This window comes from Yoonia sp. I 8.24, assembly GCF_022096995.1.
Taxonomy (GTDB): Bacteria; Pseudomonadota; Alphaproteobacteria; order Rhodobacterales; family Rhodobacteraceae; genus Yoonia.
Genome location: NZ_JACXGQ010000004.1, coordinates 1 through 55,734 on the forward strand (window position 1 = coordinate 1; position 55,734 = coordinate 55,734).

General features: G+C 54.9%; 62 protein-coding genes (1 of these 62 only partly in view). 30 read left to right on the plus strand and 32 right to left on the minus strand.

What is annotated here, in order from left to right:
* The first annotated feature begins 47 nt into the window (after positions 1-47).
* Positions 48-275 carry a hypothetical protein gene (locus tag Yoon_RS08545; RefSeq protein ID WP_238111734.1) on the plus strand — a complete coding sequence of 76 codons (228 nt, stop codon included), beginning with the start codon at positions 48-50 and terminating at the stop codon, positions 273-275.
* 593 nt (positions 276-868) lie between these two features.
* Here the strand turns inward: Yoon_RS08545 and Yoon_RS08550 are convergent.
* From Yoon_RS08550 to Yoon_RS08560, 3 genes are all read right to left on the minus strand, one after another.
* The gene (locus tag Yoon_RS08550) at positions 869-1,222 is read right to left on the minus strand and encodes an ADP-ribosylation/crystallin J1 (protein WP_238111736.1); all 354 of its coding nucleotides are present in this window, start codon (positions 1,220-1,222) and stop codon (positions 869-871) included.
* A gap of 79 nt (positions 1,223-1,301) precedes the next feature.
* On the minus strand, positions 1,302-2,687 hold the full coding sequence (locus Yoon_RS08555) for a PepSY domain-containing protein (RefSeq protein ID WP_238111737.1): 1,386 nt from the start codon (positions 2,685-2,687) through the stop codon (positions 1,302-1,304).
* A gap of 67 nt (positions 2,688-2,754) precedes the next feature.
* Positions 2,755-3,120 (minus strand): hypothetical protein, encoded by a 366-nt coding sequence (locus Yoon_RS08560; protein ID WP_238111739.1) that lies wholly within the window; start codon positions 3,118-3,120, stop codon positions 2,755-2,757.
* 215 nt (positions 3,121-3,335) lie between these two features.
* Here Yoon_RS08560 and Yoon_RS08565 point away from each other — a divergent pair, with 215 nt between their 5' ends.
* Positions 3,336-3,971, plus strand: a complete 636-nt coding sequence (locus tag Yoon_RS08565) for a 50S ribosomal protein L25/general stress protein Ctc (RefSeq protein ID WP_238111740.1) — start codon at positions 3,336-3,338, stop codon at positions 3,969-3,971.
* Positions 3,972-4,027: 56 nt separating this feature from the next.
* Here the strand turns inward: Yoon_RS08565 and Yoon_RS08570 are convergent, their stop codons facing one another.
* A complete protein-coding gene (locus Yoon_RS08570; RefSeq protein ID WP_238111741.1) occupies positions 4,028-4,822 on the minus strand; it encodes a hypothetical protein in 795 nt (264 codons plus the stop codon).
* A gap of 174 nt (positions 4,823-4,996) precedes the next feature.
* Between Yoon_RS08570 and pth the strand changes: the two genes are divergently transcribed.
* From pth to Yoon_RS08590, 4 genes are read left to right on the plus strand one after another with little or no spacing between them, the layout of a single operon-like run.
* Entirely contained in the window at positions 4,997-5,671 is a 675-nt protein-coding gene (pth, locus tag Yoon_RS08575) for an aminoacyl-tRNA hydrolase (RefSeq protein ID WP_238111742.1), read from the plus strand.
* Positions 5,668-6,720 carry a DUF2332 family protein gene (locus Yoon_RS08580; RefSeq protein WP_238111743.1) on the plus strand — a complete coding sequence of 351 codons (1,053 nt, stop codon included), beginning with the start codon at positions 5,668-5,670 and terminating at the stop codon, positions 6,718-6,720. Before pth ends, Yoon_RS08580 begins: the two co-directional genes overlap by 4 nt.
* Positions 6,717-7,877, plus strand: coding sequence for a serine hydrolase (locus Yoon_RS08585; protein WP_238111744.1), 1,161 nt, complete (start codon positions 6,717-6,719; stop codon positions 7,875-7,877). The genes Yoon_RS08580 and Yoon_RS08585 overlap by 4 nt, the downstream gene beginning before the upstream one ends.
* Complete coding sequence (locus Yoon_RS08590; protein WP_238111745.1) at positions 7,870-8,247, plus strand: DUF2237 family protein; 378 nt, start codon at positions 7,870-7,872, stop codon at positions 8,245-8,247. The genes Yoon_RS08585 and Yoon_RS08590 overlap by 8 nt, the downstream gene beginning before the upstream one ends.
* Here Yoon_RS08590 and trpB read toward each other — a convergent pair.
* The 6 genes from trpB to Yoon_RS08620 form a co-directional block, all read right to left on the minus strand.
* Positions 8,244-9,470, minus strand: a complete 1,227-nt coding sequence (trpB, locus tag Yoon_RS08595) for a tryptophan synthase subunit beta (protein WP_238111747.1) — start codon at positions 9,468-9,470, stop codon at positions 8,244-8,246. The two genes, Yoon_RS08590 and trpB, sit on opposite strands and share 4 nt — an antisense overlap.
* A gap of 83 nt (positions 9,471-9,553) precedes the next feature.
* Positions 9,554-10,204: a phosphoribosylanthranilate isomerase gene (locus tag Yoon_RS08600; RefSeq protein ID WP_238111748.1), complete on the minus strand. Its 651-nt coding sequence runs from the start codon at positions 10,202-10,204 to the stop codon at positions 9,554-9,556.
* Positions 10,204-10,560: a LapA family protein gene (locus Yoon_RS08605; RefSeq protein ID WP_238111750.1), complete on the minus strand. Its 357-nt coding sequence runs from the start codon at positions 10,558-10,560 to the stop codon at positions 10,204-10,206. The genes Yoon_RS08600 and Yoon_RS08605 overlap by 1 nt, the downstream gene beginning before the upstream one ends.
* 9 nt (positions 10,561-10,569) lie before the next feature.
* Positions 10,570-10,851: an integration host factor subunit beta gene (ihfB, locus tag Yoon_RS08610; protein ID WP_113775794.1), complete on the minus strand. Its 282-nt coding sequence runs from the start codon at positions 10,849-10,851 to the stop codon at positions 10,570-10,572.
* A 337-nt stretch (positions 10,852-11,188) separates the two neighbouring features.
* Positions 11,189-12,031: a phytanoyl-CoA dioxygenase family protein gene (locus Yoon_RS08615; protein ID WP_238111752.1), complete on the minus strand. Its 843-nt coding sequence runs from the start codon at positions 12,029-12,031 to the stop codon at positions 11,189-11,191.
* Positions 12,032-12,192: 161 nt separating this feature from the next.
* Positions 12,193-12,957 (minus strand): NAD kinase, encoded by a 765-nt coding sequence (locus tag Yoon_RS08620; protein ID WP_238111754.1) that lies wholly within the window; start codon positions 12,955-12,957, stop codon positions 12,193-12,195.
* Between the two features lie 186 nt (positions 12,958-13,143).
* On the opposite strand from Yoon_RS08620, the gene glyA reads away from it, so the two are divergent.
* The 3 genes from glyA (at position 13,144) to Yoon_RS08635 (ending at position 16,401) form a co-directional block, all read left to right on the plus strand.
* Positions 13,144-14,439, plus strand: a complete 1,296-nt coding sequence (gene glyA, locus Yoon_RS08625) for a serine hydroxymethyltransferase (RefSeq protein ID WP_238111755.1) — start codon at positions 13,144-13,146, stop codon at positions 14,437-14,439.
* 260 nt (positions 14,440-14,699) lie between these two features.
* Positions 14,700-15,368, plus strand: coding sequence for a hypothetical protein (locus tag Yoon_RS08630; protein WP_238111757.1), 669 nt, complete (start codon positions 14,700-14,702; stop codon positions 15,366-15,368).
* A gap of 163 nt (positions 15,369-15,531) precedes the next feature.
* Positions 15,532-16,401, plus strand: coding sequence for a DUF817 domain-containing protein (locus Yoon_RS08635; protein WP_238111758.1), 870 nt, complete (start codon positions 15,532-15,534; stop codon positions 16,399-16,401).
* Here the strand turns inward: Yoon_RS08635 and Yoon_RS08640 are convergent.
* Positions 16,331-16,747: a hypothetical protein gene (locus Yoon_RS08640; protein WP_238111759.1), complete on the minus strand. Its 417-nt coding sequence runs from the start codon at positions 16,745-16,747 to the stop codon at positions 16,331-16,333. The genes Yoon_RS08635 and Yoon_RS08640 overlap by 71 nt on opposite strands.
* A 42-nt stretch (positions 16,748-16,789) precedes the next feature.
* Between Yoon_RS08640 and Yoon_RS08645 the strand changes: the two genes are divergently transcribed.
* Entirely contained in the window at positions 16,790-17,542 is a 753-nt protein-coding gene (locus Yoon_RS08645; protein WP_238111760.1) for an alpha/beta fold hydrolase, read from the plus strand.
* A 55-nt stretch (positions 17,543-17,597) separates the two neighbouring features.
* The gene (locus tag Yoon_RS08650) at positions 17,598-17,714 is read left to right on the plus strand and encodes an entericidin A/B family lipoprotein (RefSeq protein ID WP_255698755.1); all 117 of its coding nucleotides are present in this window, start codon (positions 17,598-17,600) and stop codon (positions 17,712-17,714) included.
* Between the two features lie 132 nt (positions 17,715-17,846).
* Here Yoon_RS08650 and Yoon_RS08655 read toward each other — a convergent pair whose 3' ends face one another.
* From Yoon_RS08655 to Yoon_RS08675, 5 genes are all read right to left on the minus strand, one after another.
* A complete protein-coding gene (locus Yoon_RS08655; protein WP_238111761.1) occupies positions 17,847-18,353 on the minus strand; it encodes an alkylphosphonate utilization protein in 507 nt (168 codons plus the stop codon).
* A gap of 48 nt (positions 18,354-18,401) precedes the next feature.
* On the minus strand, positions 18,402-18,590 hold the full coding sequence (locus Yoon_RS08660; RefSeq protein ID WP_238111762.1) for a CTP synthetase: 189 nt from the start codon (positions 18,588-18,590) through the stop codon (positions 18,402-18,404).
* Positions 18,591-18,764: 174 nt separating this feature from the next.
* Entirely contained in the window at positions 18,765-19,496 is a 732-nt protein-coding gene (locus Yoon_RS08665; RefSeq protein WP_238111763.1) for a hypothetical protein, read from the minus strand.
* A 116-nt stretch (positions 19,497-19,612) separates the two neighbouring features.
* Complete coding sequence (lepA, locus tag Yoon_RS08670) at positions 19,613-21,412, minus strand: translation elongation factor 4 (RefSeq protein WP_238111764.1); 1,800 nt, start codon at positions 21,410-21,412, stop codon at positions 19,613-19,615.
* Positions 21,413-21,534: 122 nt separating this feature from the next.
* On the minus strand, positions 21,535-23,112 hold the full coding sequence (locus tag Yoon_RS08675; RefSeq protein WP_238111765.1) for a DUF4034 domain-containing protein: 1,578 nt from the start codon (positions 23,110-23,112) through the stop codon (positions 21,535-21,537).
* 207 nt (positions 23,113-23,319) lie between these two features.
* Here Yoon_RS08675 and Yoon_RS08680 point away from each other — a divergent pair, with 207 nt between their 5' ends.
* On the plus strand, positions 23,320-23,655 hold the full coding sequence (locus Yoon_RS08680) for an arginine transporter (RefSeq protein ID WP_238111767.1): 336 nt from the start codon (positions 23,320-23,322) through the stop codon (positions 23,653-23,655).
* On the opposite strand, the gene Yoon_RS08685 is transcribed toward Yoon_RS08680, so the two are convergent.
* Positions 23,615-24,046: a low molecular weight protein-tyrosine-phosphatase gene (locus Yoon_RS08685; RefSeq protein ID WP_238111769.1), complete on the minus strand. Its 432-nt coding sequence runs from the start codon at positions 24,044-24,046 to the stop codon at positions 23,615-23,617. The two genes, Yoon_RS08680 and Yoon_RS08685, sit on opposite strands and share 41 nt — an antisense overlap.
* Entirely contained in the window at positions 24,046-24,642 is a 597-nt protein-coding gene (locus Yoon_RS08690; RefSeq protein WP_238111770.1) for a metalloprotease, read from the minus strand. Before Yoon_RS08690 ends, Yoon_RS08685 begins: the two co-directional genes overlap by 1 nt.
* A 232-nt stretch (positions 24,643-24,874) precedes the next feature.
* On the opposite strand from Yoon_RS08690, the gene meaB reads away from it, so the two are divergent.
* The 7 genes from meaB (at position 24,875) to Yoon_RS08725 (ending at position 33,040) form a co-directional block, all read left to right on the plus strand.
* Positions 24,875-25,873 (plus strand): methylmalonyl Co-A mutase-associated GTPase MeaB, encoded by a 999-nt coding sequence (gene meaB / locus Yoon_RS08695; RefSeq protein WP_238111772.1) that lies wholly within the window; start codon positions 24,875-24,877, stop codon positions 25,871-25,873.
* A 1-nt stretch (position 25,874) separates the two neighbouring features.
* Positions 25,875-26,516 (plus strand): phytanoyl-CoA dioxygenase family protein, encoded by a 642-nt coding sequence (locus Yoon_RS08700; protein WP_238111773.1) that lies wholly within the window; start codon positions 25,875-25,877, stop codon positions 26,514-26,516.
* Positions 26,517-26,670: 154 nt separating this feature from the next.
* Entirely contained in the window at positions 26,671-26,955 is a 285-nt protein-coding gene (gene rpmB, locus Yoon_RS08705; RefSeq protein ID WP_238111774.1) for a 50S ribosomal protein L28, read from the plus strand.
* A 153-nt stretch (positions 26,956-27,108) separates the two neighbouring features.
* The gene (gene hrpB, locus Yoon_RS08710; protein ID WP_238111775.1) at positions 27,109-29,514 is read left to right on the plus strand and encodes an ATP-dependent helicase HrpB; all 2,406 of its coding nucleotides are present in this window, start codon (positions 27,109-27,111) and stop codon (positions 29,512-29,514) included.
* Positions 29,515-29,633: 119 nt separating this feature from the next.
* Positions 29,634-30,047 (plus strand): NUDIX hydrolase, encoded by a 414-nt coding sequence (locus Yoon_RS08715; RefSeq protein ID WP_238111776.1) that lies wholly within the window; start codon positions 29,634-29,636, stop codon positions 30,045-30,047.
* A 76-nt stretch (positions 30,048-30,123) separates the two neighbouring features.
* Complete coding sequence (locus tag Yoon_RS08720; RefSeq protein ID WP_238111777.1) at positions 30,124-31,605, plus strand: inorganic phosphate transporter; 1,482 nt, start codon at positions 30,124-30,126, stop codon at positions 31,603-31,605.
* 217 nt (positions 31,606-31,822) lie between these two features.
* The gene (locus Yoon_RS08725) at positions 31,823-33,040 is read left to right on the plus strand and encodes an MFS transporter (protein WP_238111778.1); all 1,218 of its coding nucleotides are present in this window, start codon (positions 31,823-31,825) and stop codon (positions 33,038-33,040) included.
* A 137-nt stretch (positions 33,041-33,177) separates the two neighbouring features.
* Here Yoon_RS08725 and argF read toward each other — a convergent pair whose 3' ends face one another.
* The 4 genes from argF to Yoon_RS08745 form a co-directional block, all read right to left on the minus strand.
* A complete protein-coding gene (gene argF, locus Yoon_RS08730) occupies positions 33,178-34,083 on the minus strand; it encodes an ornithine carbamoyltransferase (RefSeq protein ID WP_238111779.1) in 906 nt (301 codons plus the stop codon).
* Between the two features lie 38 nt (positions 34,084-34,121).
* Positions 34,122-34,604, minus strand: a complete 483-nt coding sequence (locus Yoon_RS08735) for a GNAT family N-acetyltransferase (protein WP_238111780.1) — start codon at positions 34,602-34,604, stop codon at positions 34,122-34,124.
* Complete coding sequence (locus tag Yoon_RS08740) at positions 34,597-35,778, minus strand: aspartate aminotransferase family protein (protein WP_238111781.1); 1,182 nt, start codon at positions 35,776-35,778, stop codon at positions 34,597-34,599. Before Yoon_RS08740 ends, Yoon_RS08735 begins: the two co-directional genes overlap by 8 nt.
* Positions 35,779-35,959: 181 nt before the next feature.
* Positions 35,960-36,763 carry an ABC transporter permease gene (locus Yoon_RS08745; RefSeq protein ID WP_238111782.1) on the minus strand — a complete coding sequence of 268 codons (804 nt, stop codon included), beginning with the start codon at positions 36,761-36,763 and terminating at the stop codon, positions 35,960-35,962.
* A 210-nt stretch (positions 36,764-36,973) separates the two neighbouring features.
* Here Yoon_RS08745 and Yoon_RS08750 point away from each other — a divergent pair, with 210 nt between their 5' ends.
* A complete protein-coding gene (locus Yoon_RS08750) occupies positions 36,974-37,576 on the plus strand; it encodes a GcrA family cell cycle regulator (protein ID WP_238111783.1) in 603 nt (200 codons plus the stop codon).
* Positions 37,577-38,201: 625 nt separating this feature from the next.
* On the opposite strand, the gene Yoon_RS08755 is transcribed toward Yoon_RS08750, so the two are convergent.
* Positions 38,202-38,750 carry a TetR/AcrR family transcriptional regulator gene (locus Yoon_RS08755; RefSeq protein ID WP_238111784.1) on the minus strand — a complete coding sequence of 183 codons (549 nt, stop codon included), beginning with the start codon at positions 38,748-38,750 and terminating at the stop codon, positions 38,202-38,204.
* Positions 38,751-38,852: 102 nt separating this feature from the next.
* Here Yoon_RS08755 and Yoon_RS08760 point away from each other — a divergent pair, with 102 nt between their 5' ends.
* Entirely contained in the window at positions 38,853-39,623 is a 771-nt protein-coding gene (locus Yoon_RS08760) for an SDR family oxidoreductase (RefSeq protein ID WP_238111785.1), read from the plus strand.
* Between the two features lie 27 nt (positions 39,624-39,650).
* On the opposite strand, the gene Yoon_RS08765 is transcribed toward Yoon_RS08760, so the two are convergent.
* On the minus strand, positions 39,651-41,135 hold the full coding sequence (locus Yoon_RS08765; protein WP_238111786.1) for a pentapeptide repeat-containing protein: 1,485 nt from the start codon (positions 41,133-41,135) through the stop codon (positions 39,651-39,653).
* Positions 41,136-41,273: 138 nt separating this feature from the next.
* Here Yoon_RS08765 and Yoon_RS08770 point away from each other — a divergent pair, with 138 nt between their 5' ends.
* Positions 41,274-41,636: a YbaN family protein gene (locus tag Yoon_RS08770; RefSeq protein ID WP_238111787.1), complete on the plus strand. Its 363-nt coding sequence runs from the start codon at positions 41,274-41,276 to the stop codon at positions 41,634-41,636.
* Between the two features lie 39 nt (positions 41,637-41,675).
* On the plus strand, positions 41,676-43,079 hold the full coding sequence (rimO, locus tag Yoon_RS08775; protein ID WP_238111788.1) for a 30S ribosomal protein S12 methylthiotransferase RimO: 1,404 nt from the start codon (positions 41,676-41,678) through the stop codon (positions 43,077-43,079).
* Here rimO and Yoon_RS08780 read toward each other — a convergent pair.
* On the minus strand, positions 43,057-43,830 hold the full coding sequence (locus Yoon_RS08780) for a hypothetical protein (protein ID WP_238111789.1): 774 nt from the start codon (positions 43,828-43,830) through the stop codon (positions 43,057-43,059). The two genes, rimO and Yoon_RS08780, sit on opposite strands and share 23 nt — an antisense overlap.
* A 270-nt stretch (positions 43,831-44,100) precedes the next feature.
* Positions 44,101-44,451 (minus strand): YigZ family protein, encoded by a 351-nt coding sequence (locus Yoon_RS08785; RefSeq protein WP_238111790.1) that lies wholly within the window; start codon positions 44,449-44,451, stop codon positions 44,101-44,103.
* 225 nt (positions 44,452-44,676) lie between these two features.
* Between Yoon_RS08785 and Yoon_RS08790 the strand changes: the two genes are divergently transcribed.
* From Yoon_RS08790 to Yoon_RS08800, 3 genes are read left to right on the plus strand one after another with little or no spacing between them, the layout of a single operon-like run.
* Entirely contained in the window at positions 44,677-44,910 is a 234-nt protein-coding gene (locus Yoon_RS08790) for a hypothetical protein (protein ID WP_238111791.1), read from the plus strand.
* Positions 44,907-46,016, plus strand: coding sequence for a class II histone deacetylase (locus Yoon_RS08795; RefSeq protein WP_238111792.1), 1,110 nt, complete (start codon positions 44,907-44,909; stop codon positions 46,014-46,016). The genes Yoon_RS08790 and Yoon_RS08795 overlap by 4 nt, the downstream gene beginning before the upstream one ends.
* A 40-nt stretch (positions 46,017-46,056) precedes the next feature.
* Positions 46,057-46,827, plus strand: a complete 771-nt coding sequence (locus tag Yoon_RS08800) for a hypothetical protein (protein WP_238111794.1) — start codon at positions 46,057-46,059, stop codon at positions 46,825-46,827.
* A 33-nt stretch (positions 46,828-46,860) separates the two neighbouring features.
* Here Yoon_RS08800 and Yoon_RS08805 read toward each other — a convergent pair whose 3' ends face one another.
* Positions 46,861-47,436 carry a YdeI family protein gene (locus Yoon_RS08805; RefSeq protein WP_238111796.1) on the minus strand — a complete coding sequence of 192 codons (576 nt, stop codon included), beginning with the start codon at positions 47,434-47,436 and terminating at the stop codon, positions 46,861-46,863.
* Positions 47,437-47,552: 116 nt separating this feature from the next.
* Between Yoon_RS08805 and Yoon_RS08810 the strand changes: the two genes are divergently transcribed.
* On the plus strand, positions 47,553-48,131 hold the full coding sequence (locus Yoon_RS08810; protein WP_238111797.1) for a nitroreductase: 579 nt from the start codon (positions 47,553-47,555) through the stop codon (positions 48,129-48,131).
* A complete protein-coding gene (locus Yoon_RS08815) occupies positions 48,128-48,841 on the plus strand; it encodes an EI24 domain-containing protein (protein ID WP_238111799.1) in 714 nt (237 codons plus the stop codon). The genes Yoon_RS08810 and Yoon_RS08815 overlap by 4 nt, the downstream gene beginning before the upstream one ends.
* Here Yoon_RS08815 and Yoon_RS08820 read toward each other — a convergent pair.
* Both Yoon_RS08820 and mce read right to left on the minus strand, forming a co-directional pair.
* A complete protein-coding gene (locus tag Yoon_RS08820) occupies positions 48,783-49,091 on the minus strand; it encodes a DUF1467 family protein (protein WP_238111800.1) in 309 nt (102 codons plus the stop codon). The two genes, Yoon_RS08815 and Yoon_RS08820, sit on opposite strands and share 59 nt — an antisense overlap.
* Positions 49,092-49,151: 60 nt before the next feature.
* Positions 49,152-49,556 (minus strand): methylmalonyl-CoA epimerase, encoded by a 405-nt coding sequence (gene mce, locus Yoon_RS08825; RefSeq protein ID WP_238111801.1) that lies wholly within the window; start codon positions 49,554-49,556, stop codon positions 49,152-49,154.
* A 130-nt stretch (positions 49,557-49,686) separates the two neighbouring features.
* Between mce and Yoon_RS08830 the strand changes: the two genes are divergently transcribed.
* Positions 49,687-50,394: a response regulator gene (locus Yoon_RS08830; protein WP_238111802.1), complete on the plus strand. Its 708-nt coding sequence runs from the start codon at positions 49,687-49,689 to the stop codon at positions 50,392-50,394.
* A 21-nt stretch (positions 50,395-50,415) separates the two neighbouring features.
* Here the strand turns inward: Yoon_RS08830 and aspS are convergent, their stop codons facing one another.
* The 3 genes from aspS to Yoon_RS08845 all read right to left on the minus strand — a co-directional run bounded on the left by aspS (position 50,416) and on the right by Yoon_RS08845 (position 54,069).
* Positions 50,416-52,269 (minus strand): aspartate--tRNA ligase, encoded by a 1,854-nt coding sequence (gene aspS / locus Yoon_RS08835; protein WP_238111803.1) that lies wholly within the window; start codon positions 52,267-52,269, stop codon positions 50,416-50,418.
* 91 nt (positions 52,270-52,360) lie between these two features.
* A complete protein-coding gene (locus tag Yoon_RS08840; RefSeq protein WP_238111804.1) occupies positions 52,361-52,999 on the minus strand; it encodes an aminotransferase class IV family protein in 639 nt (212 codons plus the stop codon).
* Positions 52,972-54,069, minus strand: a complete 1,098-nt coding sequence (locus tag Yoon_RS08845; RefSeq protein ID WP_238111805.1) for an aminodeoxychorismate synthase component I — start codon at positions 54,067-54,069, stop codon at positions 52,972-52,974. The genes Yoon_RS08840 and Yoon_RS08845 overlap by 28 nt, the downstream gene beginning before the upstream one ends.
* 156 nt (positions 54,070-54,225) lie before the next feature.
* On the opposite strand from Yoon_RS08845, the gene carB reads away from it, so the two are divergent.
* Positions 54,226-55,734, plus strand: partial view of a carbamoyl-phosphate synthase large subunit gene (gene carB, locus Yoon_RS08850; protein WP_238111806.1) — the beginning only. 1,827 nt of this gene lie beyond the right edge of the window; the window shows 1,509 of its 3,336 coding nt (coding positions 1-1,509); it begins with the start codon at positions 54,226-54,228; its stop codon lies beyond the right edge, outside the window.

The window sequence follows — 55,734 nt, forward strand, 5'->3', positions numbered from 1 at the left end:
ATTTTTAAAGCTCAAATACACAACCACATATATTTCGGAGAACCAAAATGCGTTTCACAACTACTCTCGCCGCTGCAACGGCAATCGCCTTGACATCAACAGCTGCCTTTGCGGGTGGTGTTGCACCTGTCATCATCGAACCCGTCGAAGTGATGGAAGAGCCTGTGACATCTTCTGTTAAACCAGCTTACATCGTTTTGGGTGTTCTGGCGGCACTGCTAATTGCGTCACAGCTTGATGACGACGATGACGAAGAAGAGATTCTGATCGACTGATTTCGATTTTAGGGGCCGACACTTCGTCGGTCCTATTCTCTCCGGCGCGGAATTTTTGCAACGGTTAACACCAGCGGGACCGCGCAATGCCGCCACGCCGCCGAACGCGATAGGCAAGCCAAACGTAGCCCCACACACATTGACGCGACCGCAAACCCTAAGGGCGTTGTTATGAAACCTGGGGTCAACCACGCCAGTACAAACCGCCTGCAAGGCCCGTGCGCCCAGTTTGCGCTCCAACATCGGTGCCAACCACATCGACGAGACCAAGCCAGTCGCAAAGCCAAGTAAAAGCGTCCCAAACATCGCATCTGACACGGCAAGCTGCGCCTTAATATGTGAGACATAAGCTGCAAAGCAGCCCCAAAAAAAACCCAGCAACGATAAAGGCATACGACAAAGTTCTAGGCGCACTCCATGATTGCTACGGCAAGCCATGGAACCATCAAAACATCACACATATTGATTTTAAGTTTGGCGGGGCCGATTTCATCTTTCTTGACGAGTGGGACGCGCCTTGCTTTATCGCAAGCACCCATGAAGGCACCGACATCCTGAAGGCACTCTACAAAAATCTAAGCGACTAACCGGCCCTATCGAAATTCGCGCGTTACTTCTATTTTTCTGACGATTGCCGCGTTAAACGCGTCAACATCTTCCGCAGGAATCCAATATTCCAAATGCGCGCGCCCACCGGCTTCTTGGACGTCATATGCATCAAGGTACGATTTTAGGACTTCAAAGCGAGTGACGTAACCAGACCCGCTGGCCTTCACGTTCCAATCACGCGCAATCTTAATGGCGTAATCCTCAGTCAACACAGGATAGAATATCGGTTGCTCAGGAAGACGAGGCGGAAAAGCCTCCATATCGGCGGCCTCCATCAACGCGAGTTCTTCAGGTCCGACCGGTCGCCATAAGACCACAATTTTTGCTTTATGTGCCATACGGTTTGAATAATATCACCCCTAGGTAGATACAATATCAAAAACCACACCCAGCCATTGCTGGGTGTGGTCACTGATCTTAACTCAACACCGCCCGCAATTTCGGGATGCGCGCCAAGATCAACGTATCAAGTGCCAGCACCGTCAGCAGTGCAAGCCCCGCCATAGGGAACGCCATCGAAACGCCGAGCCCAACCAGTGCCGCCCCCTGCCATAGTGGCATTTCTTGCGGCATAGCGGGCGCGGCAAGGCGGCCCGCTTTGGCGGGGCGGCGTTTCCACCACAGCACGAGCGAACTGACACATAGGAAGATCACGGCAAGGCAAACGACCGTATTGGCCAGCACGCTCCACAGTCCCAATGTGCCCATGTGTAGTGCAATGCCGACGGCCATCGCTTTACCCGCAAGCGAATAATCCGCGTAGCGCACATCGGCCAGAACATTGCCAGTGTATTGATCCACATGAACGGTGCGGTCCGTCGTCGGGCTAGTGCTATCGACGCTCATGGAATCGCGGCTAAGCGTCCAAACCCCGGTATCGCCGGACGGCAGGTTCATCTGATAACGTGCGTCAAAACCGATCTCACGGGCCAAGGCATCCACCGTGTCGATGGACACGAACCCAGCGATGCCGTCAGTCCCAACATCACTACCAGAGGCAGGCAACGGCGTTTGTTCAAGCGCCCAAGGCACTTCGCGCCGTTCGTGGTTCATACTTGCGTGGGTTTTATCGGAAAGCGGCACATTTGCCCATTTTTCTGCGGGGAATTGGCTCCAGGCTTGGACCATTTTTCCACCCCAAATACCGGCCCATGCAAGCCCCGAAATCAAAAAGAAGACCAGCACAATGGATACCCACATGCCAACAACCCCGTGCAGTGACTTCCACAGGCTCCGGCCTTTTGAAAAGCGGGGGATAAATGACCTGCGCCACCCGTCGTCACGCGGCCACCACATATAAAGACCCGTCGCGACAAGCACCAAACACAGCGACGCCGCCGTTTCAATAAGTCTGTCCCCTGCTAGGCCCAGCATGAGATCACCATGGATATGGTCAAAGAAATCATACCACCCGCTACGGCGCGGAAAAGTTTCGATGACAGTCGCCGTGTACGGATCGACCGCGACCATGATCGCATCATCCCCTTGATCAACCCGAAAAAGCGCAACCACATCGTCGGTACGTGGGGCAATATATTGTTTCACCACGCCATCATCGATGGCCGCAAGAGCCGCCTCTGCTTGCACCGAAACAGGCAGCGTAGTCTCTTGTGGAATCACTTCGGTCCGCGCGCCATCACGCCCGTCGATCCAAGCGATCCACAACATCGCCATGCCTGTCACCGCAAGCGTGGTCAGAAACGGGATCACAACAAGCCCCGCGTAAAAGTGCCAGCGCCAAGCTGCACGGTATAGTTTTTGCGCCGCGCCTGTGGGCTGCGCATTCGTTTCAAGTGTCGTCATTCATTGGCTCCAAGCCTTTGGGTCCGCCGTTTTGGGCGGATCAGTTGAAATCTTTGATGAAAAGAAATCAGGCTTGGGGTGGTGCGCGCGACAGTCGCGCTGGATCAAGAGATTGGGCGTTGCGCATGTTCTGGGCCGTCGCAACAAGCCGCGTGTAATCGCCCGGCAGAGTAATCGGTGCGCTAGTAAGTGCATCCGGCAAAACAGCCGCAGCAATCAAATGACAGGCCGGGCAATGTCCGCCGCTGGCTTTGCTTGGGTCCGTCGTATTGCCACACAGGTCAGAAAATGACCCGCCTGCGGCGAGATAGGCAATCACATCGTCTGTCAGCGTAGGTTGTTTGACAGGTGCAGACAGACCTCCAGCCCCAAGGGCCAATAGCAGCACAAAAGTGGTTAACAGCCTAGAAATGATGTCAAATCCGCGTCGCATGACATGCCTCATAATCGTTCTTCGTCCCTAGTGCGAGCACTGTTTTCTGACATCTCTTGATCTAAGGTATCCCAAAGAAGTGCTTCCTAGCGGTAAAAGCCACGCCACAATCAATGAACCCCCTTTCCAAAAAGGCGAATCCCTTCTATAGGCACAGGTCTTACCGGGTCCGCACACCCTTGGAGGGCGGCCCATTCATATATCGGAGAATTACTATGGCTGGAAAGATCCCAGATCTTAACGCCAAGGTACGCGCGGGGACAGGCAAGGGGGCCGCCCGCCAAGCTCGCCGTGATGGCGACGTACCTGGCATTGTTTATGGTGGTGGCGCAGAGCCCCAATCAATTAGCATCCCATTCAACTACCTGCTGACCATGCTGCGCAAAGGCCGCTTTATGTCGACGCTTTTCAACCTCAAGGTTGAAGGCCAAGAAGACGTACGCGTGATCTGCCGCGGCGTTCAGCGCGACGTTGTCAAAGACTTGCCACGTCACATCGACCTGATGCGCCTCAAGCGCACAAGCCGTGTGAAGCTGTTCATTCCTGTTGAGTTTGAAAACGCTGAGACATGCCCAGGCATCAAAAAAGGTGGCACACTGACTGTTGTGCGTAACGAAGTCGAACTTGACGTTCTGGCTGGCGACATCCCTGATCACCTCACAATCGATCTGGCGAACCACGAAATGGGCGACACAATCCACATCAGCGAAGTCACGCTTCCTGAAGGTGCGAAATCTGTGATCGACCGTGACTTTGTCATCGCAAACATTGCTGCACCACGCACAATGGCAGCCGATGACGAAGAAGAAGGCGGCGAAGAAGCGGTTGCTGAGGCACCTTCAGAAGAATAGTCCAACGCTTCAGCGTGGATCAAAGGGCATCCGTTTCGGGTGCCCTTTTTGTTTGGTCAGCCCGCAATACGGAGCGGCTGCGCAAACGCATGTTGCCGCAGCTTGACTTCGTTCTTGGTCAACACAACGCCTTTGCGCCAATGCTTGCTTTGCATCACGTCGGGATATTTCTGCGCATAGTCGCGGTACAGGTCGTTGGTCACAGCAAACGATATTGGCAGCTGATGCAGGCTTTCCAAAATGAAATCATCCGCTTGGACACCGCTTGGGACAATGTAGATTTCATCGGCCCGCAATCCAAATATGTCGATCAGCAATCCAAGCTCGTGCCGGTTTCGCGCCGAAAAAGCGCCGTGTTCAATCAGCGTAAAGTAAATATTCGCGTCAAAGAAACAGACGATACGATACCCTTCTTCGCGCAGGGCGTGCGCGAGCATACCAAGCGGCTGCGCGTCGACTTTCTTTTCGTGCCCAAAGTGATAGATATTGCTGCCGTCAATAATGGCCGTCTTTGCGTCCAGTCGCAGATTGCGCATAAAGCCCTGACGGTCGAATTTCAGTAATCCATGTGAAGTCGTGGTGCTGCGCTTCCTTTCGGCAAGCTGCCACAGAATAAACAACACCCAGACGCCCCCGAACACCATCAAGCCCGTCATGATCGCATCTCGCTCGATTTCGTGCGATGGCAATACGTTGGTCAACAGGAGCGTTAGAAAGCAAACAGCAACGAATAGACCTAAATTTCCTAGAAATATCAGAACCTTAAAAATGGCCAAAAGCAACGTCTGCTTAGGTCGTGCCGCCGTTATTAGTGCGAGCTTATCGCCCAGTGTTTTTGGTTCGTAAGTCATACTGCAATTCGTTCACCGTCGGAATGCAACACTTAGTCAATTCCCCGAACAATGCCAACCTGTAGTTGTGTCGATTTCTGCCCATCGCGAACAGATTGCAATCATGCTGGTGCATCATCGGCAATCTCAGACGACCCACTAGCGCCGCACTGCGGCATAGGTTAAGAAAGCGTTATGAAACTGATCGTAGGCCTCGGCAACCCCGGCGCGAAATACGCGCAAAATCGTCACAACATCGGCTTTATGGCTATGGATGTTATCGCAACCGATCATGGGTTTTCGCCCTGGCGCAGTAAATTCCAAGGGCAAATATCTGATGGGCGCTTTGGCTCTGAAAAGGTTGCCCTTCTGAAACCCGAAACTTTCATGAACCTTTCCGGTCAATCTGTCGGCGAGGCAATGCGCTATCTTAAGGTCGCCCCTGAAGACGTCATCGTCTTTCATGATGAGCTTGATCTGGCACCGGGCAAGGTACGCCTGAAAACGGGTGGCGGCCATGCAGGCCACAATGGGTTGCGCTCTATTCACGGGCATATTGGCCCAGACTACGACCGTGTACGTATGGGCATCGGTCACCCCGGCCACAAAGACGCCGTCGCAGGCTATGTCTTGCGCGATTTTTCAAAAGCAGACGCCGCATGGCTTGATGATGAGATGCGCGGGATCAGTGACGGGATTGAACATCTGATCGCGGGCGATGGACCTAAGTTTTTGAATGCGATCGCGCTGCGCGTCGCCCCTCCCCGGTCTTCGACAAGCAAGCCCAAGCCAAAACCTGTCACCACCTTGCCCACCCAGCAAGAGGATAGCCGTTCCCCGATGCAAAAGCTTGTGGATCGCTTTCGGTGATACCTGACCGGGTCCGCGACGCATTTTTAGGCCAAGCCACTGCCTGCGCGGAACTCGATTCACCTTTTATGGCACAGCTTATGACCCTGTGCGCGACGCGGCCCTGGCCAGACAGCCCGGTGACCAAACGTATCTTCGAGTGGCAAGGCGATCTCTATCCAAGCGGACAATCCGTGCCCTTACGGCTTGCTGGGGCATTGCATGCCTGTAAATTGGCCGGTGATCCCGAACTGACCGCTGTCTACCCGCCCCGGCAAGGTGACCCAGATAAAATATGGGACGCAGTTTGTGCGGCGCTGCTTCAGCATTGTACGGCCATCAATGCCCATCTCGACCAAGCCCCCCAAACCAACGAAGTCCGCCGATCCGCTGTTTTAATCGCTGTGGGGCATATGCTTGCCGAACGGTTCCACCTGCCGATCCGCTTGTCAGAACTTGGCGCGAGCGCGGGACTGAACCTACATTGGGACGACTACGCGCTGGCTATCGGCAAGCAGCAGTTTGGTGCGGCCTTGCCCGCGCTCAAGCTGCGCCCTGATTGGACCGGACCGCCCCCACCCACGACACCGCCAACAGTTGTCGTGCGCGCAGGTGTGGATTTAAATCCGCTAGAACTTCCGCGCGATGCACAGCGCTTGCAATCATATCTTTGGGCGGACCAGCCCCATCGGATCACCCTGACCCGCGCCGCAATGGCTGTCGCGCAGACCAAGGTTGTCAAAGCTGACGCCATCGATTGGCTGGAAACGGCACTAGCCCATACCCCCGGTCAATTGCATCTGATCTATAGCACGGTGGCTTGGCAATATTTCCCGCGCGATAAACAGATCACTGGCACCGCCTTGATCGAACAAGCGGGGCTGACTGCCACAGCAGAGACCCCCATGGCATGGTTCACGATGGAGACAGATGGCACAACGCCCGGTGCCGCGCTTACCTTGCGTCTTTGGCCCGGTGATATCACCATCGCGCTTGGACGCGCCGATTTTCATGGGCGGTGGGTGCAATGGTATCACCAAGACACCCCAAACAAGGCCACACAGACATGAGCCTGATCGATTGGATTTTCACGCTTGCCGCGGGTGCGATCACCATAGCCGCAATATGCAAACGCAGAGAAATCAAACGGCTGCGCCATGTGCTACGCCTCTTTTCTCCTGAGAGCATCGTGCAAAATTTCTCGCATATGGATGCAGCTTTTCTGCACGAGCAACTGCCCGCTAAAGGCGACAAATCTCCCTTACCGCTAGGCCGCTCGATAGATCTGACACCGGACATGCGTCAATGGATCGACGCGCGCAGCGTCACCGCATTGGTCATATTGAAGGACGGGCAGCAGGTCTTTGAAGACTACTTTCACGGCACGGGCGCGGATGATCTGCGGATCAACTGGTCGGTATCAAAAAGCTATCTCTCGGCCTTGTTTGGCGTGGTGTTATCTGAGGGTTCGATCGACAGCATTGACGATCCTGTGTTGAAATACGCGCCCGCATTGGCGGGCACCGCCTATCAGGATGCGACCATCAAAGACGTGTTGCAAATGTCATCGGGGCTGAAATTCGACGAAGACTATCTGGCCTTCTTTTCAGATATCAACCGGATGGGGCGTGTTTTGGCGCTTGGCGGGTCGATGGATGGGTTTGCACAAAAACAAAAGACCAGCGCCGCCGCCCCCGGTACGCGGATGGAATATGTCTCTATCGACACCCATGTCTTGGGTATGGTCATCCGTGGCGCGACAGGGCGTGGGATTGCAGAGTTATTGCAAGAAAAGATCATCGCCCCCTTAGGGATGGAACACGCGCCCTATTACGTGACGGACGGCAATGGCGTAGCTTTTGTACTGGGCGGGCTGAACAGCACAACGCGCGACAATGCACGTTTTGGCCAGATGATGGCGCAGGGCGGCATGTGGCAAGGCAAACAGATTGTTCCCGCAGATTGGGTCACGCAATCAACCCGTGCCACCGCCAAAACGGCCCCCGGTGAAATCGGCTATGGCTATCAATGGTGGATACCCTTGGGTTATGAAGCGGGGCAGTTTTTGGCGCGTGGCATTTACGGGCAATACATCTACATTGATCAAATCAACAATGTCGTCATCGCCGCCCATAGCGCCGATCGCGCCTTTCGCGACGACGGTGTGAGCCGCGAAAACGAAATCGTGTTCCAACAGATCGCAGAAAGCCTGACCGCCCATGGATAAAGACCCATCGCTGAACGTCTTCGGACACCCGCTCGCCCCCTGTTCGACGGATCCGGTCACAGGGTATTTTCGAAACGGCGCCTGCGATACCTGCGCGCAAGACACAGGCAGCCACACGGTTTGCGCTGTGATGACCGATGAATTTTTGGCCTATTCAAAATACTTTGGGAATGACCTCAGCACGCCGCGCCCTGAATTTGGTTTCAAAGGGCTCAGCGCTGGGGATAGCTGGTGCCTATGCGCCAGCAGGTTTCTACAAGCGCACGAGGAAGGCTGCGCGCCGCAGGTCAATCTCCACGGCACGCATGTTCGCGCGCTTGAAATCGTGTCGATTGACGTGCTGCAACAATACGCGACAGATCAGCCTTAGGCCTTCATATCAAAGCCAAGGTGCTTTGCGACGGTAAAGATATCCTTGTCGCCGCGCCCACACATATTCATCACCAGCAGGTGGTCTTTGGGCAGCGTCGGCGCAATCTTCATCACATGCGCAAGCGCATGGGATGGTTCCAGCGCAGGAATAATTCCTTCAAGCGCGCAAGACAGCTGGAACGCCTCAAGCGCCTCAACATCCGTAATCGACACGTATTGCGCACGGCCGATTTCATGTAGCCAAGCGTGCTCTGGCCCGATGCCGGGGTAATCAAGACCTGCTGAGATGCTAAACCCTTCGAGGATCTGACCATCATCATCTTGCAACAAGTAGGTGCGGTTGCCATGCAGCACGCCAGGGCGGCCACCAGTCAACGACGCGCAGTGTTCCATCTTGGCATTCACGCCTTTACCGCCAGCTTCGACGCCGATGATGTTGACGTCCTTGTCGTCAAGAAACGGAAAGAACAGCCCCATCGCGTTAGAGCCACCACCGATTGCGGCGATCAACGTGTCGGGCAAACGGCCTTCGGCGGCTTGCATTTGCTCTTTGGTTTCCTTGCCAATGATCGCTTGAAAATCACGCACCATCGCGGGGTAAGGATGTGGGCCGGCCACAGTGCCGATGCAATAAAACGTGTCGCGTACGTTGGTCACCCAGTCGCGCAACGCATCATTCATCGCATCCTTCAGCGTGCCACGACCCGAGGTCACAGGGACCACTTCGGCCCCCAAAAGACGCATACGGAACACATTGGGCGCTTGGCGTTCAACGTCATGCGCGCCCATGTAAACTACGCATTGGAGACCAAATTTCGCACAAACAGTCGCCGTCGCGACACCATGCTGCCCCGCGCCGGTTTCCGCGATAATCCGGGTTTTGCCCATGCGGCGCGCCAGAATAATCTGGCCGAGCACGTTATTGATCTTATGTGCGCCTGTGTGGTTTAGCTCATCGCGTTTGAGATAAATCTTAGCGCCACCCAGATGTTCGGACAGCCGTTCGGCGTGGTACAGCGGGCTTGGGCGGCCAACGTAGTTGGTCCACAAATCGTTCATCTCTGCCCAGAAACTATCATCAGTCTTGGCAAACTCATACTGCTCCTCAAGTTCGAGGATCAGCGGCATCAGGGTTTCCGAAACAAAACGGCCCCCAAAATCACCAAAACGTCCCTTTTCGTCGGGACCGGTCATGAAGCTGTTGAATAGATCGTTGGACATGTCACATCTCTTTTTATCGCGCCTGTCAGGACTAGCGCGATTGTTCAAAAGGGTAAAGCAGGCAAGCAAACTATTGGGTAAGATTAGGCGCCGTGCGCAGCGTCGCAAAACGCTTTCATCAGGGCCGCATCTTTGACGCCCGGCGCAGTTTCCACACCCGACGCCACATCAACCTGCCGCGTGCCGGTGTTTGCAATCGCTTCAGCCACATTTTCAGGGTTCAGACCGCCTGCAAGCATCCACGGTTTGGTCCAGTATTTGCGCCCAGACAGCAAGGTCCAGTCAAAACTGATACCATTCCCGCCCGGCAGCACTGCATCTTTGGGTGGCTTCGCATCCAGCATCAATTGATCGGCAACGACGCTATAGCGATCAATCGCATCAAGGTCATCTGGCCCTGACACGCCCAATACTTTGATTACCGGCAGGCCGTAACGCGCGCGAATTTCAGCAACACGTTCAGGTGTTTCTGATCCGTGAAGCTGCAACATATCCAGTGGCACCTTTTCCGTCAGATCATCCAGCAGCGCATCATCTGCATTCACCACGAGCCCCACCTTGGCCACGCCAATCGGCACATCAATGGCAAGATCAAGCGCTTGGTCAAAGCTAACGTAGCGCGGGGATTTGGGAAAAAAGTTAAACCCGATATAGGTCGCACCGGCGTCGGTTGCGGCCACGATATCAGCTGCGGTCCGCAGACCACAGATCTTAATCCGAATATCAGATGACATCAGCCCGCGTTTTCCAAAAGTGCCAGCACGTCATCGCTGTCTTTTGCGCCCACGGCCTCACCACGCAGTTTTTTCACTTCGCGGCGCAAGGCATCAAGTTCACGGCTTTTTGCGCGTGAATCGGAACGTGTGCGGTGTTCGCGCACCCATTCCCACAAGAAGCCGATCAGCAGCCCAACCCCAACGCCAATGAAGATGACGATAAATAGGGGAAGCTGTATGTCCGGCGATAGGCCCAGCACATCGGCAAGTGCCTGTGGCATAGCCCGCACTGTCACCGCGTCGCGATTAGCGAGCCCAATGATTATCAAGCACAGCCCAGCAATGGCCCAAAAGGCATAACGAATTGTTTTCATGGCTTCCTCTTAGTTGCCGTTCAAACGATCCCGCAAAAGCTTGCCGGTCTTGAAGAACGGAACATGTTTCTCTTCGACTTCGACCGCTTCCCCCGTGCGCGGGTTACGGCCAATACGCTGGTCCCGTTTTTTCACCGAAAACGCGCCAAAGCCACGTAATTCGACACGGTCGCCCCGCGACATAGCGTCTGTGATCTCTTCAAAGATCGTATTCACAATTCTCTCAACGTCACGTTGATACAGATGCGGGTTCTCATCAGCAATTTTTTGAATCAATTCAGAACGGATCATAACGTAGCCTCCCAAAATACACATATCACATCGTCGCGGTTTATCCCCGCTTTTCAAATGACTATAGGCAGTTTCCTGCGTTCAGGAAATAGTGAGTACAGGGTGAAATTGCGCAAAATGTAGGAAGAAATCAGAAAAATTGCCTTGAAATCCATCTAAACCCCGGCCTTCGGGTCGTGGCACGATTTTCGGCACCACAGATAAAATGAATGATTCGCACGCAGGCCGCGCGCGAATCGTCATTGACCATTTGGTCAATTTTTATAGGGGGTTAGGCGATATCGCGCATGATAAACGCACGCGGTCGCAGCTTTACTAGACTTAAAAGTTACCAAATCTAGTCAAGGTAGGCGTCAGCGCGCTGCCCCGCCCGTTCTTCGTGGATAGGAAGCGTGCGCCCATAAAGCTGTTTTGTCCGCTCGACACTGCCGACCATTCCCGGTTCTTCAACATAAGAAAAGATCGCGACATAGCGCGGGCGCTCACCCTCAAGCGGCGCAACACGGTGGAGAGAGTACCGACCGCGAAACAGCTGCAAATCGCCCGGTTCAAGGTTGAGCACATGTATCTTGTCTGACGTTCCATCCAAGACGCGTTTCACCTCAGGGAAGTTCTCATCTTTTTCGCGGATTTTCGGGGCGTATTCAAATGCGCCTCCCGCGTTGGCATTTTGAATTGCGAGCGTCACGGTGAAATTGTTGGTGTCAAAGTGCCACGGAAATCCGTTTCCTTCCGACGCCATGTTCACAATCACATCCGCGAGCGGATCAGCGTAGCGATAAAACTTCTCTTCCTGCAGGCAATCTTGAATGAACTGATCGAAACCTTCGAAATCATGCACCTGCCGCAACGGGCCATCTTTGGCAAAGTTATCCGCCGCAATGAACGCATTCGAGCGGTCATAAAACTGACGCCGCGGATCATCCTCGGGCAGGCTGGGGTCATCTTGGCTAAAGTAGACGTTGGTTTTGCTGAATGAGCTATGCCCCCGATCGGCAACGCCGTCTGCTTCTTCGGTAAGCGCAGCAACACCCGCAGGCGTCAAGAACCCTTTCAAAACGGCGCAACCGTCTTTTTCTAGATCCGCCCAAACGCGGGCCAAGACTGCATTTCTTTCAGGGCTATCAGATTGGATCGGATAATCCGCAAGATTGATCAGGTCAGTATCAGAAATTTGCATTTAGTCCTCCTTGTTTAGCAGGAGTAAAAAACCGCAAATGCGACAAGTCTTATTCATTTGCGACATCAGCCCGGCGAAAACCAGCCTTTCGCCCCGTCGATGCGATACCAAATTTTAGGGTATGTATATAGCTGATTTAACGCAGTTTCATGTGTGAAAATTCACACGAACTGTTCACGGATCAACCGTTCCTCAAGCCCATGTCCCGGATCAAATAAAATCCGGTGTTTGATCGTCGGCTCTGACCGGATTTCAACGCTCGACACATCGCGCACAGATTCCCCATCGGCATCGGCCATCACAGGACGTTTGGCAGGATCGATCACATCGAACCGCACAACCGCCCGCTTGGGCAGCAAGGCCCCCCGCCAACGCCGCGGCCGAAACGCTGACATTGCCGTGAGCGCAAGCACATCCGACCCAATCGGCAAGATCGGCCCATGCGCGGAATAGTTATAGGCGGTCGACCCGGCAGGCGTCGCCAAAAGCGCGCCATCGCACACCAGTTCAGGCAACCGCAGTTTGCCATCAACGGTGATCCGCAATTTCGCTGCCTGCGGCCCTGCGCGCAGCAAGCTGACCTCGTTAATCGCCAGCGCGTCGTGCATCTGGCCATCCACGGTGAGCGCGGTCATCGCCAGTGGGTTGATCACCTCTTCGACGGCAGCATTCAACCGTTCACCCAGATCATCCGCACTATATTCATTCATCAAGAACCCAACGGTGCCGCGGTTCATACCGTACACAGGCACATCTAGCTCTTGGGTGCTGTGCAAGGTCTGCAACATGAACCCGTCACCACCCAACGCAACAATGACATCAGCCTGTGCTGGCGCGACACCATTATGCAGCGCCGTCAATGCGTGCAGCGCAGTTTGTGCAGTCGGTACGGGGCTGGCAACAAAGGCGATTTTAGGCTGCGTCATTGGTGAATTATTCCTCTTATTCGACCTAGTAGTGAGCGGATCACCCGTGAAACGCAAGACGCCGATAAGAAACCTACATGACGCGCTCATAAAGATCATGGTCGTTTTGATGCTTTAGAACGGGGCATTCCTACGGTATGAGGTCCCATCACTTTGCAATTGGCCCCTGAGACAAGGAAAACACCCATGACCGCAGATGTCCGCGACGCCGGCTTTTTCACCGAAACACTTGATACCCGCGACCCTGAAATTCACGCAGCAATCACAGGCGAACTTGGTCGCCAGCGCAAAGAGATCGAATTGATCGCTTCTGAAAACATCGTATCAGCCGCTGTCATGGAAGCCCAAGGCAGCGTGATGACAAACAAATACGCCGAAGGGTATCCGGGTCGTCGTTACTATGGCGGGTGCGAATATGTCGATGTTGCCGAAAACATCGCCATCGACCGCGCCAAACAGTTGTTTGGCTGTGAATATGTGAACGTGCAGCCGAACTCTGGATCGCAAGCGAACCAAGGTGTCTATAACGCATTGATCAAACCCGGCGACACGATCCTTGGTATGTCTTTGGACGCGGGCGGTCACTTGACCCACGGTGCAAAGCCAAACCAATCAGGTAAAATCTACAATGCCGTGCAATATGGCGTACGCCGCCAAGACAGCCTGCTGGACTATGACGAAGTCCAAGCACTGGCCACCGAACACCAGCCCAAAATGATCATCGCAGGTGGGTCCGCCATTCCGCGCATCATCGATTTCGCAAAAATGCGCGAGATTGCGGATTCTGTTGGCGCGATCTTGATGGTCGATATGGCGCATTTTGCTGGGCTTGTCGCTGCGGGCATCTACCCATCTCCCTTCCCGCACGCGCATGTTGCTACAACAACCACGCATAAAACCCTGCGCGGCCCACGCGGCGGCATGATCTGCACCAACGATGCGGATATCGCGAAAAAGGTGAACTCTGCCATCTTCCCCGGCATCCAAGGCGGCCCGCTGATGCATGTTATCGCCGGGAAAGCCGTGGCCTTCGGCGAGGCCCTGCGCCCCGAGTTCAAATCTTACCAAGAGCAGGTCGTCAAAAACGCTCAAGCCCTGGCGGATCAACTGATGAAAGGTGGGCTTGATATCGTATCAGGCGGTACAGACAGCCACCTGATGCTTGTGGATCTGCGCCCCAAGGGCGTCAAAGGCAACGCGACCGAAAATTCACTGGGCCGCGCGCATATCACCTGCAACAAAAACGGCATCCCGTTTGACCCTGAAAAACCAATGGTCACATCCGGTATCCGTCTGGGCTCACCCGCAGGCACAACACGCGGATTCGGCGAGGCCGAGTTCCGTCAGATCGCGGACTGGATCGTCGAAGTCACCGACGGGCTTGCCGCCAACGGTGAAGAGGGCAACGGCGAAGTCGAAGCCAAAGTCCGCGCCGAAGTCGAAGCGCTCTGCGACAAGTTCCCGATGTATCCGAACCTATAAGAAAATTCAGGTGGGCTCCGGCCCACCTGATGCCCGGTGCTACGTCAATTTTGTCGAATGTCGGCTAAGAGACCAGAGTTCCAGAATCTGCGAAGTCGACGAATGGCTGTTCTCAATGCAACCTACGAATGTGGACGTCGAAATCTGCAGTATTTTCCATCGCCGATGCCAGTGTTCATTACAACTTGATTGACTACTAGAATGTTGGGTGCTGAAAGTTAGCGAAAAATAACTCATAAATATATGTTTGGGGTAGTAAAATGATTGATCTTTTGAACGGCAAAAAGAGCTTGGCCGTCACCTATTGGGTGGGCATTGTGGGGTTCGGGCTGATCTGGCGCATCAGCACTTGGTTCATGACGCAACAATATCTTACCGCAAGCGACCAAGATGAAATTGAATCACTGGATTTCGGGCACAAAACTCTTCTCTTAGTTTGCACAATCGTAGCCTTGCTGCTGCTCCGGGCGATGTTCAAAGCAGGCTTCAACAACCGCAAGCCGGGCGGTTGGGGGTGGTTGGGTATCGCCATCGCAGGACTTGGGGCGGCAAACGTGGGTTTCACCACAGCCACAGTGCTGGACCCGTCAATAGCGACACCTCGGTTTATGCTCACGCGTGAAATTGCTGAACTCAACAAGCAGCTACCACAAGTATTGGACGCGGAAACCACATTGAACGGAGTCGAAATTATCGGTGATGATTTGGTTTATTCCTTCAGCTACACATTTCCAGTGGTCCCCGATAAGATATCTGAATTGAAACGTTCTTTCACGACGGACGGTATCGAAGGCCAATCGCTTTGTCGCGATTTAGAAGGCTACTTCAATGGCGGCCTCGAGAACGTAAAATATGAACTCACATATACCAATCAGTCCGTCACAACACAATTGACTGCCCAAGATTGCTTGTCTTTTCTTGCAGACTAATAGTGGCAGCCTGCGCCAAGCATGCATAGCTACCAACATAAAACAACCGTTGGCGCACGTGCAGCGAAAGTCCGCTCCGTCCGCTGACCAGACATGACAGCCTTCATGAGAATCTGCACAAACATACATCGCATTTTCTCAATTTATAATTTACTCCCTCTCCATGACCCAAACCCATATCACTGAACGCCGTCTTGGCGATGCGATGCGCCGCCGCCTCCCCGCTGGGGTGGTTGAATTTGTGATGTTTGTCCTCAAGCAGGCATGGGCCTGTTTGTTTGGGGCGTGCCTTTTGGTGGCGATCATTGGGACCAAGATGATCTGGCAGGATCACTGGCCCCTCGCCCGTTATGACGCGCTGTTCTTAATCGCGCTTGGGCTGCAAGCGCTGTTCTTACACTATAAGCTGGAAACATGGGCCGAGGCCCGCGTGATCCTTTTGTTCCACATCACCGGCACCGCGATGGAATGGTTCAAGGTCAGTGCTGGGTCTTGGGGTTATCCGGAAGTTGCGCTGTTCAAAATCTACGAAGTGCCGCTGTTTTCGGGCTTCATGTATGCCGCCGTCGGCAGCTACATGGCGCGAGTCATTCGTCTGTTTGACATGCAATTCGCGCCCTTCCCACCGATGCTGCTGCACTTTGGGCTGGCCGTGGCGGCTTACGTCAACTTTTTCAGCCATCATTACATCTGGGATTTCCGTGTGATTCTGTTCGCCGCCACCGCCCTATTTTACATCCGCACCCGCATTTGGTTCCGCATCGGGGCAAACTGGTACTGGATGCCACTGCCCGTCGCTGCATTTCTGAGCAGCCTGTTTCTATGGATCGCCGAAAACATCGGCACGCTGACGGGCACATGGATATACGCGGGGCAAAACCCGCTGGAACTGGTCAGCTTTGCGAAAATCGGGTCGTGGTATCTGCTGCTTTATGTGGCCTTTGCGACCGTCACCTTGGTGGTCAAAGACCCGGTCCGACGTAACCCCGTTGCACCAGCACATAGATCACCAATGCCGCCGTCACCAAAATAGCCAATGCAATCGCCGCAACCACATTGATCAGCCCGGTGATGCGTTGCTCACGCAGATCGACATTTTCAAGGAACGCCACCGTGTTGCGATGCGCACGCGCGATGCGGGCAGTATCCACCATACGTACCAGCTTGGGGTTCTGGCTCAATTCAGCAGTTTCAACAAGATATGTCACGTCACGCCGGACGGCGCGCGGCAAATGACGCCGGGCTTTGCGCAATTGCACAGCCAATGACGCCCCGCGTACACGCAGCTTGGATTCAAAAAGCGCACGGATTTCGGCAATATTTTGTTCAATCATCTGGACCATAAAACACCCGGTAATCATAAACCAATCGTCGCTCAATCCCTCTGGCACTTTGCACGCACAAAGGGTTAAAACAGATGCATGTTAAACACGGTACACTATGACGGGCCCGCGGGCACACCCCTTTTAATTGCGCATGGTCTGTACGGGTCCGCGCGTAATTGGGGCGTCATCGCAAAACGCCTTGCCGCTGAACGCCCAGTGATCACGGTTGATATGCGCAACCACGGCAGCAGCCCGTGGTTTGACAGCCAATCCTACGCAGATATGGCGAGGGATTTGTCCGAAGTGATCGACCAGCCTATGGACGTACTTGGGCATTCCATGGGCGGTAAGGCGGCAATGGTGCTTGCGCTGACCCACCCCGCCAAACTGCGACGGTTGATCGTGGCCGACATCGCGCCAGTCGCCTATCAGCACACGCAGATCGGGCCGCTCAATGCGATGCGCAATGTGGACCTTATGGCGGTAACCTCGCGCAGCGAAGCCAAGGCGCAATTGGGAGCATTAGAGCCCGGCGTCGATGATTTCTTACTGCAAAGCCTTGACCTGAAAGAAAAACGCTGGCGGCTGAACCTTGATGTGCTCGAAGCTGATATGGCCAAGATCGTCGGCTTCCCGCAGGTGAGCGGATCATTTGACGGGCCGGCGCTGTTTCTATCAGGCGCTGAATCAGACTATGTGTTGCCCGAGCACCGCCCCGCGATCAAATCCCTGTTCCCGCAGGCCAAATTTGCGAAAATTCCGGAGGCGGGGCACTGGCTGCACGCACAAAAGCCGCGAGAATTCGCCGCCGCAGTCACCGCATTCCTGAACATGCCAGACCCATCTTGATAACGCCCTGCCCAGCGGCTAGGGTTTTCGCGAAACCAATATTCTGAGGTCCACCATGATCATCCGCGCATTTCTTGTCTTGTCCGTCATCGGCCTGTCCGCATGCGAAACTGTCAAAGGCGTCGGCCGCGATATCACAAACGCCGGTCAGGCTGTCGATAACGCACTTTAAACAACGCCAGACGTCAGAAACGTCGCGACGCTCAACCCACCCATCACGGCAATAAAAACATGTGGTAGATAATACATGGCGCAGCTCCATCGTTTGATGGGTTTGATACGTGCGGGCGTGGCGTTTCCGTCGCTATTTCTTTTTCACAAATTCCGTTAGGATCACAATGCGCTGGCCTTCAACGCGGCCTTCGATGTGCGCTGGATTTTCGGCAACCAATGAAATGCCGCGCACGGCTGTCCCGCGTTTGGCCGTGAACCCCGCCCCTTTGACCGGCAGGTCCTTGATCAAAACAACCGTATCGCCCGCGTTTAGGGTCGCGCCATGGGCATCTTTATGCGCGCTTACAGCGGCGACATTATCCGCCCAAGCCCGCGTTTCATCGTCTAAATACTGCTGATCCGCCAGATCGAGCGCCCACGGCGTGCCGATCTTTTTCAACGTCCGCGCGGCAAGCACGGCAATGCAGGGGTCTTCGGACCACATGGTGCTGGCGAGCCCCCGAAAATGCGATTCCTCGGGCGTGTCCAATAGCGCAATGCAGGTGTCACAGATATCGACAGCCGCGCCGTCAGGCCCGCCCGGAACGGGACAGGATGTCAGCGGGGCGTCAGCGGTTTGGCATAAGGGGCAAGTCATGCAGGTCGGTCTACGCCGATTGCGCAGCCAAGGAAAGGCGCCATCCGTCTACTTGATGTTTTGGGTAATCGCGCGGGCGACGAAATAGCTGACAGGCAAGCCAAGCACCGCCCCCACAGCCGCAGCAACGATAATCGGCACGGCCGTATCATAGCCCGTGACCAGCGCCGCGATCACAAGACTACCGGCAAGACTGGTGCCGATGATGGAATAAAGCGTGGACGCGAGGCGTAGCATGATAATCTCCGAACGAGTTGTTTCGGGCGGAGACTAGCAGTGGTGAGACAAGGGGGCTTTGATGTGGGTCAAATGCTCAATCAGGCGCGCCGCGCCCGAACCGAGGGGCAGGAAGCGAAGCGCCCGCCCCGTGGGGGCGGTTCGGGCGCTGCCAAATCGAAGATTTGGCAATCCCTATGTCTCAAAAGGCTTGAACAGATCATTGGTTGACTTATTAAAAATCCACTCTGGCCAATCGTGGTCCGTGCCCTCAAAAGGTGCCCCGCTCTTAGCCTTTTCTAAACGCTCTTTTCTATTGGCAGTATCTTTTTGGTGTCCTAAAAATAGATGCATCAGGAATTGCTTTTCATCATTGGAGCCTCCGATAGGCATCAAGGCATAGTCAACTTGCCGTGTTTTCTGATGAAACAGTCTTACAAAATCACCGATCGCGACAACTGCTTCTGTTGTTTCCTGCCGCGTTACAGGGGCTACCTTTGTGCCATGCGCATGGGGCAAATCACTATGAGCAAGGTATTTATCAGCATGCTTGTTACAACTAGACACTTTGTCGTCTATCGCATCATGGAGTTGCGTCAAATCTATATCGCAAGCCCGATCTGCAATTCGAACTAGCTGCTCCAAACTCAAATTATTGTTTGATTTCTGTTTGGCTGGATCGGTAAGTCGCCTGATCTTTAAGATCGCGCTATCCCAGAGCGCCTTCTGGATAATGCGCGTAGAGGAACCCGATGACGCGTTCAAGGCGTCGACACGCTCTTTATTTCCCGCGAAAAAATATAAAAACACTCGCCACTCGCGAAACAACTGGCTTGTGGCGTTTGTGATCAGATAAACGGACTTTCCCTCCTTTTCGCCATAGATCGACTGGTATTCTAATAGCGTTTCATCCGGTGCTCTCCTCAAATTCGCCTCCAATAAAAACGGTAGCAGTGCGAACCCCTGCGCCCTACCTCACCCAGTGCGGCCGCAATTGGCTGCGCCAATAGCTTTCCCACACGCGCGCTTAAAATGGCCAGCTTCTAACTGTCCATTTTCAGTGCGCTAATGAAAGCTTCCTGCGGGATATCCACCTTACCAAACTGCCGCATCTTTTTCTTACCCGCCTTTTGCTTATCCAGCAGCTTGCGTTTGCGCGATGCGTCGCCGCCGTAGCATTTGGCGGTCACGTCTTTGCGCAGGGCCGATAGGGTTTCGCGGGCGATGACTTTGCCGCCGATGGCCGCTTGGATCGGGATTTTGAACATGTGGCGGGGGATCAGGTCTTTGAGCTTTTCAACCATCGCCCGGCCCCGCTGTTCCGCGCGGTCGCGGTGCACCATCATCGACAGCGCATCAACGGGTTCATCGTTGACCAGCACCGACATTTTCACCAGATTGTCCTGCTGGTAACCCGTCATTTGGTAATCGAACGACGCATAGCCCTTGGTCACCGATTTCAGGCGGTCGTAGAAATCAAACACGACCTCGTTCAATGGCAGATCATAGACCACCATCGCGCGGGACCCGGCATAGGTAAGGTCCAACTGCACGCCGCGGCGGTCTTGGCAAAGTTTCAGCACGTCACCCAGATAGTCGTCCGGCACAAGGATCGTCGCTTTGATCCGTGGTTCCTCAACATGGTCCACATGGGTCAGGTCGGGCATATCGGCGGGGTTGTGCAGGTCGATCATCTCGCCGTCGCGCATATAGACGTGATAGACAACCGACGGTGCGGTTGTGATCAGCTCAATATTATATTCGCGTTCAATCCGGTCACGGATAACCTCAAGGTGCAACAGCCCCAAGAACCCACAGCGAAAGCCAAAGCCAAGTGCTGCGGATGTTTCCATCTCAAAGCTAAACGACGCATCGTTGAGCGCGAGCTTTTCGATCGCATCGCGCAGGTCTTCGAATTCGGCGCTATCCACGGGGAACAGCCCACAGAACACAACAGGTTGCGCGGGTTTAAAGCCGGGCAACGCATCTTCGGTGCCCTTCTTTTCCGACGTGATCGTGTCACCAACACGGGTGTCGCGCACCTGTTTGATGGACGCTGTGATAAACCCAATCTCGCCGGGACCCAGATCAGCGACGTCTTGCATTTGCGGACGGAACACGCCGATCTTATCGATCCCATGCACGGTGCCGTTGGATAGGAATTTCACCCGGTCGCCCTTTTTCATCGTGCCGTCGATGATCCGTACCAAGACGATCACGCCCAAGTAGCTGTCATACCAACTGTCGACCAGCATCGCCTTGAGCGGGGCATCACGGTCGCCTGTTGGGGCTGGCAGCTTGTGGACGATGGATTCAAGCGTCTCAACAATGCCTTCGCCGGTTTTGGCCGACACGCGGATCGCCTCTGACGCATCGATCCCGATCACATCCTCGATCTGTGCTGCAACCTGATCGCATTCTGACGCAGGCAGGTCGATCTTGTTCAGCACAGGCACGATTTCATGGTCCGCATCAATCGCGTGGTACACATTGGCCAGCGTCTGCGCTTCAACGCCTTGGGTGCTGTCCACAACCAGCAACGACCCTTCGACCGCACGCATGGACCGCGAAACCTCATAGGCGAAATCGACGTGGCCGGGGGTGTCGATCAGGTTCAGCACATAAGATTGGCCGTTTTGCGCGGTGTAATCGATGCGCACCGTGTTGGCCTTAATGGTAATCCCGCGCTCGCGCTCAATATCCATACTGTCGAGCATCTGCGCCTTCATATCGCGCTCAGCCACGGTATTTGTCTCTTGGATCAGACGATCCGCAAGCGTGGATTTACCGTGGTCAATATGCGCAACGATTGAGAAGTTACGGATGTGATCGAGATCAGTCATGAAGGGAAAGCCCTGTGCAAAGTTTGAACCTGTCAATGGCCAAAGAACACGGGTTTTGCAAGGGGATTGCGCCGATCATTCGTTCAACGCGGGCCCCGCGAAAGCGCAATCATGACTTCTCCCTACCGATTTGCGATCCCTAGATGAAGTTCATCAAAAGCTGGACGTACAGGCTCATACAAAAGATCTTCAATCGGTGCATTGCGCTCGGCCTCGCACATCCCTTCGGCAACAATGTAGTCCATGGCCACCCGGTAAGACGGGTAAACTTCCTCGAATGAGCTGCACGGGTGGTGCGGGTCCGGATTGGTTTCGCACTTTTCTACAAACAGCCGGTCCACCCGCGCGAGCGGACACAGCACATCGTGCTCAATCTGTGTGTTAGTTAGTTCCGTAGGCTGACCACTTTCAATGAGCATTTGATGCACCGCAAACAAATCAGATTTTACGGCCAATAGACCTGTTGTGTATTCTTGCGCATAATTTCCGTAGTGCATCGCATTGATATAATATGGATCTGCAAGCAACATGTCGGCAGATGAGCGCGCTGAACCCCTTTTCGCCAAACCTACGTCAGCCCAAGCGCCTGCGTCAAAGATCGCGCTTGCCGCAAGACGTTGCTCCAATAGATCACGTTGTGCCCGCTTTGCGGCATCAAAGTGACGGCCCAGAGCGATCGGCAAATTGTACCTTCCCAACAAAACATCGATGTAATCTTTACTATAGGGGTCGTGAATAATTCCAGCCTCGGCCTCGGCCTGCCAACGCGCATCCATGGCACGCAGTTGGGCCTCAGCCTCATCGGTAATGCGCAGTTGCCATGCCAGGTTTGTCGCATTGAAACGATCGTTCAGACCGACATCTGCAAGATATGAGAGGATCAAGGCATCGTCCTCTGGATTTCCACGGTCTCTTGCCTGCCGTAGCCTTGCCAAAAGCACGTTGGGATGGGTCAACGTCCCGAGCCGCCGATTTGCAAACGCTTGCGCAGCCTCCCCTGAAGATGTCGTATGAATCAAATCAACGATGCAAACATCGACAGTATACCCATCTTCGACATCCGGAATCTGGTCAGCATAATGTTCACACAGCCCCTGCACGCCGCGGTGTCCAACCCCACCCCACTGTGGCAAAGTGAGCAATGATGCCCGCCAAAGCGAGCCGCGGTTCGGTGTGATTGCCATTACGTCCGCGACGATAATTTCGAACGCGTCCCAATCTAGTCGCTTTGTTGTTAACTGGTGCAGAATGACAGCGTCAGAAGCCGGCACATAGTCAGGCACGCGCGCGTATGCCTCTAAGGCAATGGTCATACCTTGGTTCTGGAGATCTCGAAAAGCTTGCATTGCTTCAGGGGGCGTTCGCCCAGCGTAGCTTTCACCACGCAGCCGCCATGCCGTCGCTCGCATTTGAAAAGCGTACGCTGTCTGGGCATAGGGTGAATCCGGATATTCTGCCATCCAAGCGTCGACAAAATCGATCACGTCAGGATGCGAAGCGATCAGTATCGTCACAAGCTCTCGCAAGTCATTGTAGCTGATAGTCCCCTCCAAGCTTTCGGCATGCGCCTGTGCGAACGCGGCTTCGGCGCCATCGATATCGCCAGCATACGCCATTTCACGTAGGGCTTCTGGTGTGACAGCCGCCCAAGCGGACAAGGGTTGGAATAAAAACAAACCCAATACGAAAAATAGACGCATCCTAGAATCCTATGCAATTTAGGAAAATTGAACACGGACGCTCAACCCAAGCAAGATTAAATATCCACAAAAACGCCAAAAAAGAGCCACACCGAGAGCGGAGCGAGAAATTTCCCCAATTGCATCGCGCCGCATCCCCCGCCATAATCCGCCCGAGGGCATCATCAGTCGGACCGTCTGCGCAGACAGCGGCCAGAGAGAGGCAATATGCGGTATATTCTAGTCATCGGTGCGTTGGTCGGCATGACGGCATGTGGCGGCGGCGGGCGCAGCTCCGGCGTGCCAAGTGCCACGGGCGAGATTTCACATGCTTGCCAATCGGCGGGACGTTCGGCGGCTTCCCCGGAACTCTGCGGCTGTGTGCAAAGTGTGGCCAACCAAACCCTGAATGGGCGCGATCAGTCGCGTGCTGCGGAATTCTTTAGCGATCCGCAATTAGCCCAAGACACTCGGCAATCCGACAATCCGAATTCCGAGGCATTTTGGCTCCGCTACAAAAGCTTCACAGAACTGGCGAGCCAGATTTGTGTGCCCGTTGCATAAGGCGCGCCGCGTTTTCGATAATGTCTAGACACCCATCAAAATCGCCAGAGTAATAGGGATCGGGCACGTCGATCTCTGCCATCAGCCGTACGGGTGTCACATTCCCTGCCGGGCGTTGCCGTTCGATATCGGCCAGATTTTGCGCGTCCATTGCAATGATCAGATCAAAATCGTCAAAGTCCGAGACGGTGAACTGACGCGCGCGCAAACCGCTCAGGTCATAGCCACGCGCACCTGCCACCGCCTGCATAGGCGCATAGGGTGGTTCACCAACATGCCACCCCCCGGTGCCCGCGCTATCAAGGCTCAGATCCGGGATCATTGCGCGCAACACGGCTTCAGCCGTCGGAGAGCGGCAAATATTGCCCAAACACACACAAAGCACACGCATCACGACAGGTGCCCTTTGGCCATCCGGTAATGCCCGATGATCGAGGGCATGAAAAACAGCAACCAACCGAACATCGCATAGGCAATAATCATCGTGGGTATCCATGCGACGGCCACCACAAGGCCAATCCCACCTGTTGCACGATGCGCTGTAACCGGCCGCAAAAACCGCAACAAAAAGAGATGCAGTAACTTGCCCCCGTCCAATGGCTGCACAGGCATCATATTGAAAATGAACAAGACGAGGTTCAAAAACGCGAATTGCATCAGATAACCCGCGATGATCATCATCGCTTGCGATGGGTAGGTATCGCCGGACCAAATCATTTTTGCCCCCAGCGAACACAGCGCCCAAAGCGCAAGGTTCACCAGCGGCCCCATCGCAACGATCAATTCACTTTGATACCGTGTCGGGGATCGCGCGGGTTCGCAAAACCCACCGCCACCATTAATCATCACACGGCGCACGGGCACGCCCTGCACGATACAACCGACCGCATGCCCAAATTCGTGCAAAAAGATTGCTGTGACCAGCATGGCAGCGAAAATCAGGCTGCGGACAATATCACCGCCAGAAAACACGACAAGAAACAGCAACAACACCCCTAGCGATTGCCCGACTTCAACCCTCACCCCAAACGGGCCTCTGAATTCAAATATCACTGTGTCATTGGCAAACATATCAATCCGGCCTCGGCATTTGTTTCATAAGCTTCAACACAAAACACCCGGGCACCGCAACATCAATTGATCGCGGCCAAGCGGCGCACTGGCGAATAAGTTTGCCTTGCACACTGGACAGCCCCCTGCGGCCCGATATGAATAGGCCATGAGCAAAGAAATCGATATCTCCGCCCTTGCACAGGGCGTGCGCGCTGGGCAGCGCCGCGCCCTCGCCCGCGCGATCACATTGGTTGAAAGCGGGCGCAGCGACCACCGCGCCCAAGCGCTTGATCTGTTGTCACAGATTGGCACTGACCGACAGGCCCTGCGGATCGGCCTGTCTGGCACACCGGGCGTCGGGAAATCGACTTTTATCGAAAGTTTTGGCTTGATGCTCACAGGTCAAGGTCTGCGTGTCGCGGTCTTGGCGGTTGATCCGTCGTCTGCGCGATCAGGCGGATCGATCTTAGGCGACAAGACCCGGATGGATTTTCTGGCACGCGATCCCAATGCGTTTATCCGCCCCTCCCCCAGCCAGACCCAATTGGGCGGCGTCGCCCGCCGCACCCGAGAGGCTGTCGCCCTGTGTGAAGCCGCCGGATATGATATCGTGCTGATTGAAACCGTGGGCGTTGGGCAATCTGAAACCGTCGTTGCACAGATGTCCGACCTGTTCTTGCTGCTTCTCGCACCTGCGGGAGGGGATGAGCTGCAAGGGGTCAAACGCGGTATCATGGAAATGGCTGACGTGATTTTAGTGAACAAGGCAGACGGGGACCTAAAGCCACAAGCCACCCGCACCTGTGCCGATTACGCGGGCGCATTACGGCTGCTGCGCAAACGCCCGCAAGACCCCGACGGGTTTCCCAAAGCACTGACCGTCTCGGCGTTAGAAACCATCGGGCTAGAGACCGCATGGCAAGAGATGCAAACCCTTGTGGATTGGCGGCGCGACAACGGCATTTGGGATCAAACGCGCCAAGACCAAGCCATCTACTGGTTCAAAGAGGACGTTCAGCAAGGGTTGCTTCAACTTTTGATCGACGATCCCGCGACCAAAGCCCAAATGCAACGCGCCCAAAACGATGTACAGGCGGGTAAAGCCACCCCAACTGTCGCGGCAGAGGCGGTTCTTGCAAGCGTCCGCGCAGCGCGTTTGCCGTAATATGGACAGCGTTATTGATGCTCCTATCTGGCTGCGCGGTGCCCTGAGCCCAGAGGCCCTGCACGGGCTCGATCCGTTTTTCGACGGTGCCCATCGGCCCGGAAACCGGCTTCCATTGGACGAACGCCTCGTTGCAGCCCTTGCCCCCGTCGACGATCAAATCCAACAGGTCGCTGCGAAGATGCGCCCTGTGCGTGCGCTTGCATTTAATAAAACCGCGCAGGCAAACTGGGCTTTGCCTTGGCACCAAGACCGGGTGATCGCCACACAAGACAGGCACGATGTGCCCGGGTTTCAAAATTGGTCGCAAAAACACGGTGCTTGGCACTGCGAACCACCGCTTAAGCTATTAACGGATATGCTTTTTGTGCGGGTGCATATGGACGACACGGATGCAGGTGGCGGGGCGATGGAAATCGCGAACGGCAGCCACCAGGCCGGTATTGTGAAATCAGATATGGCAGCACAGGTCGCCACAGGCTATCCGACGCAGATATGCAGCGCATCACGCGGAGATATTTTGATTCTTCCGATGTTGACGCTGCACCGGTCGCTTGCAGCCCCAAATCCCACGGTTAGGCGGGTATTTCGGCTCGACTATGCTGCAACCGCGCTGCCTGCGCCGCTAGGTTGGGCAAATTGATCGCCCATCAGAGGCAAACCGGGTTGACGGGCCAAAGGAATCCGCCTATTTCGCGCTGATCTTATTCACGACCCTGCCTTGGTGGGGCCATCACCCTCTGACAGGACGCCGGACCCATGGGTCTCGGGCCGTCCACAAGACAAGGAACACGCCCATGTCGCGCCGTTGCGAATTGACCGGAAAAGGCCCGATGTCGGGCAACAACGTAAGCCACGCCAAAAACCGTACACGCCGTCGGTTTTTGCCAAACCTGCAAGACGTTACCCTGCAGTCTGACGTGCTTGGCCGTTCGTTCAAATTCAAAATCTCTAACGCTGCTTTGCGCACCGTAGATCACCGTGGTGGTCTGGACGCATTCATGGCGAAAGCCAAAGACGTTGAACTGTCAGCCGAAGCGCTGAAAGTGAAAAAAGAGATCAGCAAAGCAACTGCTGCTTAAGCCAGTGCTTTGAGATTGTTGAAAACCCGGTTGCCGCAAGGTGGCCGGGTTTTTCTTTGGCCAAAGGTGGATTGAAATCCACCCTACGCCCGTAGGGTGGGTCTTGACCCACCCCGCTTGCATGCCGCCGCCGCATGCCGCAAACACAAGCCCATGACCGCGCTTCCAATTGATCCCATCCTGCCAGAGCTGATCGCTGCAATACGCACGCAAGGCTGTGCTGTTTTGCAAGCGCCGCCGGGCGCAGGTAAAACCACACGTGTCCCGCTCGCAATGTTAGAGGCGGCTGTGACCCCCGGCAAAATCATCATGCTAGAGCCACGCCGCCTTGCCGTGCGCGCTGCGGCTGATCGGCTTGCCGAAGGTTTGGGCGAAACACCCGGCCAGCGCGTCGGCTACCGGATGCGCGGCGACAGTAAGCCTGGCAGTAAGATCGAGGTCGTGACCGAAGGCATCCTGACCCGGATGATTCAATCGGACCCCGACCTATCGGGCATCGGCGCGATAATCTTTGACGAATTCCACGAACGCTCGCTCAATGCCGATCTTGGGCTCGCGCTTGCATGGGAGGCCCGTCAAATCTTACGCCCTGACCTGATTGTGGTCGTCATGTCAGCGACATTGGACGCGGCCCCCGTTGCCGCGATGCTTGATGATGCACCGGTGGTTACGTCCGAAGGCCGTTCTTACCCGGTCACCACCCATCACTTGCCCAAATCGCTTCCCAAAACCACCCGGCTCGAAGCGGCTACCGCTGATCTGGTCGTCAATGCTGTCGCGCAAACAACCGGTGGTGTTTTGGTTTTTCTGCCCGGCGAAGGCGAAATCAGACGTGTCGCGCAAAACCTGACAGGACGGTTACCCCCTGGCTGCCACATCCGGCCATTATACGGCGCGCTCCCCTTCAAAGAGCAACGCGCTGCCATCGCCCCAGAGACCAACGAGCGCAAAATTGTGCTCTCCACCTCGATCGCAGAAACCTCGTTAACCATCCAAGATATCCGCGTCGTGGTCGATGCAGGCCGCGCGCGACGCGCGAGGTTTGATCCCGGTTCCGGGATGTCACGGCTCGTGACCGAACGGGTTAGCCGGGCCGAGGCTACGCAGCGCGCAGGTCGCGCGGGTCGTGTCGCGCCGGGTAACGCCTATTGTCTATGGACCAAAGGCGAAGAAGGCGCGTTGCCCGCCTTTGCCCCAGCCGAGATCGAGGCCGCTGATCTTGCCGGACTCGCCCTTGAAATCGCGGCATGGGGCAGTGACGACCTGTGCTTTTTGACCCCGCCCCCTGCTGGCGGCTTGGCCGAAGCCCGCGCCCTTTTGCAAGGGTTGGGCGCATTGGACAGCGCATTGCAGATCACAGCGCATGGGCGCGCATTGGCCGCGTTGCCCTTGCACCCACGCCTTGCACATATGTTGCAGATCGCAGGCGCCCAGGCAGCCCCGCTTGCGGCCCTTTTGGCCGCCCGCGACCCTTTGCGCGGAGCGCCCAGTGATTTGTCTCTGCGTATCACCGCGCTGCGCGGGCGCTATGATGGGCCGGGGCAGGTAAATCATGCGGCGCTTACCCAGATAAAATCCGAAATTCCGCGTCTATCCAAAGGGCTGCCCAAAGCCCCCTCTTTGTCGCTTTCCGCGATGGCGGCATTGGCCTACCCGGACCGCGTGGGATTGCGACGCAAAGGCGACGACCCGCGCTATGTGCTTTCAGGCGGCAAGGGCGCCATTTTAGATGCCGGTGATCCATTGGCCGGGCAACGATTGATCGTGGCAACCGATCTAGACGGCGACACCCGTGAAGCGCGCGTTAGGCAAGCGGTGACGATCACCGAAAGCGAATTGCGTGACGTGTTTGGCGACCATATATCTTGGACCGATCTATGCCTATGGTCGCGGCGCGAAAATCGGGTTTTGACGCGGCGGCAAGAACGGTTTGGCGCATTGATCTTGGATGACCGCAGTTGGTCGGATGCCCCAGATGACGCCGTGGCACACGCGATGCTTGATGGGGTGCGGCAATTGGGGCTGCGCCCAAGTGCTGCGGCGAACCGGTTTCGGGCCCGTGTTGCCCTGTTAGACGATCTACCTGCAATGGAAGACGCTGCGCTGCTGGATGATCTGGAAACCTGGCTTTTGCCGCATTTGAATGGGGTGCGCTCTGCCGCCGATTGGAAAGGGTTTGACCTACTCCCTGCCTTGCGTGCCATGTTGGATTGGCAACAAACACAACGGCTCGACAATGCGGCGCCCGCCCATTTTACAACCCCGCTAGGGCGTAAAATTCCGATTGATTACGGTGGCGAAGCGCCCGGGATCACCTTACGCCTACAAGAGATGTTTGGGGTCACCACGCATCCGAAGGTTGGGCAAACGCCGCTGCGTGTCACGTTGCTGTCGCCGGGTCAAAAACCCGTGCAAGTCACACAAGATATTGTTGGGTTTTGGGCGACGTCTTATGCTGATGTGCGACGCGATATGCGCGGACGGTATCCGCGCCATCCGTGGCCCGAAGATCCCACTCAAGCAGACCCAACATTGCGCGCGAAACCGCGGGGCACATGAGCGTGATTTGCATTACGAATCACGTCATGTTAGAAAATTGTTAATAATATGAGACGATTGTCAGGCACAATATGACTTCTATGTTGAATAATTTTTGGCGGGGCGCCTTGCTTCCGCTCATGAAACGTCCGCCCGCATTGCAGGTCGCAGCGCTGTGTCACCGCGAAGGTGACGCTGGCACAGAGGTATTGCTTGTCAGCAGTTCTAGCGGTCGTTGGATTTTGCCCAAAGGTTGGCCCATCGACGGGCTCACCGCAAGCGAAGCCGCACAACAAGAAGCATGGGAAGAAGGCGGCGTTAAGAAAACATCAGTTGACTCCGCTGGGGTACAGTCGTTTTTAGGTGAAAAACGGTTCGACAACGGGTCTGTGGTTCCCTGCGAAATCAAAGTATTTCCGCTGAAAGTCAAAAAAATATCCGACGACTATCCCGAAGCGGAACGTCGCGACCGCATTTGGGCGTCTCCCTCGCGGGCGGTTGAACTTGTCGAAGACCCCGGCCTGAAGCAAGTTATCGAAAGCTTTGCGGCATAAGGCATCTTTTCATAAATATATTGTGACATAGGCGCAAAGTGTTTACCCCGTCCCCAATTCACAGCGGGGGAACGTGATGCCTGATACCGAACCATCCAATCAATGGAAGACGCTTGATCGCGACCTTGGCCGTATTGGCGCGGTGGAATACGCCGCGCAATACGTGAGCCGCCCGCTGGTCGGATTGGGTATATCCTTGGCATTTATCATCATTGCTGCCCTAGCCAGCTCGTTGTTTTTCGGAGGCGATTCAGTCTCTTACGTTGTGATCGCCGCAGCTGCCTTTGGGGCCTATATGGCTGTGAACATCGGTGCAAATGATGTCGCCAACAATATGGGGCCTGCGGTTGGCGCAAACGCTTTGACCATGGGCGGGGCGATCGTGATCGCCGCGCTTTGTGAAAGTGCGGGTGCCTTGCTTGCGGGTGGCGACGTCGTGTCGACAATTTCTAAAGGGATCATTGACCCGCAAAGCGTCGCGAGCAGCGAAGTTTTCATCTGGGCGATGATGGCTGCGCTGATTTCCTCGGCACTATGGGTGAATTTGGCAACTTGGGTCGGCGCGCCCGTATCCACGACCCACTCAGTTGTTGGGGGTGTGATGGGCGCCGGGGTTGCTGCGGCCGGGTTTGCCGCTGTGAACTGGCCCACGATGGGGGCGATTGCGGCAAGCTGGGTGATTTCGCCTGTGCTTGGTGGTGTGATTGCAGCCGCGTTCCTTGCCTTTATCAAGACCGCGATCATCTACCAAGACGACAAGATCGCAGCCGCGCGCCGCTGGGTGCCCGTGCTCATCGGGATCATGGGCGGCGTGTTTGCGATGTATTTGGCCATGAAAGGGCTCAAGCGGATCATCACGGTTGACCTGTTCACTGCCTGTATGATCGGCTTTGTTCTTGCAGCGGCGATCTATGCAATCTCGACGCCATTGGTGCGGCGTCAATCACAGGGGCTTGAGAACCGCAACAAATCGCTAAAAGTGCTGTTTAGGATCCCTTTGATCCTCTCGGCCGCGCTCTTGTCATTTGCCCATGGGGCCAATGATGTTGCGAACGCCGTCGGGCCCTTGGCCGCGATCGTGCATGCCGAAAGCTTTGGCACCTTCGCGGGCAAGGTCGACATTCCAACTTGGGTGATGGTGATCGGGGCCTTTGGGATTTCGTTTGGGCTGATCTTATTTGGCCCAAAACTGATCCGGATGGTGGGTAGCCAAATCACCAAGCTGAACCCGATGCGTGCCTATTGTGTCGCGCTTTCTGCCGCCATTACAGTGATCATCGCAAGCTGGCTTGGCCTGCCCGTATCATCCACACATATCGCCGTGGGTGGTGTGTTCGGAGTTGGTTTCTTTCGCGAATGGGACGCCGAGCGCCGCGCCCGCAAGTCATCCGCCGTGCGCCCAAACATCAAACGCGTGGCCCCCGAAGAACGGCGTCGCCGCAAACTGGTCCGCCGCTCGCACTTTATGACAATCATCGCAGCATGGGTCATCACCGTCCCCGCAGCGGCCGTGATGTCTGCGATCATCTTTATGGGGCTGCACGCAGTATTTGTTTAAGCGTATACTTGCAAAACCATCATGAAGCACGGGCTTGGTCACATATGAGATCTGCAGTTGAGGTGCCTATTCATCAGGTGCAGCGAATGGCGGCTGTGAGCCCAACTTGACCGATGCTGCACGACGAACGAAGGGCAGCTTATGGTTTCTGTGATGAAGCACTTGCACCTGTGCTCTCAGGGTAAGATGATCGCTTGGTAAACTCGGAGATTCAGCGATGGCAGCTTCACTACTGGTCAAAAACGTAAACTTTCGACTGCTCTTTGGTGCAGGTACGATGACCAATTTAGGTGATGGATTGGTCATTTTGGCGCTGCCATGGTTGGCGACTTTGATGACGCAGAATCCGGTTGCTATTGCCGCCGTCGCTGCCGCAGGACGCTTACCGTGGTTGTTTTTTGCGATCCCTGCTGGCGTCATTGTCGACAATGCAGATCATCGCAAGCTTATCGCGCGCACCGATCTGTTGCGGGCAGCGATTGTTCTGGCGATTCTGATGTTGGCAATGAATGAACAGGCTCGCGGGGCTGTGTGGGTGCTAGCAGGGCTGGCCTTCATCTTGGGGTCGGCAGAGGTCCTACGGGATAATGCAGCCCAAACCATGCTCCCATCGATTGTGGACCCGGAAGACCTCGAACGAGCGAATGGCCAGCTTTGGAGCAGTGAGCAGCTAACGGGGCAGTTTATTGGCCCTCCTTTGGCAGGGCTTCTGATCGCTGCGGGGATCGGTATTCCATTTGGTGTCGATGCAGCGCTCCTCGTTTTGGCCGCCGGTTTGGTCTGGATGATCTCCCTTCAACCGAAGGTGAAGGGTACTGCCAGCTTTCGGGCAGCACTGGTTGAAGGGATCACATTCATGCGACGCGATCCACTTTTGCTAAGACTGGCGATTGTTCTCGGCATTGCGAACTTCATCGCGACCGCAACCATAACCGTGCAAGTTCTTTTCGCGCAGGATGTCTTGGCGTTGTCGGCATTTCACTATGGCTGGGTGCTTTCCACAGCCGCAGTCGGTGCAATTACTGGTAGCTTGCTCGCACCCAAGCTAATCTCGCTGTTTGGGACCCAGGTTTGCCTCTACCTTTCGATTGTGGCTTGGGCGCTTGGCTATGCAATAATCGGGATCAGCCATTCGGGCGTCACGATGGGCATAGCTCTGTTTGTCGTCATGGCGGGTGCGATGGTTTGGAATGTGATCACAGTGTCTTGGAGACAGCGCCGTATCCCGTCCAGTCTGCTTGGTAGGGTTAACAGTATTTACCGTTTCTTCGGCTGGGGTTCGATGCCCTTGGGGGCCTTGGCTGGCGGTGTGGCCGTGTCAGTTCTGGAAGGGGAGTTGGGTCGTGAGCTCGCTCTGCGTTCGACATTCGGAATGGCGGGTCTCGCCTGCGCTTTCCTGTTGGTATTCGCCCTGTTCAAATTGCGTTTGGATTGAGCAATTGCAGACCTTCATCAAGGGAAAAGTAATGACCGTTCTGTCCCACATAGCAGACATCTCTGAGTCGACGCCGGCGGCGACGCGAATGAGCGCACAACGTGAATCCAGGGCGGGTTATCCCGCCCCGTTATTCGCTACTTTCCAACGCAGTAACGCATAATCGCTTTTTGCGCGTGGAGCCGGTTTTCGGCTTCGTCGAAGATCACTGAATTTTTGCCGTCCATGACGCTGCTAGTGGCTTCGTCATCGCGGTGGGCGGGCAGGCAATGCATGAACAATGCATCTTCCTTGGCCTTAGACATCAGCGCGTCATTCACCTGATAGCCGCGCAGCTGGTTATGGCGCCGCTCACGTGCGGATTGCGGATCATGCATCGACACCCATGTATCTGTGACCACCAAATCAGCACCTTCCACGGCCTTATCCGGGTCGCGTTCGGTTGTATAAAGCCCTGACACCCCATCCTCTGGGTCAAGCGGTTCTGGACCAGTGAACACCAGTTCAAAATCAAACTGTTTGGCCGCATGTGCAAAGCTCGTGAACACGTTGTTGCCGTCGCCAGACCAGACAACCTTTTTCCCCTTGATCGGGCCGTTATGTTCCTCGAACGTCATGATATCGGCCATGATCTGGCAGGGGTGCGTGCGGTTGGTCAGCCCGTTGATCACCGGAACGCTCGCGTATTCGGCCATCTCCATCAGCGTTTGTTCCTCAAACGTGCGGATCATGATCATATCGACATAGCGCGATAGTACGCGCGCAGTATCAGCGATGGTTTCGCCATGGCCCAGTTGCATGTCGCTACCCGACAGCACCATTGTCTGCCCGCCCATTTGGCGCACCCCCACGTCAAACGACACGCGGGTCCGCGTGGATGGTTTTTCAAAGATCAGCGCAACCATATGGTTCGCGAGCGGTTGATCCGCGTCAGGCGTGCCTTTTGGCAGGCCTTTGCGGGCGTCTTTGGTCGCGCGGCCATTGCGGATAATTTCATGCAAATCTTCCGCGGGTGTCGTGTGGATATCAAGAAAATGCGTCATAAGTTTCGCTTTATTTTTTGGGCCCTTCGGCCAGTCAGTCAAAGGTGTGTCATCACCTGAACAAGTTTGCCATCGCGCGTTGGCGCAAGGCGTCGGTTGTGAAATCCAGCCTGTCGGTAGATTGCGATCGCCCGTGTATCAGTCGTATTCGGTCCCACGGCAACAAGCGTGTGCTTGCGACGCAACGCCCGCACCCATGCCTCAATGTAACCGGTGGCATGCCCCGGCCCCAAGAAATCGGCATTGCCCACAAATGTTTCCATCGCGCGGGTTCCAACTGGCATATCTGTGAATTCCGGCCGGCCAGATGTGCCTGTTTCAAAGTCGCTGACAAAGGCAAATGGGATGTGTGACAACCCGACAATATGCATGCTGATATTGGGATTTTTCATGTTGTCCGTAATGCGTGCGATTTGCCTGTCAGCGTCGGGCCACCATGCCTTAACATGCGCTGTGTTAAACCAGCGGCGAAGTAGGCTTAGGTCGTCTTTGGTTAACAGGCGGAAATCGTAATTACGCATTGGCTCCCTTCAACTGTGCCGCAGCGGCGTCGATTTTGTCAACGGCTGACGTGATATCAGCGTCGGTAATGGTCAGTGCCGGTAGCAGACGGATCACATTATCCGCTGCGGGCACCGTCAAGACACCCTGCGCATAGCCCGCGTTGACCACATCGATGTTTACCGCTTTGCATTTCAGTCCAAGCATAAGCCCTGATCCGCGCACCTCTTCGAAAACATCCGGGTGGGCCGCGACAAGACCTTCAAGCTTTTGGCGAAAAAACCCTGCTTTGCGGTTCACTTCAGCCAAAAACACGTCGTCCGCGACGATCTCCATCACCTTTGCGCCGACGGCGCAGGCCAACGGGTTACCGCCATAGGTGGATCCATGCGTGCCCGCCGTCATGCCTGATGCGGCGTTTTCCGTTGCCAGCACAGCGCCCAACGGGAAACCACCACCGATGCCCTTGGCAACCATCATGATATCGGGGGTCACCCCGGCCCATTCATGTGCAAATAACCTGCCTGTCCGGCCCATGCCGCATTGCACCTCATCAAAGATCAACAAGGCCCCATGCGCATCACACAGATCACGCATTGCTTTCAGGTCGGCGTCAGGCACCGGACGAATACCGCCCTCGCCCTGCACGGGTTCAATCATGACAGCCGCCGTTGTGCCGCTAATGGCAGCCTCTAGCGCGGCCATATCGCCAAATTCTAAATGGGTGAAACCGGGCAGTAAAGGCCCAAACCCTTTGGTCATTTTTTCAGACCCCGCGGCTGCAATCCCGGCGCTTGAGCGGCCGTGGAAAGACCCTGAAAAGGTGATAATCTCAACCCGTTCGGGCTGATCTTTATCAAACCAATATTTGCGGGCCATTTTCACGGCCAATTCACAGGCTTCGGTGCCAGAGTTGGTAAAAAACACCGTATCCGCAAAGGTATTATCCACCAGCGCATCCGCCAGTTTTTGCTGGGCAGGAATGTTATAGAGGTTCGACAGGTGCCAAACGGCTTGGGCTTGGGTAGTGAGCGCTTCGACGAGGGCCGGATGGGCGTGGCCCAGCGCATTCACGGCGATCCCTGCGCCCATGTCCAAAAATCGGCGGCCATCTTGCTCCGTCAACCAAGACCCTTCGCCAGACACGAATGTCAGCGGGGCACGTGAATAAGTTGGCAAAACAGACGCGATCATGGTGATCATCCTTATCAATAGACCAATTGGTGCAGACCAAGGGCCGAGTGTCAATGTTGGGGAATGAAAAGAAGACGTGACAATAGGCGGCGCAAATTAGCGTCGGCGTCGGCTTACATATGTCAAACGTGTCTTCATAGGGCGTGCGTATCGCAACTTGAAGGTAGTGTGAAGCCCTAAATCAAGCCTTCAGACGGTAACCTGTCCGCATCCATCGCAGACATATGCCCAACACCACCAAACAAGCAGTGCCGACCACACAAAGCCCCACCCAAGGGCTGCTATCAGACACGCCAATCATCCCGTACCGTACGCCGTCGATGATGTAGAAAAACGGGTTCACATGGCTAAGCGTTTGCAAAAACCCGGGCAGCGCATCGATGGAATAGAAAGTGCCTGATAGAAACGCGAGTGGCGTCACCAGAAAATTCGAAATCGCCGAAAGCTGGTCAAATCTATTGGCGAATATCCCTGCGATCATCCCCAAACCGCCCATGAGCACAGATCCCAACAATACAAATAGGACCGCCCAAGCCGGATTTTGCAAGCCAACGCCAAGAAAAAGAAATGACCCAAGCGCAATCACAACCGCGACCAACGCTCCGCGTGCGACCGCACCGCCGATGTAGCCAAAGACCAATTCGCCAGCCGAGAGCGGCGGCATCAGCGTATCAACAATATTGCCTTGCACTTTGGCAGAGGCCAAGCTGGAGGATGTATTCGCAAATGCGTTCTGGATTACCGTCATGGTTAATATCCCCGGCGCGAGAAACGTCATAAAGGGCACGCCCATCACATCCCCGCGCTGTGGGCCAATGGCGATCGTAAAGATCATCAAGAACAGGCCTGCGTTGATCAGCGGGGCCATCACCGTTTGTGACCAAACATTCATGAAGCGTTTGATTTCACGGCGCACCAACGTCCAAGTGCCCAGCCAGTTCACACGCCCAAAGCGGCGCACGCCCATTGCGGATTTTGCGGTCATATTCATGTTCCCTTGCCTGCCCCGTGACATAGCCTATTCGCCAGAATTGACCAGTACGAACGACGCAAAACTGCGCCCGATCTGCCATAGCGCGCGAAAACCTTGATCACATGCTTCACATCCCTGCGCACAAATACTATTGTAAGGCTTGAACAGATTTTTAGGCCCGATAAATCACCTTATCCGGCCCACTGAACCAAAGGAATCCATATGTCCTGGACAGACGAGCGCGTTGACACGCTCAAAAAGATGTGGGGCGAAGGCCAGTCCGCAAGCCAAATCGCCAAAGAACTGGGCGGCGTGACCCGCAATGCTGTGATCGGCAAGGTACATCGCCTTGGCCTTTCAAACCGGGCTGCCGCCAGCGGTGCCGCAGCGACCAAAGCCGCACCCAAAGAAAAACCTGCCGCAGCGGCGAAACCCGCAGCGCCCAAGCCCGCGCCCAAAGCAAAACCTGCGCCTGTGGCCTCTGTGCCCGCGGTCAAAGAAGAGGTTGAGCTCGACGAAAACGGCATTCCGATTTCAGCGGCCCGCCGCGCGATTATTCCCGCAGGTCAACCGTTGCCACCGCAACCATCGGCCAATGAAATCAGCCCCGAGGCTTTGGCCAAAGTCAGCGAAGTCGAAAAAGGCGCTAAGCGCATCAGCCTGATGGAACTGACTGAAAAGACCTGCAAATGGCCTGTCGGAGACCCGGCAACAGATGATTTCTGGTTTTGCGGACTACCCGTGCAGGCTGGCAAACCCTACTGCGAAGCCCATGTCGGCGTCGCATTCCAACCCATGTCATCGCGCCGCGACCGCCGCCGGTAATATCTCAGGTAAGGTGGATCAAGATCCACCCTACGCGAAAAGCCGTTCCTTACAGGGCGGCTTTTTTAGTCCGATAGGTATGCAAGGGCAAACTTTGCACGCCGGCGCATCTGAGGGTCTGAAGAATTTGCGCGCGCCCGCAGTGCGTCCCGAAACGGCGCATCATCCACATAATGTATAAGCCTGCAGAGATGTCGAAAGTTGCGGAGTGCCTTTGTCTCAATCCTCTTCAAGATTGTGCGTTGAATGACAGCTTTTTCAAATTCCGATAGTGACAGCTGTTTTACCTTGGGCAACAGCTGTTCCAGCATATAGCCTGATCGATAAAAATATGGGTCACATTGAATGTAGGCAAAGACAAAAGCGCGCAATTCAGGCGCATTTTTTATGCCAAAGCGGCGGCATTGGTCGACCAGATCAAAAATAGGTGAATCATATGCGCGGAATGCCTTTGCGGCCCTTACACATTGTTCGCGATGGTTGGCAGATTTTGTTCGATGCTCCGATGTCGCATGTAGCGCCCCTTGCAACGCATTCAAATCGCGTTCGCAGGTAGTGATCAGTTCCAAATAGTCCATACTGCGCAAACTACGTCAATCGCGGTGCATATGTGAATACTGTTTGGCTAGGTCTGCTCATAGGTCAAAGCGGCATCTAACATGTGTCGCAACTGCGCCCCGTATTCATCCACTGACACATCCGTCATGCCCGGAAGGCGCAGCGTATGACGCACCATTGCTGCACCCAGGGTCGCCGCGATGAACATCGCCAGTTTTGGCGCGGCCTCTGCGCCGCCCATCCGTTCCAGCATTGGATCAATCAGCATTTCGCGCAAACGCACGCGTAGCAGGTCGCCCACTTCAGGGTCGGCACCGTTAACGACGATCATACGGATCACCGACATATGCGCATCCTCTGTCTCGGGCTGTGTGTATTTCGCAATCGCAACCGCGACCGGGTCTGTGCTTGCGGCCATCTCTGGCCAGTCAAACACGCAAGCAAGCATCGCCTCAAAGAGGCCCAACTTGCCCCCAAAATACCGCGAGACCAGCGCCACATCGACACCCGCCTCTTTGGCGATCATCCGAAGCGTTACGTTTGAATAGCTTTGCGCACAAAACGCGCGGGTTGCCGCCTGCAATAATTTCTCACGCGTGATATCTGACTTTTTCATAGTTGCGATCTACGTGGTTTGGAAATTTTGTCAACATACGTTGACATGAGACATTTGGTCACCCATATCAAATATCAACAATCGTTGACAAAAGGAAACCCGATGCCAAATACTGCTCTTATCACAGGTGCCTCCTCTGGGATTGGCCGCGAATTTGCCCGCTATCATGCGAGCCTTGGGGGCGATCTGATTATCACGGCGCGCCGGAGCGGAGCGCTTGACGCACTCAAATCTGAACTTGAAGCCGCCCACAAGGTCAGCGTCACAACCGTTGCGCTTGATCTGGGGGCACCCGGTGGCGCAGAGGCGCTTGTTGATGCGGTCAAAGATCATAAGATCGACATTTTGATCAATAATGCCGGGTTTGGCGGGCATGGGATTTTTACCGAACGGGCATTGGCCGACGATCTTGCGATGATTGATCTGAACGTTAAGGCGCTGGTGACACTGTGCCACCATATCGGCAATGCGATGGTCAAAAACGGCGGCGGTAAAATCCTAAACGTCAGCTCGACGGCCGCCTATATGCCGGGGCCATTGCAAGCGACGTACTTCGCCACCAAAGCCTATGTGTCGAGCTTCTCACAAGCTCTAGACGAAGAATTGCGTGCCAAAGGCGTGACGGTAACCGCGCTTGAACCCGGCTATGTGCATACAGAATTCGCCGAAGTCGCGGCCCTCGAAGGCACGGACCTTGTGAAACAAAAAGGCGCAACCGCAGCCGAAGTCGCCAAATGCGGCTATGACGCAATGCTGGCAGGTAAGCTGCGTATCATCAACGAAGGCCGGCTGTCGTTTATGCTCAACTGGATCATGCCAATGATGCCGCGCCGTATGGCGCTGAAAACCATTCGCAAGATGCAAGAAAAATAACAAAGCATGGGTGGATCAAGATCCACCCTACCGCAGCCGAAAACGCGTGCGTAGACCAAGGCCGAGAAAGAACAGCAGGATGAAGCCTAGTACGGTTTGAGTGGCGCCAAACACACGTATCCACACAGGAAGCGCATTGATGTAATGCTCCCCGAAGTACAGGCGCTGAAATCCGAAAATTTTAAACATCGCGGCAAAAGAATAAGCTGCCGCGTCCCACCACCCCATTGTGGTACGTCCCGCATAGACAAATATGCCAATCAACCAAAGGCAAAGTAGCCAGCCTAGCGGTCGCGAAATTGAGTACCCATAGTCCGATAGAAACTCGAAGCTTAAGATAGGTATGCGTGGCAGTATTTTACCGCTACGCGCAGCCGCCCACATCTCACGGCGAAAAAAGAAATGCTCTTCTTCGGGCAACATTTGTTTTGCCATTGCATGGCGCAAACGCGCAGATGATGCCTTGATTTCCTTTGGGCATTGCTTTGAATAGTCGATCTTTTTTCGCAAGCGAAGCCATATTTCCAAACGCGTTAGCCAATTAGGCCGTAGTATTGGCCAATTCTCAGCTTCAACCGAAATGTTAGTGGATTGGGGCAACAAGCAATTCGTCAAATCAGGCATCAACTTCGAAAATGATGCGTTTTCAAATGAAACAGATCCGTCAAAAACCGCGTAAGCAAAGCTCAATTTTGCGCTCCCGTCACCATGAGAAGAAAAATTGCGCCAGCGAAAACCGACTTGCTTCCCAAAGTATGCACCTGAGAAGTCAGTTTGAAACCCGAATGTAGCGCGTGGTTCATCTAATTTCGGCAAAACTTCAATGTCATTAAAATCAGCATTTCCTTCAAAGGTAGCATCAATAAAATTTGCCTCTCTAGAAAAGTTCGCCCTATAGAAATTGGCAACACCAGCGAATATTGCATTGTTGAAATCAGCGGTCCTTTCAAAATTAGACCTTTTAAATTCAACCCGTTGCTTAAATTGAGCTCTGCTAAAATCGGCATCTTGGCAAAACAAAACACCGCTGAAATCGGCTGGCGACACCATAACCAATTCTGTAGCGTTAAGACTTTCAGCAAACTGCGTTCTAGAAAAATTGCATTCGTATTTGAATACAGACTTGGATAGAAAAACCTCTTGCGTAAAAATCGCTCTTCTCAAAACGATTCTGCACCCAAAAGTCACTCTCGTAAGGTCTATTGCTGTCGTTGGGTGAGGCAGCGCGGGCACTACACTTTCATTGGGATTTCGCTTTTCAAACTCCGTTTTGAATTGCCGTTCTACTGCGCTTGCAATGTCTGAGTTCCATCCTGTTTCGGCAATCTCTTCGTTGGTGAACATTTCCAAATTCGCTCGTTCTGCTGCACTCATTTCCTGACAAGCCCAAGCATTCCACAGTTTCCTATTCTTCTCGTGCAGCACCCAATCAATCTCATCCCCCGTCTGCTCGCCGTGTAGTGTCATCAGGATGTACCAAGGGTTTTGGTTGGGGTCTTTGAGCGTGGTCATGCAATCACCTGTGGAAAATATCCGATTACCTTCCACCATCCCCTTACATCGGGCAAGCTTTGGCTTATCTAAAACCACAGATAGCTTTGTCAGGTCTGGATTCGCGTGCCCTTTACCCCCGCCTCTCGGAAAACGATCATGCGCGGCCTTTGGCTGCTGCTGGGCTGGGTCGCGCTGGGTCTGGGCGCGATTGGGGTGGTGTTGCCGGTCCTGCCAACCACGCCGTTTGTGATCCTCGCGGCCTTTGGGTTTAGCAAAGGGTCGCCGCGTATGCATCGCTATCTTGAAGACCACCGCATTTTCGGACCAATCATCGCCGATTGGCGCGCAAATGGCGCGATTGCCCCACGGTATAAAACCATCGCCGTTGTGATGATGACCGCCGCGCTGACGGGCAGTATCATCGCAGGTCTGCGCCCCCAACTGATCCTAATCCAAGCCATTTGCATGATTGGCGCGGCCACCTATGTGCTGTCGCGCCCCAACGGTCCGCGTAACTGAGCCATTCCCAACGGCCCGCCCCCGCGTTATAGGGCTGGCATGACCCAGAACCCGCCAAACCTCCGCCCCGACTTGGCCCCCAAAGCCAAAATCACCGACGCCAGCCGCCCCGGCCAGCCGACCATCGGTATGGTCAGTCTGGGCTGCCCCAAAGCATTGGTCGATAGCGAACGCATCCTGACCCGCCTGCGCGCCGAAGGGTATGCGATCTCCCCCGATTATTCCGGGGCCGAGGCTGTGATCGTCAACACCTGCGGGTTTCTCGATAGCGCCAAGGCCGAAAGCCTTGATGCGATTGGCGAGGCGCTGGTTGAGAACGGCAAAGTCATCGTGACGGGATGCTTGGGTGCTGAACCCGATTACATCCGCGAACATCACCCCAATATCCTCGCGGTGACCGGCCCGCACCAATACGAACAAGTGCTTGACGCGGTGCATGGGGCCGTCCCGCCCAGCCCTGATCCTTTCATTGATCTGCTGCCCGGCACTGGCGTATCGCTGACACCCCGGCACTACAGCTATCTCAAGATTTCTGAGGGCTGTAACCATAAATGCAAATTTTGCATCATCCCCGATATGCGCGGCAAACTGGCGTCACGGCCTGCACATGCGGTGCTGCGCGAGGCGGAAAAGCTGGTCGATGCGGGCGTCAAAGAACTCCTTGTGATTTCGCAAGATACCTCAGCCTACGGGCTGGACCGTAAATATGACGTGAACCCGTGGAAAGACGGTGAGGTGCGCAGCCATATCCTTGATCTCACACGGGAATTGGGAAAACTGGGCGCTTGGGTACGGCTGCATTATGTCTACCCCTACCCGCATGTGCGCGACCTGATCCCGCTGATGGCGGACCGCTCTAACGGCATCCTGCCCTATCTTGATATCCCTTTCCAACACAGCCACCCCGAAGTGTTGCGGCGCATGGCGCGGCCTGCGGCGGGGGCGAGAACGCTGGATGAAATCCGGGCGTGGCGCGAAATTTGCCCCGATATCACCCTGCGATCCACCTTTATCGTCGGCTACCCCGGTGAATCTGAGTCAGAATTCCAGCACATGCTTGATTGGCTGGACGAGGCCCAGTTGGACCGCGTTGGCTGCTTTCAATACGAAAACGTCGAAGGCGCGCGGTCCAACGCCCTGCCCGATCACGTCGCCCCAGAGGTCAAACAAGACCGCTGGGACAGGTTCATGGCCAAAGCCCAAGCCATTTCCGAAGCCAAACTCGCAGCCAAGGTCGGCGAAACCCTCGAAGTTATTGTCGACGACATCGACGAAGACGGCATCGCCACCTGCCGCACATGGGCCGACGCCCCCGAGATCGACGGGAATCTGTTTATAGACGAAGGGGCTGAGGGGTTGGCCGTGGGGGATGTTTTGCAAGTTGTGGTTGAGGAAGCGGGGGAGTATGATTTGTGGGGGGCTATTTCCGCTGCTCCCACTTAGCCCGCTCATATCCGTCGAGTGTCACGTAGTGGGGGGTTGCACCACTCATATATCCAGCATCATTAAGCTCAGCTAGTGCGGATACCATCTTTAGGTATATCTCTCTATTGCCTATTTTTTTGCGGTTGTCATTACCCGCTTGCGCCTCAAATCCACTGGTTGTTTCTCTGACCATAAAACTACCAGATTCGCTTGCCACCGCTTCCATCAATATCTCACGTGCCAAACTTGTGAGCAGCCTTCGTGGCGGATTCACATTTTCATCCGGCGACGTGTTGATCATTGCGGCCTTACTCTCAACGCTTGCTCGGGTTTCAGCACTTAAATCGGCATCGTTTATTGCCTCAGTAGCCTTTGCATCACGGAGAGCTGCTTCCTTGAAATCAGCAGATTTAATCTCGCGTTCGATCAAAAACTCCGCCTTCTTTGACATGACTGCATGAGCAGATTCAGCCTGAGATAGCCTTAACTTTTCCGTTGGCCACCTTGCTAGAAAAGTTCCAACATAATTCAAATACGGCGTACCCAAGCCAATGAGAAAGCCAGTTCCAGCAGGGTATATTAACAATGTGCATATTGATGTTTCAGTATCAAAATACCAAAATCGAAATAGTATTGGCGTATCCGAAAAGACGACGAAAAATATAACCTTCCAGTTGATTACACAAAACGACAATACAAACGAACCAATGATTGGGCTTTTTATGCGTTGAAGCCATGCCTCTGCGCCGTCTTTGAAAACATCTAACATCTTAATCACTCATAAGTTGAATGAGTATGATCTAAGCAAGTTTAAGCACCACGTCCAGCCCGGCAAAGCCGGGCAGCGCCCGGACCTCCCCCATGGGGAGGGCGCTTCGCACCCACCCCGAGGTCCAAGCGCTCGCCTGACGATATGGCAGAATACAATCGCAACACCGCCCCCTGCGCTTCGCGCGTTCACGCCTGAAACTGTCCCCCGGATCGTTTGCAAGACGGCGTTCACCCCCCTCGGTCCAAGCGCCGCCCTGATGTTGTGCGTCTAATCCATATCCTCAATATACGTCCGCACGCAGTCCTGCACATGGCGGAAACGGTCGCCGCCGAGGTGTTTGCCGCCGTACCAGCGTGTCACCACGATGACGTGGTTTTGCAAGTCTTCGCGTTCCAACATCCGCAAGATCACCATGCCCGCGCCGCTTTCTCCGTCGTCGTTTTTGAGGGGCGCATCGGGCAGGAGAACGGCCCAAGTATTATGCGTGGCCTTGGCGAATTTCTTGTTTCGACACAGGGCTTTAATGAAATCACGCGCCTCATCCGCAGACCCAACAGGCCCGCCGGACACCGCGTATTTTGATCCGCGATCACTGACAACATTCTGGATGATTTTCAAAGCAAGCGCACCGTCAAATCAAGAGGTATGGAATTCATGACCTGACTTCCATTAAAAATTCAGTTAAAAACATAGCATATTCAGTTGATAGTTACAGGCCTACCAAGGTCATTTCGAACCAGACTTGGGCCATGTTACAAAGGGTGTCGCAAATTATGGGCGGCACCCTTTTTCGTTGTTCCACAACCGCTTGCGCCCTGTCAAACACCGCGCTAGGCTTCATTCATGTTTACCATCGAACACGATTATGACGCGACCGTTGTGACCCTCGTTGATGAAGGGGAATCGCCGCTACTCGATGATGTCATTGTGAATGCTTTGGATGATTGCATCACGGTCACCCAAATCGACCCACGCACTGATCAACCAGTACAAATCACCATATCATTCAGCCAGTTACGCGACCTACAAGCAGCGCTTGATCTTCCCGAAGGCGTCTATCAGTTGCGCAAAACATGACCACGGGATTTTTCTGGGATGAACGCAGCTTTTGGCATGGCGGCGGGAACTATGCGGGCATGTTGCCTGTTGGCGGGTTAGTGCAACCGCTTGATGGCGGTCTGCCCGAAAGCCCCGAAACCAAACGCCGCCTCAAGAACCTGATTGAGGTCACCGGGCTTGCCCGTGAACTTGACCTGCGGGGCGCGCAATTGGCAAGCCGCGAAGACTTGCTGCGAGTGCATCCCGCGCATTATCTTGACGAATTCAAAGCCCTGTCTGACGCGGGCGGTGGCCAATTGGGACGTCGCACGCCCTTTGGCCCCGGTGGATATGAATTGGCCGCGCTTTCGGCGGGGATCGCAAAATCCGCGCTTTCAGCCGTGTTAACCGGGCAGCTACGCAACGCCTATGCGCTCTCACGCCCTCCCGGCCACCACTGCTTGCCTGACTATCCAAATGGGTTTTGTTTGCTCAACAATATTGGCGTCGCTATCGAAGCGGCCCGGGCTGCGGGCCAAGCCAAGCGCTTTGCCGTGCTCGATTGGGATGTGCATCACGGCAACGGCACAGAGGCGGTGTTTTATGACCGCGATGACGTGCTGACCGTGTCGATCCACCAAGACCGCAATTACCCAATGGATACAGGTGCTTTTGCGGATCGGGGCACTGGTGCTGGCAACGGGTTTAATCTGAATATACCGCTGCCCCCTGGCACCGGGCACTCAGGGTACCTTGCTGCGATGGAACGGCTGGCCCTGCCTGCGATCCGCAGCTTTGCGCCCGATGTCTTGATCATCGCCTGCGGTTATGATGCCGCCGCCAATGATCCGCTGGGGCGGATGCTGGCCACCGCCGACACCTTTGCACAGATGACTGCACAAGTGATGGCGCTGGCTGATGATGTCTGCGACGGTAAACTTTTGATGGTCCACGAAGGCGGCTATTCAGAAACCTATGTGCCCTTTTGTGGGCACGCTGTCCTGCAGACCATGTCCGGCAGCAATATCAGCGCGCCTGACCCGTTCGCCGAAGTCTTTCCATTGCGCCAACCCGACGCCGGGTTTGATGCCTATCTCGACGGTGTGATTGAAGCGATGGAAAAGCATTTGTTTGAAGCACCTTAGCTTTCAAAAAGAACAGGTAAAGCAAGACCTAGAGCAAGTATTGGCCACCGGAGAGCAATCAACTACAGTTTCTGACCTCGACGCAAACTGGCTCATAATGGTTGGCGAAAACTGCCCGGCTCAAGACCGCAGCACTGCTACGGCCGCAATACTCCTTCATCACATCGAAACCCGAAAGCACGATACAGTCCTCGGTGAATACTGGTCTGAGAACCTGAGCCTTTACCGCGCGAGTGCGGCACAGATCCGAGCGGCCATAGCGCATGGGTTTGCCTATCTTAACGCATATGGTGTCATTGAATTGCCTGCTGCGCCCGATACAGACGATTTGCGATCCGTCTCCCGGCAATCGGTCGAATCCGCGCTTACGAACATCGCGTCACAACTGCTAGGCCCCGCGATCGAAACAATTAGCAAAGCCGACTACGGTGACTGCGCGGCGCAACACAAAAGGGCGCTTGAAGATCTCTTATCGCGCAACTTTGAAGATGTCCTGCTGACTGACCGATGGTACCCAATGGAAGTCATCGAATTGACGTCGCATGTACCTACCTCACTGGGTGGCATTCCATGTACAGCAATTGTCCTTCTTGATGCCATACGTACCAATGATAACTACGGCAGCGCCTCGTTTCGTTTGGAACGGCATGCCGAATTCTTCTGTGGCCTTGCTGAACCTCAATATTCAGCGTTTTGGGCGGCCTTTAGGTTCTTATATGAAAACGACCCATTTTGGGCTGATTCAATGCCTTCCCGAAAATTCGATCCCGCTGCCCTCATGCCGTGGGTAAGCGATGAGTTTGCTATTTAACGCGGCTGCCAGCAAACCAGATCAAAACGAATATTATCGCGGCTTTTCGCCACGTGCGAGCATATCCAGTAGTTTCGCCATCCGGTCTGCGCGGGTTTGCGGACGCTTTGCGGAAAGCAGGCTGTGGTAGATCACGAAGATACTGCTGCGATTCAGCGTATCATAGAATGACTGCGCTTCGGGATTGGCGGCCAAGGCTTCAAGAAAATCCGCAGGAATTTCCATCGTAGCGGCGCCTGCATAGGCCGCGTCCCAGCGCCCATCCGCCTTGGCGGCTGTGACGTGGGCAAGCCCCGGCGTTTGCATCCGCCCTTTCGCCATCAAATTTTCTGCGTGATCCCGGTTCTTTTGCGACCAGTTCGACCGGGCGCGGCGCGGTGTGAACCGTTGGTAATACGACAGCGTATCACAAGACTTCTTAATCCCGTCGATCCAGCCCCAAGCGATCGCTTCGATCACGGCCTGTTCCCAATCAATCGACGCGATTTTTGACGCTTTCTTATAGATTTTCAACCAAATCTCAGGGGCCTGCACGTGGTTCTGCGCCAACCAATCACAAAATTCAGCCGGGTTTTCGAAAGTTTCCACCCGGTCGAGATTAACGTCCAAATCGTTCTCCCTAGCTGCTGTGCTGGCACCCTAGCAAAGCCCACGCGGCGCGCAATGCCGGTTGTCAGCGCGACCGCTCACACATATCTGTAGACCAAGCAAATGCAGGATAAACCATGCTCACACCGAACCAAGCGGCCCTTGATTTTCTTTTGACCCGGCGGTCGCGTCCGGCCAAGACGCTGACAACCCCGGTCCCGGATCGCGCAACGCTCACGACATTGCTGACGGCTGCGGCGCGCACGCCCGATCATGGCAAGCTAGAGCCTTGGCGGTTTATTGTGCTTGCGAAACCCGCGCTGAACCGTTTGGCCGGGCTTGTCGAAACACGCGGGGCCGCGATTGGCATTGATCCAGATAAGGTTGACAAAAACCACGCTCAGTTTGCCAATTCAAACCTCGCTGTGGCGGTTGTTGCGTCACCTGTCCTATCGGAAAAAGTCCCCGAAATCGAACAAATCTATTCCGCAGGCGCTGTCTGTCTGGCCCTTGTGAACGCCGGGCTCGCCGCTGGCTGGGGGGCCAATTGGCTGTCAGGCTGGGCCAGCCATGACCGCGATTTCATCCGCGACGGGCTTGGGCTTGCGCCCCATGAAACGGTCGCGGGCTTCGTGCATTTTGGCACCGAAACAAACACCCCGCCTGAACGGCCACGCCCTGATCTGACTGCAATCACAACATGGCTTGAGACATGATTTTCACATCGTTTTTCAGAGCTATATCCCAGATGAATGACCCGCGCTTTCAATCCGTCCTTTGGCGCGGAATTGGGATTACGATTGCGCTGCTTATTGGTTGCTACGCTGGCCTGCTGGGGATTATTGATTGGCTAGCATCAGAGCCAATCACATTACCCGGAGGAGCTGAGATCACTTGGTTCGGGGATTTACTGGGATGGGGATCGTTGGTCCTGATGATCGTCCTATCCGTTTTTTTGATGGTGCCCGTCGCGTCGGTGATTACCTCGCTCTTTTTGGATGAGGTCGCGGATGCGGTCGAGGCCAAACACTTCCCCGACCTGCCACCAACGCCTCCTGTAGGGCTTTTTGAAGGCCTGCGCGATACCGTTAATTTCTTTGGCATATTAGTTGCAGCGAACGTCTGCGCCTTTGTGCTTTACGCCTTCTTACCCTTTGCTGCCGTGTTCATATTTTATGGCATGAACGGATATTTGTTGGGGCGCGAGTATTTTCAGCTTGCAGCTATGCGCCGTGAAGGGCGTAAGCGCGCAAAAGAAATGGCGAAACGGCACCAAGGCACGATCTGGGCGGCGGGCTGTTTGATGGCGCTGCCGCTTACCATTCCGTTGCTGAACTTGATCATTCCGATTTTAGGCGCAGCGACGTTTACTCATCTGTATCATGCGTTGTGTCACCGGGAAGATCAGGCGTCGCCATCCGGTTGAACCAATCAAAGTCGCGGACCGTGATAGCACCGGACAGGATTGTCCCTGCGATTACGGCCCAGATTGGCAAAGCCCACAGCGTCGTGATGAAGGCCTTGCGTTTGATTTGCGGGTCCGCTGGCGCCGACGAAGGGGTGCCCGGTGTGACCTCTCCTGCTTCGCCTTGGGTTTGCATCCGCAGCGGCAACACGATGAAAAATACCATTGCCCAAACGACGGCAAAAAGAACGATGGCTGACGTGGGGCCCATGGGTGATCCTTTCAAAGACTACATGGCTACATAGGTATTACTGCTGGTTAGGCAAGCACCTTAGACCTGTTCCAGCTCAATCAGGCAGCCTTGGAAATCTTTCGGATGTAAAAACAAGACAGGTTTGCCATGCGCACCGATCTTTGGCTCTCCATTTCCCAATACGCGCGCGCCCTCAGCGACCAAATGATCGCGGGCGGCAATGATGTCATCCACCTCATAGCACATGTGATGAATGCCACCCGCCGGATTTTTGTCTAAGAACCCTTGGATCGGGGAGGCATCGCCAAGCGGATACAAAAATTCAATCTTTGTATTGGGAAGCGTGACGAACACAACGGTGACCCCGTGGTCGGGTTCGTCTTGAGGCGCGCCAACATCAGCCCCCAACATGGTCCTGTATTGTGCGCTCGCGGCTTCTAGGTCCGGGACAGCGATAGCGACGTGGTTCAAGCGACCGATCATTTCATATTCTCCTCATTTCGCGCAATATCGCGAAACAGGTTTGCGAGCGCAATGTCCTATCGCAAATTAACCCCCTGTTCACCTTGTCCTGCGTTCAATGGTCGCGCCCGCTGCCAAGGAGAGAATCGCGATGGATGACTTTATGCTCAAGCAAACGCCCACGTCGGACCGCCCCCTACTCGGAATCACCGCACTTGTCGTCGAAGACAGTCTTTTTGCCTGCGAGGCGTTGCGCCTGCTTTGCCAGCGTTCTGGCGCCCGGTTGCGACGCGCAGATAGCATCGAACATGCGCGCAAACATCTTGGCGTTTACCGGCCCTGCGTTATCATGATCGATGTTGGGCTGCCTGACGGGTCGGGACTTGATCTGATTGCAATGCTTGCAGCGGCATCCCCCCGGATTGAGGTGATCCTTGGTATCAGCGGTGACCTAGACGCAGAACACGACGTGATGGAAGCAGGTGCCGATGGATTTATCGCCAAACCAATTGCCAATCTGGCGGCCTTTCAGGACTCAATTCTACGTCACCTGCCAGCGCATCGCCAGCCTCCCGGACCGCGAATGGTCAGCAACGAAACGATCAACCCCGATTTGGTCGCATACCGCGATGATCTGCACCATGTTTCAGAAATTCTGAACCGCCCGAAAAGCACGGCAAAAATCAGTTATGTCACGCAGCTTTTGGATGGGATCGCGCGTAGCGCCCAAGATGACGCGCTTGGCAAGGCGGCAAAATCGCTCGCTGCGCTGCATTCTACTGGGGATGACACCACTGGCGGTGTCACGGCCCTGTCCGATATGGTCGAACAACGCATTGCCGCTGGTGGACCGCTTTAGCCGCCCACCAGCATTTGTTCTTTAGCTTTCAGCCGGAATTGTACGCAGGTGCAATTCGCGCAGCTGTTCGTTCATCGGCTCGGATGGAGCATCCATCATCAGATCTTCCGCGCGTTGGTTCATCGGGAACATGATGACCTCACGGATGTTCGACGCATCAGCCAGCAACATCACGATCCGGTCAATCCCAGCCGCACAACCACCGTGGGGTGGCGCACCATATTGGAACGCGTTGACCATGCCGCCAAAGCGCTTGTTCACTTCATCTTCGCCGTAGCCTGCGATTTCAAAGGCTTTGAACATGATTTCAGGGCGGTGGTTACGGATCGCGCCAGACACCAATTCATACCCGTTACACGCCAGATCATATTGATAGCCCAACACCTTTAGCGGGTCGCCTTGCAGGGCCTCCATACCACCTTGTGGCATTGAGAACGGGTTGTGTTCAAAGTCGATTTTGCCGGTTTCTTCGTCTTGCTCGTAAATCGGGAAATCCACGATCCAAGCAAAGGCAAAGCGGTTCAAATCTGTCAGACCAAGTTCTTCGCCGATCACGTTGCGGGCCTTACCCGCAACGCCTTCGAATGCTTTTGGTTTCCCACCAAGGAAAAACGCCGCATCGCCAAGTCCAAGACCCAATTGCTGACGGATCGCTTCGGTGCGTTCTGGGCCGATGTTTTTAGCGAGCGGGCCAGCGGCTTCCATGCCGCCTTCGACTTCGCCTGATTTCAACTTCGCTTGCGCTTCTTTAACGGTGATGCCCAGTTCTTGCGCCACAGCATCCGCAGTTTTTTCCCGCCAGAAGATATAGCCCATGCCGGGCAGACCTTCTTTTTGTGCAAAGACATTCATCCGGTCACAGAATTTACGCGACCCACCTTTTGGCGCCGGAATTGCACGCACTTCGGTGCCTTCTTGTTCCAGCAATTTTGCGAAAATCGCAAAACCGGAACCAGCAAAGTGTTCAGACACAACCTGCATCTTAATCGGGTTCCGCAGATCGGGCTTGTCAGAGCCGTACCAAAGCGCCGCGTCACGGTAGGAAATTTGTTCCCACGTCTGATCAACCTTACGACCTTTGCCGAACTCTTCGAAAATACCTGTGATCACCGGTTGGATCGTGTCGAACACGTCTTGCTGTTCAACAAAGGACATTTCCAAATCGAGCTGATAGAAATCTGTCGGCGAACGATCTGCGCGCGGGTCTTCGTCGCGGAAGCACGGCGCAATCTGGAAATATTTGTCATAGCCCGAAACCATGATCAGCTGTTTAAACTGTTGGGGTGCTTGTGGCAGCGCGTAGAATTTTCCGGGGTGCAAACGCGATGGCACAAGGAAATCGCGGGCACCTTCGGGGCTGGACGCGGTAATGATCGGGGTCTGGTATTCGCGGAAACCGCCATCCCACATCCGGCGGCGCATCGAGGCCACAACATCAGAACGCAGCTTCATGTTGTCCTGCATCGCCTCGCGGCGCAGGTCCAAATAGCGGTATTTCAGACGGGTTTCTTCGGGGTATTCTTGGTCACCAAAGACCATCAGCGGCAATTCGTTTGATGCGCCAAGCACCTCAATCGCGCGAATGAAAACTTCGACTTCGCCGGTTGGCAGTTTGGCGTTGATCAGTTCTAGATCGCGCGCTTTGACCTCACCGTCGATGCGGATACACCATTCTGAACGTACTTTTTCGACGTCAGCGAATGCGGCTGAATCCGGGTCACAAAGTACCTGTGTGATGCCGTAGTGGTCGCGCAGGTCGATAAACAAGATGCCGCCATGATCGCGGACCCGATTTACCCAGCCCGACAAGCGGACAGTATCGCCAACATTGGCGGCGGTCAGATCGGCACAGGTGTGGCTGCGGTATGCGTGCATAATGTCATGGTCCTATGGGTTCAAAGGTTGTTGCGCCGATACACTAGGTTGCACGCCTGATGTCAAGGATGCACACCTATTTGAGCGCGGTTTACGGCTGAAATTTGGCACAAATGGCCCCACGCAATGCATTGCCAACCCCGATCCAATGCGCCGCTTCGAGATCTGCCAAACGAAGCACTGCCTCACGGCACGCGCCACTGTCTAACTGTTCTTGGCGGTAAACGCCGGGCAAACAGCCCGACGATAAAGGCGGGGTGAGCATCTCTCCGGTCTGCGTTTTGACGAAAATATTGGTGATCGTCCCCTCGCAAAGCTCATCACGTTCATTGAGAAAGATCAGCTCGTCAACGCCTGCGGGCAATGCGGCGCGCGCATCATCATATAGCGCCCGGTTTGTCGTCTTGTGACGCAGCCACGGATCGGCAGCATGCAGGCGCTGCGGTCCAATTTGGATCATCCAAAACGGCTTACGCGGCGACATCGGGCTGCGCGTTACTTCCATGCGACCGTCACAGGCCAATGTCAGACGGCAGCGCATCTGCATATCGCTCTCATAAGTGGCCAAGGCCGCGCGTATCGCGGGGATATCGCAACGAAAGCCTAAAATCGCCGCGCTGTGCGCCAATCGGCGCAGGTGGCGATCAAGCCGCGGATACCCCTGCCCCGGCACCCAGCCGAAAGTTTCGATCAGCTTTGTGCCTAAAGGGATGCGTAGCGTGCTTTCCACAAGGCTTCCTCATATTCTGATTGCGCGGTGCTGTCCCAGACAACCCCGCCCCCCACATTGAGCGTGGCGCGCTCATTTTCGAGCATCAAGGTCCGAATAGCCACATTAAACGACGCCCGCCCGTCAGGGGCCGCCCAGCCAATCGTGCCGCAATAGGCATCGCGTGGCACCGGTTCGATATCTCGAATGATTTCCATCGCCCGCAACTTTGGTGCCCCAGTGATCGAACCGCACGGATATAACGCGTGAAAAATCGCACCCAAGCCGACATCGGGCAGTAATTCGGCGGTGACTGTCGATGTCATTTGATGGACCGTTTCATAGGTCTCTATTGCGAATAGCTGCGGAACTTTGACCGATCCGACCTGCGCCACACGGCTGATATCATTACGCAAAAGATCCACGATCATCAGGTTTTCGGCGCGATTTTTAGGATCATCTTGCAAAAACGCGCGCGCGGCCGCGTCTTGTGCCGGCGTCGCACCGCGCGGTGCGGTGCCTTTCATCGGGCGGGTGGTGATCGTCGGGCCATCCAAAGTAAAAAACAGCTCGGGCGAGCGGCAAAGCAAATCAGGCAAACCATCTTGTGTCACCAGAACGCCATGACCAACGGGTTGCGCCCGCATGAGCGCCGCGTAGATCGCCTGCACATCACCCGTCACTTCAGTCTCTAAAGGAAAGGTCAAGTTCGCCTGATAGATATCACCTGCCCCGATCAAATCATGGACCTGTGCAAAGGCGCGTTGATAGTCGGCATGATCCCAGATTGCATCTAACGCCCCAATATTTGCGGGACCAGCCGCGATTTCGGCAGTAATCGGCGCATCATAAACGCCAAACCGGATCAGGGGCAGGCGCCGGTCACGCGGCATGAAATCATGCAAGCGCGGCTCTAACACGTAGCCCAATTCATAACTGGCATAGCCCGCGACCCAATACCCCTGCGCCAAAGCCTGTTCGACGGCCGTAAGCGCCCCCGTTACCTCGGTAATGGAATCAGCTGCAATGATCCGTTTGGCCCGATCAAACACGCCTGCGCCGTCTGGCCCATGATCAAATTGCAGCCGCAAATCCATTTCTCCTAAGTTTGTTGTCAGCTAAATACCGATGTCATCAGAAAATTCACAGATCAATTGCGACAACCTAAGCCCTTTCTACGAAGGCCCTTGCGCCTTGGGCGCGGTTGTCTATAACCCACGAAAATTTACCTTCCGAAGGGGCCCGCCATGCCAAAGCGTACTGACATCAAGTCAATCATGATCATCGGTGCAGGGCCCATTATTATCGGACAAGCCTGCGAATTCGACTATTCCGGCGCACAAGCCTGTAAAGCACTGCGCGAAGAAGGTTACCGGGTCATCTTGGTCAACTCGAACCCGGCGACGATCATGACCGATCCCGGGCTTGCCGACGCGACCTATATCGAACCGATCACACCCGAAGTCGTCGCAAAAATCATTGAAAAAGAACGCCCGGATGCGTTGTTGCCAACAATGGGCGGTCAAACCGGGCTGAACACATCCCTTGCGCTTGCGGATATGGGCGTGTTGGAAAAATACGGCGTCGAAATGATCGGCGCAAAACGCGAAGCCATTGAGATGGCCGAAGATCGCAAGCTCTTCCGCGAAGCGATGGATCGGTTGGGCATTGAAAACCCCAAAGCGACCATTATCACCGCCCCCAAAGGCGACGACGGTAAATTCGATATCAAAGCGGGTCTGCAGCTGGCCATCGACGCAATCGAATATGTCGGTCTGCCTGCGATTATCCGGCCCGCATTTACCCTTGGCGGCACCGGTGGCGGGGTGGCTTATAACCGCGAAGAATACGAACATTTCTGCCGGACAGGCATGGAAGCATCCCCAGTGGGGCAGATCCTTGTCGATGAATCGCTGCTCGGCTGGAAAGAGTTCGAGATGGAAGTCGTGCGCGACAAGGCCGACAATGCGATCATCGTCTGCGCAATTGAGAACGTCGATCCAATGGGTGTCCATACCGGCGACAGCATCACAGTCGCCCCTGCCCTGACCCTGACTGACAAAGAATATCAGGTCATGCGCACTCATTCGATTAATGTTTTACGCGAAATCGGCGTGGAAACTGGCGGATCAAACGTGCAATGGGCGGTGAACCCTGCCGACGGCCGCATGGTTGTGATTGAAATGAACCCGCGCGTGTCACGCTCATCCGCGCTGGCGTCCAAAGCGACAGGTTTTCCAATCGCGAAGATCGCAGCGAAACTGGCTGTAGGTTACACGCTTGATGAATTGGATAACGACATCACCGGGGTCACGCCAGCGTCGTTTGAGCCAACAATCGACTATGTCGTCACCAAAATTCCGCGCTTTGCCTTTGAAAAATTCGCAGGGTCTGAACCGCATCTAACCACGGCGATGAAATCTGTGGGCGAGGCGATGGCGATTGGCCGCACGTTCCACGAAAGCATGCAAAAGGCGCTGGCATCGATGGAAACCGGGCTGACCGGCTTTGATGACATCGACATCCCCGGCGCGCCAGAGGCCGCAGCGATCACCAAAGCATTGGCCAAACAAACACCTGACCGCATCCGTGTCATCGCCCAAGCGATGCGCCACGGGCTATCCGATGACGACATCCACGCAGTCACCAAATTTGATCCGTGGTTCCTTGCGCGTATCCGCGAAATTATCCAAACTGAAGCTGAGATCACCGTTAACGGCTTGCCAGTTTCCGAAGATGGGTTGCGCCGCGTTAAA

What these genes read in the sequence shown, in the direction of transcription:
- Yoon_RS08545 (WP_238111734.1), top strand. Translation starts at nt 48, where the DNA reads ATGCGTTTCACAACTACTCTCGCCGCTGCAACGGCAATCGCCTTGACA.
- Yoon_RS08550 (WP_238111736.1), bottom strand. Translation starts at nt 1,222, where the DNA reads ATGGCACATAAAGCAAAAATTGTGGTCTTATGGCGACCGGTCGGACCT.
- Yoon_RS08555 (WP_238111737.1), bottom strand. Translation starts at nt 2,687, where the DNA reads ATGACGACACTTGAAACGAATGCGCAGCCCACAGGCGCGGCGCAAAAA.
- Yoon_RS08560 (WP_238111739.1), bottom strand. Translation starts at nt 3,120, where the DNA reads ATGCGACGCGGATTTGACATCATTTCTAGGCTGTTAACCACTTTTGTG.
- Yoon_RS08565 (WP_238111740.1), top strand. Translation starts at nt 3,336, where the DNA reads ATGGCTGGAAAGATCCCAGATCTTAACGCCAAGGTACGCGCGGGGACA.
- Yoon_RS08570 (WP_238111741.1), bottom strand. Translation starts at nt 4,822, where the DNA reads ATGACTTACGAACCAAAAACACTGGGCGATAAGCTCGCACTAATAACG.
- pth (WP_238111742.1), top strand. Translation starts at nt 4,997, where the DNA reads ATGAAACTGATCGTAGGCCTCGGCAACCCCGGCGCGAAATACGCGCAA.
- Yoon_RS08585 (WP_238111744.1), top strand. Translation starts at nt 6,717, where the DNA reads ATGAGCCTGATCGATTGGATTTTCACGCTTGCCGCGGGTGCGATCACC.
- Yoon_RS08590 (WP_238111745.1), top strand. Translation starts at nt 7,870, where the DNA reads ATGGATAAAGACCCATCGCTGAACGTCTTCGGACACCCGCTCGCCCCC.
- trpB (WP_238111747.1), bottom strand. Translation starts at nt 9,470, where the DNA reads ATGTCCAACGATCTATTCAACAGCTTCATGACCGGTCCCGACGAAAAG.
- Yoon_RS08600 (WP_238111748.1), bottom strand. Translation starts at nt 10,204, where the DNA reads ATGTCATCTGATATTCGGATTAAGATCTGTGGTCTGCGGACCGCAGCT.
- Yoon_RS08605 (WP_238111750.1), bottom strand. Translation starts at nt 10,560, where the DNA reads ATGAAAACAATTCGTTATGCCTTTTGGGCCATTGCTGGGCTGTGCTTG.
- ihfB (WP_113775794.1), bottom strand. Translation starts at nt 10,851, where the DNA reads ATGATCCGTTCTGAATTGATTCAAAAAATTGCTGATGAGAACCCGCAT.
- Yoon_RS08615 (WP_238111752.1), bottom strand. Translation starts at nt 12,031, where the DNA reads ATGCAAATTTCTGATACTGACCTGATCAATCTTGCGGATTATCCGATC.
- Yoon_RS08620 (WP_238111754.1), bottom strand. Translation starts at nt 12,957, where the DNA reads ATGACGCAGCCTAAAATCGCCTTTGTTGCCAGCCCCGTACCGACTGCA.
- glyA (WP_238111755.1), top strand. Translation starts at nt 13,144, where the DNA reads ATGACCGCAGATGTCCGCGACGCCGGCTTTTTCACCGAAACACTTGAT.
- Yoon_RS08630 (WP_238111757.1), top strand. Translation starts at nt 14,700, where the DNA reads ATGATTGATCTTTTGAACGGCAAAAAGAGCTTGGCCGTCACCTATTGG.
- Yoon_RS08635 (WP_238111758.1), top strand. Translation starts at nt 15,532, where the DNA reads ATGACCCAAACCCATATCACTGAACGCCGTCTTGGCGATGCGATGCGC.
- Yoon_RS08645 (WP_238111760.1), top strand. Translation starts at nt 16,790, where the DNA reads ATGTTAAACACGGTACACTATGACGGGCCCGCGGGCACACCCCTTTTA.
- Yoon_RS08650 (WP_255698755.1), top strand. Translation starts at nt 17,598, where the DNA reads ATGATCATCCGCGCATTTCTTGTCTTGTCCGTCATCGGCCTGTCCGCA.
- Yoon_RS08655 (WP_238111761.1), bottom strand. Translation starts at nt 18,353, where the DNA reads ATGACTTGCCCCTTATGCCAAACCGCTGACGCCCCGCTGACATCCTGT.
- Yoon_RS08660 (WP_238111762.1), bottom strand. Translation starts at nt 18,590, where the DNA reads ATGCTACGCCTCGCGTCCACGCTTTATTCCATCATCGGCACCAGTCTT.
- lepA (WP_238111764.1), bottom strand. Translation starts at nt 21,412, where the DNA reads ATGACTGATCTCGATCACATCCGTAACTTCTCAATCGTTGCGCATATT.
- Yoon_RS08675 (WP_238111765.1), bottom strand. Translation starts at nt 23,112, where the DNA reads ATGCGTCTATTTTTCGTATTGGGTTTGTTTTTATTCCAACCCTTGTCC.
- Yoon_RS08680 (WP_238111767.1), top strand. Translation starts at nt 23,320, where the DNA reads ATGCGGTATATTCTAGTCATCGGTGCGTTGGTCGGCATGACGGCATGT.
- Yoon_RS08685 (WP_238111769.1), bottom strand. Translation starts at nt 24,046, where the DNA reads ATGCGTGTGCTTTGTGTGTGTTTGGGCAATATTTGCCGCTCTCCGACG.
- meaB (WP_238111772.1), top strand. Translation starts at nt 24,875, where the DNA reads ATGAGCAAAGAAATCGATATCTCCGCCCTTGCACAGGGCGTGCGCGCT.
- Yoon_RS08700 (WP_238111773.1), top strand. Translation starts at nt 25,875, where the DNA reads ATGGACAGCGTTATTGATGCTCCTATCTGGCTGCGCGGTGCCCTGAGC.
- rpmB (WP_238111774.1), top strand. Translation starts at nt 26,671, where the DNA reads ATGTCGCGCCGTTGCGAATTGACCGGAAAAGGCCCGATGTCGGGCAAC.
- hrpB (WP_238111775.1), top strand. Translation starts at nt 27,109, where the DNA reads ATGACCGCGCTTCCAATTGATCCCATCCTGCCAGAGCTGATCGCTGCA.
- Yoon_RS08715 (WP_238111776.1), top strand. Translation starts at nt 29,634, where the DNA reads ATGAAACGTCCGCCCGCATTGCAGGTCGCAGCGCTGTGTCACCGCGAA.
- Yoon_RS08720 (WP_238111777.1), top strand. Translation starts at nt 30,124, where the DNA reads ATGCCTGATACCGAACCATCCAATCAATGGAAGACGCTTGATCGCGAC.
- Yoon_RS08725 (WP_238111778.1), top strand. Translation starts at nt 31,823, where the DNA reads ATGGCAGCTTCACTACTGGTCAAAAACGTAAACTTTCGACTGCTCTTT.
- argF (WP_238111779.1), bottom strand. Translation starts at nt 34,083, where the DNA reads ATGACGCATTTTCTTGATATCCACACGACACCCGCGGAAGATTTGCAT.
- Yoon_RS08735 (WP_238111780.1), bottom strand. Translation starts at nt 34,604, where the DNA reads ATGCGTAATTACGATTTCCGCCTGTTAACCAAAGACGACCTAAGCCTA.
- Yoon_RS08740 (WP_238111781.1), bottom strand. Translation starts at nt 35,778, where the DNA reads ATGATCGCGTCTGTTTTGCCAACTTATTCACGTGCCCCGCTGACATTC.
- Yoon_RS08745 (WP_238111782.1), bottom strand. Translation starts at nt 36,763, where the DNA reads ATGACCGCAAAATCCGCAATGGGCGTGCGCCGCTTTGGGCGTGTGAAC.
- Yoon_RS08750 (WP_238111783.1), top strand. Translation starts at nt 36,974, where the DNA reads ATGTCCTGGACAGACGAGCGCGTTGACACGCTCAAAAAGATGTGGGGC.
- Yoon_RS08755 (WP_238111784.1), bottom strand. Translation starts at nt 38,750, where the DNA reads ATGAAAAAGTCAGATATCACGCGTGAGAAATTATTGCAGGCGGCAACC.
- Yoon_RS08760 (WP_238111785.1), top strand. Translation starts at nt 38,853, where the DNA reads ATGCCAAATACTGCTCTTATCACAGGTGCCTCCTCTGGGATTGGCCGC.
- Yoon_RS08765 (WP_238111786.1), bottom strand. Translation starts at nt 41,135, where the DNA reads ATGACCACGCTCAAAGACCCCAACCAAAACCCTTGGTACATCCTGATG.
- Yoon_RS08770 (WP_238111787.1), top strand. Translation starts at nt 41,274, where the DNA reads ATGCGCGGCCTTTGGCTGCTGCTGGGCTGGGTCGCGCTGGGTCTGGGC.
- rimO (WP_238111788.1), top strand. Translation starts at nt 41,676, where the DNA reads ATGACCCAGAACCCGCCAAACCTCCGCCCCGACTTGGCCCCCAAAGCC.
- Yoon_RS08780 (WP_238111789.1), bottom strand. Translation starts at nt 43,830, where the DNA reads ATGTTAGATGTTTTCAAAGACGGCGCAGAGGCATGGCTTCAACGCATA.
- Yoon_RS08790 (WP_238111791.1), top strand. Translation starts at nt 44,677, where the DNA reads ATGTTTACCATCGAACACGATTATGACGCGACCGTTGTGACCCTCGTT.
- Yoon_RS08795 (WP_238111792.1), top strand. Translation starts at nt 44,907, where the DNA reads ATGACCACGGGATTTTTCTGGGATGAACGCAGCTTTTGGCATGGCGGC.
- Yoon_RS08810 (WP_238111797.1), top strand. Translation starts at nt 47,553, where the DNA reads ATGCTCACACCGAACCAAGCGGCCCTTGATTTTCTTTTGACCCGGCGG.
- Yoon_RS08815 (WP_238111799.1), top strand. Translation starts at nt 48,128, where the DNA reads ATGATTTTCACATCGTTTTTCAGAGCTATATCCCAGATGAATGACCCG.
- Yoon_RS08820 (WP_238111800.1), bottom strand. Translation starts at nt 49,091, where the DNA reads ATGGGCCCCACGTCAGCCATCGTTCTTTTTGCCGTCGTTTGGGCAATG.
- mce (WP_238111801.1), bottom strand. Translation starts at nt 49,556, where the DNA reads ATGATCGGTCGCTTGAACCACGTCGCTATCGCTGTCCCGGACCTAGAA.
- Yoon_RS08830 (WP_238111802.1), top strand. Translation starts at nt 49,687, where the DNA reads ATGGATGACTTTATGCTCAAGCAAACGCCCACGTCGGACCGCCCCCTA.
- aspS (WP_238111803.1), bottom strand. Translation starts at nt 52,269, where the DNA reads ATGCACGCATACCGCAGCCACACCTGTGCCGATCTGACCGCCGCCAAT.